We start from the raw sequence: 57,671 nt of genomic DNA, 5'->3' as shown, positions 1-57,671 counted from the left end.
TGACAAGTTGATCGAAATCCAGAACCATGTCGCTCATGACAGCCTCCTCATTTTTAATAACGGATTAGAGCTCTATGTAATTTTTTGAACGTGAACTGGTTGCATTTGGTGCCAAATCCAGCTTCCTGTCCTGAATGCCGAGAATTATCTCAGGCTGGATCCACGGCTTTCCTTGAATTGCAGAAGTTTCTTCGTGGGTCAGGTAGCCTTTATAGGCAGTGAGGCTCCTCCGATAGTAGCCATCCGCCACACACGTTTCTTCGACACCATTGTTCAATATGCTCAGAATTAAAGGCAGCATGATGGCAGCATAAGAGACAGAGGTACTGTAGGCAACAGCACCAGGGATATTAGACACACAATAATGAACTATACCATTCTCAACATAGCGAGGATTGTCATGATGGGTCTCATGGCTGCTCTCAATAGCACCCGGATCATCATTGCTGATGTCAACCAATACAGAACCCGGCTCCATGAGCTTCAGCATCTCTCTGGTAATGAGGAAATCTTTTCGCTGCTTTGGCCATTTGACACAATTGAGCACCATATCCGTCTGAGGCAAAACAGATGCAATCGTTTCCTGATTACAAAACATGGTATTGATTTTTCCGTTGTATTTCGCAGAGGTGGAGCGCAGCACGCCCACATTTATATCCATAACCGTACAGTTTGCACCCAGTGCGTATAAAACTTCCAGAGCGCCCTGTCCGACGATTCCGGCGCCCATAATGAGGACGTTCATGCCAGGCGCACCAACGAAGCCCCCAACATACTTTCCTTTTCCGCCGTTGATGGTCAGCATGGATTCCAAGCCGAACAAGGCGCCTTGTTTTCCCGCAGCCTCACAATTCGGCGAGCCATAGCGGTGGGAATCTTCAGCCGTAAAAGCGATACATCCGCTTTTCAGGATTGCGTCTACCTCTTCAGGGTGTCCCGCTGGATGGATGCAGCCCAGAAGGATTTGATCTTTTCTGATTAAATCAAATTCAACCGGTTCAAATTCTTTGACTTTTGCTACCATATCACAGCGCCGATACATTTCTTCCATGGTATCGACAATCTCAGCACCTGCGTCGCGATATTGATCATCTGTAAAATTCGACCCTAATCCGCAGTTTTTTTGAGCCAGAACCTGATGTCCGGATGCAACAATGCTGCGAACTTCCATTGGGGTGCAGATGACTCTGTTTTCACCTTCCTTTATGTCCTTAAGAATGCCGAATATCATAATAACCCTCCTGCGTTTTAAGTTATGAATCAATAATAAACTGACGGTTTTGTATTTTCAGATATTTTAACGACGTTTATAGATAGAGCAATTATCATGCCATACAATAATACGCGTTTTTTTGATGTTTTTTGTATTTTTTAGGTTTATATGGCTTTTGTTAAGCCCAATAAGCCTATTTATGCTTAATAGTGAATTCTTCGAGGAAATGGACAAAACTTTAAAATTATGGTAAATAAAAAATGAGGTGGCACACGCATGATATTAACCGTCTATGGAGCAATGAAAATGGAGGCACTTCTTTTTTGCTGCACTGATTTTAAATAGTGACCCGGAGGGATGAAGATGTACGAAATCCAAGTTCTAACGCACGAAGATACCGAACGGCTGCTCACCATGAAGGACGTAATCTCCCGTATTGAAGGCGTATACACGGAAAAAGCCAACCACACCGCCGCAGTTTGGCCCATGGTTTTCTACGAATTCGAGCCAGGCAAAGCAGACATGGACATCAAATCCGGCTGTCTCAGAGAACAACAGGTCTATGGGTTAAAACTCGTCAGCTGGTTTGGCGACAATCCCCCAAAAGGGCTTCCCGCTCTGACCGGCGCCATATTGCTCTTTGACCTTTCCACCGGCAAACCGCTCGGCTTGATCAACGGAGAGCATGTGACCGGCATGCGTACAGGCGCGGCAGGTGCCATAGGCATTAAATATCTCGCCAGAGAGAATTCCGAAACCTTGCTGATGGTGGGTACAGGACATCAGGCGGCTTATCAGATCTCAGCAGCCATCACAGTTTCGGATACGCTTAAACGCATCCTCGTTCATAACCCCATGAATCCGGAACGCGCTGTTGAGTTCTGCAGCTCCTTTGAACTAAAAGGCGCAGAATACCACGGCATCACGGCCTCCATACTCAACGCTCGCGGCATCACCCTGGAACCGGCGCTCAATCTTGAGGCTGCTGTAAAGGAAAGTGATATCATCATCACCGCGACGCCATCAAGGCGGCCGCTGATCATGAAGGATTGGGTCAAGCCAGGCACGCATTTCAGCTGCATGGGCTCGGATATGCCCGGCAAACAAGAAATTGATGAGAACATCATAAGCGTCGCGAAAGTCGTTGTGGATGATCTGACACAGGCTATGGCAGTCGGGGAAGTTGAGACAGCATTAAAGCGGAGCATTCTTTCCAGTGATGAGATTCTGGGTGAGATTGGCGATCTTATCACCGGACGGATTCAAGGACGGACGTGCGAATTGGACATCACTGTGTTCGACTCCACCGGTATAGGTCTTCAGGACATTGCCACCGGCGCTCTGGCGCTTGAAAACGCGGCCGCTGGCGAGCAGACTGCACCTATTGGCACTCGTGTGGCTTTCTAGTGAAACATAAGACTGACTTGGGATCAAGGGGGAATAATATTGAACATTAAACCATTTGGCGTCGAAAGATGGATGGATTTATATGAAACGACCTGCTTATACAACATTGCCGAAACCTGCGTCGATTCCTTGACGCTGAACGAATTAGAGCTGTTGACCGGCGAACCTGGCACGCTGGACGGCCTGATTAAAAACGCGCGCATGACCTATGGTGAAATTCCGGGAAACCGCAGGTTCAGAGAAGGTGTAGCCAGTCTCTATAAAAACGTGGAACCCGACCAGATCCTCAGCACTAATGGCGCTATTGGCGCGAATTTCCTCGCCCTGTACACCCTGGTCAATCCAGGAGATGAGGTCGTCGTCATTGTTCCGACCTACCAGCAGCACACCAGTATTCCCGAAAGCCTTGGCGCGAATGTCAAAACAGTTTGGCTCCAAAGAAACAAAGGATTTCAGCCTGATTTGAACGAGCTTAGGGAAACGGTGACACCGGAAACAAAACTGATTTGTTTCAACAATCCCAACAATCCGACAGGAGCCCTGATAGATCCTAAGACAATGCAACAGATCGTGAAAATCGCCAGAGAACAGGATTCCTGGCTATTATGCGACGAAGTCTACCGACATCTGAATCATGACGACGAGTATGCCCCTTCTGTTGTGGATCTTTATGAGAAGGGCATTAGTACCGGCAGTATGTCCAAGGTCTTCTCACTGGCTGGTCTAAGACTGGGATGGCTCGTCGCGCCAAAAGAGCTCATTGAGGCTGCCTATGACATTCGTCACTATAATATGATCAGCTGCGGAAAAATTGACGAGATAATTGGGGCTTTCGCCCTGGAACACAAAGATAAAATTATCGCAAGAAGCAGAGCTATCCTTAAGGAGAATTTGGAAATTCTCGATGAATGGATCTCCAACGAACCGCACATCGACTATGTACGGCCAAAAGCCGGTACGACCGCACTGCTTTACTACGACATGGATCTCTCCTCCACAGAACTGTGCCACGACCTTATGGCAAAAGAGGGCGTCATGCTGACCCCCGGGGATTGCTTCGACATGGGCAGATGTTTAAGAATCGGTTACGCTTTCGATCCCAAGGATTTGAGAGCAGGGCTGGAAGCCTTAGGCAGATATCTCAGAAAGTATGATCACACAGAAGCATAATGCTTTCGTGCACGTAGTAAAATATTCCCGATTAAATAAAAGCGCGTTCCCGAGAGGGACGCGCTTTTATGCGTTGATTGATTAAATAATAGCACCTCTTATTCAGATTCTTGATGCGGACTTCAGGGTTCCAATATCCTTCAGCAAGTCAACGCCGGCCAGCGTGATCCGGCTGCCGCCTCTGCCCTTCGCAGACTTTATGTACCCCATTTCGCTCAAGATTCTCAAGCCGTTTCGGATTTCAGTTTCCGTAAAGTCATAACCATGCTGGGTCAGAATTTCCTCCAGCTTGATTCGCCCCCACTTCTGGCGCTTATCCTGTTCAGTGCTAAGTACAGTTAAAATCCCTTCAAACATTTCAAATTTCTTTCCTTCTCTCAGGAGGAACAACATGTTGTTTTGGTGCTTCTCGACAACCGGTTTGACTGAGTAATTGACTTCTGAAGCTTCCTTTTTCAATGTGATATAGTCAGGCAAATCGTCAGTGTCGATATAAATCTTATCTTGGCTGCACAAAAATTCCGAGGCGTTGCGAAGCTCACGTACATTACCCGGCCAATCGTAATCGCAAAGCAACTCCATTGCCTTAGGTGAATACGTCCATTTTCCGCACATTGCTTTCATAAAATGATCCAGCAATACCGGAATGTCCTCTTTTCGTTCTCTCAAACCAGGCGTTTCCAAGGGTAATACGTTCAGTCGGTAGTATAGGTCTTCCCTCATCTTTTTGTCTTGGATCATTTCCTTAAGATTTCTATTGGTAGCTGCGATTACACGTGTATCCACGTCAATCAACTTAATTGATCCAATCCTGGCGACTTTTTTCTCTTCTAAGACACGGAGCAGTTTACTTTGCAGCGCCATAGGCATTTCTCCAATTTCATCCAGAAAAATTGTGCCCTTATGCGCAATTTCAAACAGTCCCGCTTTTCCGCCTTTCTTTGCCCCTGTAAAGGCGCCCTCATCATATCCGAACATTTCACTTTCCAGCAGATTTTCAGGGATTGCAGAGCAGTTCAGCGCCACAAAGCTATACTTGCTTCTATGTGAGGCATTATGGATGCTCTGGGCAAAGACTTCTTTGCCGGTACCGCTTTCCCCTGTGATCAGCACCGCAGCGTCGGATCTGGCTATACGCTTTGCGCTTTCTATGCATGCTTTGATTTTGGCACTTTCTCCTTTGATGTCGCTAAAAACATATTTCGCCTCATGACGACTCCCTGAGATTCTTGAGCGGATTGAATGCTGTCTGTCCTCCAGCTCTTCGAAATTCCTCAGAGTAATAATATTTCCCCGCTTCAATTTGTCCGAATAAATCGTCGAAACCTTGATAACCAGATTCACACCGTCAATAGCGACGATTTTTTCAGTGGTCTTTTGCGGCATGATGTCATCACCCAGCTTCAGTTCAGGAAGAATATCCGCTATGGCAAATCCTTCTATAATTCCGGATTTGTTTTTGAGCATGTTTTTCGCTTTCTGATTTGCCAGGTAGATTTGGCTCGTCAGATCCGTGAGAATGATGCCATCCTCCATTAGTTCTATCAGTGCTTTGATCTGATCCAGAAGGTTCTCGTTTTCCCCCAGCAGTTTGGCAATACCTCCGGAAGTCAGTACGACATCATTTTTTGCTTTTCTGGCTTCATCAGAATTGAAAATGCCGTCAATTTCCATCTTTTCAGCGAGTTCAATCACACTTTCGATATCCAGTACACGTTCCCCAAAATTTATGACTCGTTCCATGCCTGGCGGCATCATTTGCATCTCATTCGGTGTTATAGCAATCACAATGCTTTTATCTCTCGTATCTTCATCCCCATAGTAGGGGACCAAATCGAGATTTTTATATCCAGCTTCATAGATCTGGGTAATGACCTCCATACACTTTCTATAGTCGATATTGACCAAGAGTATTTTTTCACTTGCCGGCAGATCCTTAAGCATATCAATCTGTTCTCTGCTCAAAGTAAACCGCAGTGCTTGAAGCACAGAGGACTCTCTTATCTTCTCGTAGACTTTCTTAAAAACCGTGAAGCCTGAGATTGCAATGTATTTTTCGCGGATATAGTCCATGCGATCAATCTCTCTTGCCGAGTAGGCATTAAATTTCGCCTGATTCCCAAGATACACTTCAAGGCACCCTTTAATGAAATCCGCATAGCTCTGCTCAAACGCAATGACTGCGACCTCTTTCATCTCACACAGTTTCCTTTCTCCAACACACTGACGTTGTTTTGACAGTCGCACAATTCCGACTATTCATACTTCAATTTTGAATGAAAATTCCTGTTTGGTCAAGGCAGATGTTATTCAGGTGGCAGAACCGGTCATTAATGTAGCTGCTTGCGAACTGGAGACAACCTGGAGACAAACGCCAAAAAACGAAAAAACACCAGATTCTCAACTCGCAAGAATCTGGCATTTCCAATGGTTTGAAGTGGAGCCGGCAATGGGACTCGAACCCGCGACCTGCTGATTACGATTCAGCTGCTCTACCAATTGAGCTATGCCGGCATGACCAAAGAAATCAAAAAAATGGTAGCGGTGGGCGGATTCGAACCACCGACCTTCCGGGTATGAACCGGACGCTCTAGCCAACTAAGCTACACCGCCAAGGCCAGGATTTGAAGCCACTTCCCCAGTGCCTGGTAAACACATACATTATATTACACGATCCCAAAGATCACGTCAAGCCAGTATTTTTCCATTTTAAAGCCCATTGCAAAGCTGCCGTCTCTATCTTTCTCATTTTTAAACTGATCATTTGTTAGTTTAAAGATTCAGATAGCCCCTTGATACCAGCAGTCCTTCAAGGTTGTCATAGTCACTGACCCCATAGCCCGTCATGTCAAATGTCTTTAAGATGGTTTCCAGCACCAGCGCCCCTGCAATAATGATATCCGCACGCTTAGGCTGTAGTCCCGGCACTTCGCGCCGCACCTCAAGCGGCATTTCCGAGAGTCTGAGGATCAAGTCATCCAGCCCCCGAACGGAGAGTTCGAAGCCTTGAATGCGTTCCCGGTCATAAGCTTTCATGCCAAGCGCAATAGCGCCAAGCGTTGTTGCTGTCCCCCCAATCCCCACGGCTGACTCAGGCCTATATCCGATTACAAGCTCGCGCCAAGCATCCAGATGTTCCAGTGCGTCACCTCTAAGCGCGTCCACCTCTGACATAGTTGGCGGATCACTTTTTAGCCACCGCTCAGTCATCCGTACAGCACCGAGAGGAAGCGACACCTTGTGGGCGATCCCCTCAGAATCCCCCAGAATGAGCTCTGCGCTTCCGCCGCCAATATCTATGACCAGCACCCGACCGGGATGCGTCAAGCCGGCTAAGACCCCTTGGAAGCCCAGTACGGCCTCCTCTTCACCGCTGACAATTTCAACGGGAACGTCCGTCTCAAGCTCAACACGTCTGGCAAAGGCATGACCATTGCCCGCTTCGCGAACCGCGCTTGTTGCAAAGGCGCCCAATAAGCGGGAGCCGCGACCATCGGCCAAAGCTTTGAACGCGCGGACCGCTTCAATAGTCTCATCCATGGACATCTGCCGGAGCAGCCCGGTCTGATCCACACCTGCTCCTAGTCGTGTCATACTGAGCAGTTTCTCAGCACCGACCAATTTTCCGCCTTCCAACTCTGCCATAAGCAGACGGATCGAATTGCTCCCCATATCAATGACCGAGATTTTCTCCACACCTATCCACCTCATCTCATATTCAACGATAAAAAAAATCGCCGGTCCAGGCCGGCGAATTGCATTACTTTGTTTTCGTGCTAAAGCCGTTGCCTCTGCGGCTCGACTTGGCATTCTTTTTAATGCCTTTAAGTTTGTCATCCGAGTCTTTCATAAAGCTCGTCAGCATATCTTCAAAGCCACCGCCCGAATTGGTTCGCTCGGACCTAAAGTTCTGTGGTTTTGGTGAAAAGTATGGTGCCGGACTTGAAGGACGATTACCTGGACGCTGATCTCTTCCCGATTCAGAGGATCTTGGCGCGTAGCCCTGTGATCTCGGCGCGTTACCCTGTGGTCTTGGCCCATTGCCATGTGGTCTTGGCGAGCCGCCTTGTGGTCTTCCCTGATAACCTTGGCTTGGGGCAGCAGCCGGAGCGTTTTCCGGTTTAGGCATAGCCTGGCGAATAGACAGACTGACCTTGCCTTTTTCATCAATATTGATGATCTTGACCTTGACCGGTTGTGATTCCTTCAGGAAATCAGAAACATTCTTTACGTAACTGTCAGCAATTTCTGAGATGTGACACAGTCCTGTTTTTCCATCCGGAAGCTGTATAAATGCTCCAAAGCTGGTAATTCCGGTGACAACCCCATCAACGATTTTTCCGATTTCAACAGCGGACATAGTAATCAATCATTCCTCCTAAATGTTTTGTTCCTTCCAATTATAGTGAAAGCAAGTCGGACTGTCAACCTCGGCAGTCCTGAATTTTGTAAATTTTGTTCACGACCCTTACTATTCCTGGATTACATAGATAATCTCGTTCGGCATAACCATTTTCAACTTTGATCTCGCAATTTTTTCAATATTATCCAGGCTTTGTGACGCTTTCAGGTCCTGCTCAAGTTTCTCTTTTTCTTCACTAAGCCGCTCGATTTCCTGATTCAGCCGCACCTCTTCAACCTTGAGATCTCTTAGCCTGATCTCCTGATTGATGACGGTGACGACAAAGTAGATCGAAAATGCAATGATGAACAGGACGAGGAATTTATGCCTGAGCAGCGGATTCTTTTTTTTGACCGGCTTCATGGGATCTCCCCCCTGCAATTCTCTGTTTCAAGAGGTTATATTCGATGTACTAATTCTCATCTAAAATGCGGTACATTTCCTTGGCACTATCCTTGGTGACATGCTCCGTGAGCGCCAGGACCTCAACTGTTATGTAGTTCTCACCAATTCTCAAGGTAACCTTGTCCCCTACAGCGACATTGGCGCTAGGCTTGACTTGCTTGCCATTGATCTCAATGCGGCTTTGTTCGCACGCATCCTTGGCCACGGTGCGGCGCTTGATCAGGCGGCTGTTCTTTAAAAACTTGTCGATTCTCATCTTCTCCAGGTGCCTCCATGCTCGTGGTAAAAAAAAAGCAGCTTGCCAGCTGCTTTTTCTTATAGTGACTACAGATTGACTAATTCCTTAAGCGCTTTACCGGCTTTAAATACAGGTGCCTTCGATGCTGGGATCGCAATCACTTCTTCTGGATTTCTTGGGTTTCTGCCTTTTCTTGCTTTACGCTCTCTGACGTCAAACGTGCCAAAGCCGACGAGCTGTACCTTATCGTCTTTTGCAAGCGCTTCCTCGACGCTCTTCATGAATGCGTTTAAAGCAGCCTCAGCGTCTTTTTTAGTCAAACCGGACTTTTCTGCCATGCTTGTTACCAATTCAGCCTTGTTCACTAAAAACCCTCCTCATCTAAGTATTTCGGCTCGTTATAAGCTATTACTATCTTATCCTGTAAGTACCTGTCATTTCAAGACATTTTTTAGGATTTTGCCTACAAATCGTTGATTTTTGCACGATTCCAGAGGTTATCCATCTCTGATAAGGATAAATTTTCCAAACCTCGGGCTTTTGCTGGCTCACTTTCCTCAATTGCTTGGAAACGCCGGATAAATTTCTCAATGGTTTTGTTGAGCGCCAGCTCCGGATTGACCTTCAAAAAACGGCTGACATTGATGACCGCGAACAATAAATCGCCAACCTCACCGGACAGCTTCGACTCATCGCGCTCTTCAGCGTTCATTTCCTCCAGCAGCTCATCGATCTCCTCATGGATTTTCTCAAAGGCGCCCTCGACATCCGGCCAGTCAAAACCGACAACCGCCGCTTTTTTCTGAGCCTTGTAAGCCCTCAGTGTCGACGGAAGTGCCATAGGCAGCTGCTTCATGGCCTCTGTCACAGACTCAATGGCTTTTTCTTCCCGCTTGATTTGCTCCCAGTTGGTGACAACTTCCTCCGCGTCCTCCACGGAAAGCTCCCCAAAGACGTGTGGATGCCGATGGATGAGTTTCCTGCAAATACCCGAAATAACATCCGTGACGTCAAAATACCCGTTCTCTGCGGCGATCTCGCTATGGAAGACCACCTGCAGCAGGACATCGCCAAGTTCCTCTTCAAGCGCCGGCAGATCGTCATTGTCTATAGTGTCCACGACTTCATAAGCTTCTTCAATCAAGTACTGCCTCAAGGACTGGTGCGTCTGCTTGCGGTCCCAGGGACAGCCATTTACATCTCTGAGTCTCTTCATAATGGCAACCAGTTCGCTGAACCTATAGCGATGGTCCACCTTAGTGTCAATTCTCGGAATCCACAGCGAGGTCAGATGATCCAGGGCATCCAGATGCTCCGCTCTATCCAGCTGGTAGAGGGGAATCCGCGTGACTTTTTCTTCCCCGGGAATACCTGCCGCCCTGACTATGAGTATGTCGTGGTCATCCGGATAATAGTCCATCAGCCTCAGCTTGACCATGGAGCCAATCGCCTGGTCGTAGACCTGGAGAATCAGCAAGTCAACCGTTTGCACTATTTCAGTGTTTTCAATCTTAAAAGCGTCCAGAATGGACAGACCGGAGACGGGATCGATTTTTAAAGTATGAATCATGGCATCCAGAAAACTGGTACCATGGACAAAGTCGAGCTCAATGCCATGAAGCGGTGCCAGTTCAATCAACCGCTCCACCGTATTTTCCGCCACAAAGGGACTCCCCGGCACTGCATACACAATATCTTCGTGCATAGCGCGCTTCAGAAGGTCTGAAACAATGGCTTCATAGACCTCGTCAAAGGTCTCGAACTGCTCATAATAATCGTCGTAGGACTCAAACCTGCAACCCAGTTCCTCCAGCGGTTTGACTACCGGATGCCGGGCTGTACGCAAGCTGACGACGGCTGCATTCTTTAAGGTTTCAAGGCTTTTAATGGTCATGAAATCCAGCGTACCCGGGCCCATGCCCACTACGGTGATCTTCGCCATAATCAGGACCTCCCGTCTTTGCGGATGCGCAGTTTCGCGCCGAGCTTTTTAAGCTTTGTGCCGCCTGGCATCATATCCATGTCCTCATCTGTAATCGTTTCCGTCACGAAGAGCATGATCAGGTAAACAAAACCACCCAGCAAAATGGAAGCGACTGTAGCCAGGCGCCCTGGGAGAAACATCGTGAACAGGGCATAGGAGGCTACCACGACAAGACCCATGACCACCGTATCGATGATCGGGCGTGTAAACACCTTGGATATATTGAGATTGATTTCCTTACGGGTCATGATATAGACGACGTTGAGGATGGCTGCTACTGCAAAGGCCGTTACAGTCGCAATGGCAGCGCCGAGGACATTCAGGCTCGGAATGCTGACCAGCGTATAGTTGAGCACAAGCTTAAAAACTGCGCCGGCCATGAGAAAGATCGCCGGCAGGACAGGCTTGCCAAAGCCTTGAATAATTCCGGTCGTGATCTGGTACAGTGACAAAAAGATGATCCCCCAGCCGTAAACCGCCAGGATTTTTCCCGTGGTTACCCAGACATCCGGCTGATTGAAATAGAGAAGTCGAATAATTGGCTCCGCCAGGAGGGAGATGCCCGCAGCCGCCGGCAATCCAATAATCATGGCCAGACGCATGCCCGTCTCCACATTGTGGGTCAGACCTTTGTTGTCGCCCAAAGTTTTGAGATTCGCAATAGCAGGCACTATACTGATCTGTACGGCAGCGGTAATGACCTGCGGCAAATTGACAATGGACTGCGCAAAACCGGAGAGCTGCCCATAGAGAGATTCCGCATCCGCGCCGCTGAATCCAATCTCCTTGAGCCTGACAATGACAATGGAGGCGTCGAACAAACCCATTATAGGCATGACCGAGGCGCCGATGGTTATAGGAATAGCGATCATGAGAATCTCGCCGAGGACTTTCCAGAACGACTCGTGCTCGCCGGTGCCCTGATTAAAATCAATCCCGCTGGTTTTAACAAATTTTCTGTACATGTAATAGACCGCTGCAAACCCAATAACGGCCCCCGTGGTGGCGCCAAAGGTAGCGCCGGCCGCCGCAAATTCAAAGCCGGACTGAAGAAAGACAATAGCGAGTCCAAGACCGCCGACAACTCTGAACAGCTGCTCAATGACCTGGGAAATGGCGAAAGGCTCCATCATCTGACGACCTTGGAAGTAGCCGCGGTAGACTGCCATCATAGACACAAAGAACAGCGCCGGGGCAAGGGCGCGCATAGACATCAGCGAGCCGTAGTTTTCGTTGGCTTCCGTGATCCATGGTGCAAAAATGAACAACAGAAGGGCAGAAGCAGCGCCTATGACGAGCATGAGGACATTGGACACTCTGACAATGCTCATGGCCCCTCGTTCATTGCCTTTGGCCAGACGTTCTGAGACAATTTTGGCTATGGCGGTTGGAATTCCGGCTGTGGATGCCGTTAAAAGCATAATGTAATAGGCATATGCGCCCTGATAATAGCTCATCCCCTTGTCGCCAATGATATTCCCAAGAGGAATCCTGAAGAAGGCGCCAAGAACTTTTACAAGAATCGCTGCAGCGCCAAGAATCGCGGCCCCGCGTATAAAGGTGGATGAACTGTTTTTCTTACTGTCGGGTGTAGGCATGTCGATCCCTCCGTGGATTTGCTGTGACTATTATATCACGAAAAAGGGATTGAATAGTCGGCCTAGTCAATCCCTCAGGTCTTTCAATTCAAAGTGCTGTGTTTGATTTGCCGGTGACCCCGTCTGATCTTCCGGACTATTTAATACGCTCTGGGAAAGTGTCAACTGTGGCTTCAGCTTTTAAAGCGTCAATCTTCGCCAGATAGGCATCTTGAGCGATATTGCTCAGCAGTGCCGATTTCTGAATCTCGATCTCCTGCTCTGAAGCGCCGTTCGCTTTCATGGTGTTGAGTGTTTGGACGTCATGCACCTTAATGATGTGATATCCGAACTGCGACTGGATTACTTCGCTAACCTCACCTGCTTTTAAAGCAAAGGCTGCTTTTTCGAACTCTTCAACCATAGTACCTCTTCCGAATAATCCAAGTGCGCCACCGGTTTGAGCTGAGCCTGTGTCAACAGAATACTGCTTTGCCAGTTCAGCGAAGTCTTCACCCGCGGCAATTTTTCCTTTGATCTCATCTGCCAGGGCAGCTTCCGCGACCAAGATATGGCTGGCATCGACCTGGAGCGGGTAGGTGTCGTACAGATTTTCAAGGTTGGCAGTGTCACCTTCTACTTCTGTATATACCAGGCGCTCGAATTCTTCAGTATAGAGTTTGGATTCTATCTGGGATTTTATATAAGCTTCATCTATGCCGTTTGCCTCATAAAACGCTGTCAGATCTGCGTCCTCTGCCGCCGTTTCCATAAATGCTGTATAGGCCTCTTCAACCTCTTCTTCACTGAGTTTATAATCCGTGGAAGAGACATGCCCAATAATGAGTTTTTCAATGACCATGGCTTCAAGGATCCGCTCGCGGATCATGTCTCTGACTGTCTGACCCTGAATTTCCTGTGTCCAGATGGTATCCCCGTAAAGTTCATTATAACTGCGCTCTACCATGGCGAACGCCTTGTTGAACGTCTCGAGATCCATAACTTCACCATTGACAACAGCAACCGCATTTTCAGGCACCACCGCACCGCTGCTGTCTTTTTTCTGGCAACCCCCTAGTGAAAGCGCCAATACCAATATCAGAGCCAGTGTCAGGCTCAATGATCGCTTTATGGTTTTCAAAATTTACACACTCCCTCATTATGTTGACTCGAACTCGATTATATAACAAATCAGTTCGTGTTCATAGAGATTATTTTTAACAATAAGGTTTCAAGTTCTTTCGCCTTATCTTCTTTTGTAAGCTTTGGCTGGCTGAACTTATACTTGAAATAAGGCTTTCCGCTCATATTGAAAGCAATTCTGCGCCCGTAGACCGCCGAGGCTTCCGCCACAACCTGAATCCCCATCCGCTCATTGTGCTGGAAGTTCGCGATCACGTGATCTTCTCCTTCGCGGATCAGCCGGATGCCCAGCCTTTGGGCCATGGCTTTGACGTGGGCGATCGCCAGAAGGTTGTACACTGGTTTTGGCAAGGTACCAAACCGGTCTTCAATCTCCTCCTCAATGTTAAAGCGATCCCTCTGATCCCGAATGGCAGCGATCTTTTTATACAGCTCAAGCTTGTGGTCGCTGTTGGCCACATAATCATCAGGGATAAAAGCATTAATGGAAAACTCAATTGTGGTCTCAAACTGTTCTTCCACGGTCTCGCCCTTGATCTTTCGAACATGCTCCTCCAGGAGCTTGCTGTACATTTCATAGCCAACCTGAGACATGTGCCCATGCTGATCTGAACCCAAAAGATTGCCTGCCCCCCGGATTTCAAGATCCTTCATGGCAATTTTGAAGCCCGCGCCCAGCTCCGTAAACTCCTTAATTGCTTTCAGACGTTTTTCTGCCACTTCTGTCAGCACTTTGTCCTTCTGATACATCAGATAAGCATAGGCTATTCTGTTGCTTCTGCCCACCCGTCCTCTCAGCTGATAGAGCTGGGACAGGCCCATTTTATCCGCGTCATTGATCAGGATGGTATTGACATTGGACATATCCAGCCCCGTCTCAATAATAGTTGTACTTACCAGAACGTCGAATTCGTGATTCATGAAGGAGATCATCAGATTCTCAAGCTTATGCTCCGGCATCTGTCCATGAGCATAGTCAAAACGAGCTTCAGGCATCATCTCTGACAGCCGTGCCGTGATGCGGTCAATATCCTGAACCCGGTTGTGAACGAAGAACACCTGCCCGCCCCTGTCAACCTCTCTCAGAATCCATTCCCGAATCAAGCTCGCATCATATTCCACCACATAGGTCTGAATAGGATACCGGTCCTCAGGCGGATCTTCGATTAAGCTCATATCTCGGATGCCGGAAAGTGACATATGAAGGGTTCTAGGTATAGGTGTGGCAGTCAGGGTAAGGACGTCAATCTGCGCCTTGAGTTTTTTGATGGATTCCTTATGGCGCACGCCAAAGCGCTGCTCTTCATCGACCACCAGGAGCCCAAGGTCTTTGTAGACGACATCCTTGGACAGTATTCTGTGAGTACCCACGACAACATCCAAAAGTCCCGTTCTGAGATTGTCAATAATTTTATCCTGCTGCTTTTTCGTCCTAAAACGGCTGAGCATCTCCACTTTGACGGGATACTTTGAAAACCTGTTTTGCATGGTGTTGAAATGCTGCTGCGCCAGAATCGTGGTCGGCACCAAAAAAGCGACCTGCTTCCCATCCATGACCGCCTTAAAGACTGCTCGAATGGCAACTTCGGTCTTCCCATAGCCAACGTCGCCGCAAAGAAGCCGCTCCATGGGTTTTGGCGTCTCCATGTCCCGCTTGATCTCCACTATGCAGCGGAGCTGATCCGGCGTCTCCTCATAAGGGAACATGTCCTCGAAGTTTTTTTGCCAGTCGTTGTCCTCCGCGAAAGCATATCCCACAGCTTTACTTCTGGCAGCGTAGAGTGCCACGAGTTCTTCCGTCATATCTTCAATGGCTTTCCTGACCTTGGCTTTAGCTTTGGACCACTCTGCGGTCCCCAGCCTGGAAAGTTTGACGCTGGCTTCCTCCGCACCGACATAATTCTGGAGGGTGTCCATATTTTCCACCGGCACATAAAGAAAGTCATCTCCGGAATATCCTATTTTAATGTAATCCCGCTTGAGGCCATCTACGGTAAGCTGATCCACGCCAATATAGCGTCCTATGCCATGAGACTCGTGAACGACGAGACTACCGACGGTGAGCTCATTAAAGCTTTTGATCATCTGTCCCTTGGATTTAGATTTGGCTGTGCGGCGTTTCTGTGGTGCTCCAAAAATCTCTCTGTCTGTCAGCAATGTCATTCTGGCGCTCATCAGCTGAAAACCGGCCGCTACGGTCCCAAGGCAGACAGAAGCTCGGCCAGGTTTTAATTCCGGGGCTTCAGTCCGGTAAACATCCACGAATAGGCCTGCGTTCTGAAGCTCCTTTGCGACATTGTCGCGCCTGGACTCACTGGACAGCGCCAGCAGAACACTTTGTCCATGCCCGAGCCAGCGTTCCAAATCTGTGATCAGGAGTTCCATTTTACCGTAATAAGGTGCGCTCTCCATGGTCTCAAATTTGACGCGTTCACCCGCGACAAAATCCGGTGTGCGCTTAATGAGCGCATCCACCGTTAAAAGCCGCGTATGCCGCATATGATCAAACATCTGGTTCAGTGCCGGGATCCGCTGCGCCATTTCAGGGAGCGTTCTGCCGGATTCCAGATAATTTTTAAAATTCTCAAGAAAACCTTCATAGGTCATTTTATAGCGGTCGTGAACTCTAGCGTCGTCGAGGATGATAATCAAATCCTCACGGCCAAAATAGTCCATTAAGGTAGAATACGCCGCTTCGAAAGCGAGTGGATAATACTTGTCGTGATCATCAGAGGCATAACCCTGAGAAATGGCCTCTCTCACCTCTTCGAGGTGGGCTAAATATTTTTCATCCAAATTCTTCTTTTTGATCCTTTTGTCCAGTTTGTTAATAATGGCTTCGGCAATCTGCGCATTGAGGACAAATTCCGTCGCAGGTCTCAGCCTCACCGCACTCAGCTTTTCAACCGATCGCTGGGACTCAGGATCAAAAGAACGGATGGAGTCAATTTCATCGTCAAAAAACTCGATGCGCAGCGGTTCTGCACGATCCACCGGAAAGACATCGAGGATTCCGCCCCGGACAGAGAATGCCGCCGGACTCTCGACGATCTCCTCTCTCATGTAACCTAGGCGGCCGAGTTCTTGAACCAACATTGAAATTTCCATGGTCTGGCCCACTTCGAGCCGGATTAAGCCCGCAGCAAACACATCCGGCGGCGCCAGCTTGGTCGACAACGCTTCGACCGGCGCGACATAGACCATGCCGTCTTCGCGGTCGAGCAAACTGCATAAGGCAGCGACCCTTTGGTCAATAACGCTTCTCGAATGAGCGAAGGAATCGAATAAGGCCAGCTCTCTCGCCGGGATATAGACCGCATCCTCGGAGAAGCCGGCGTACTGGTCCAAGAATTCCCTGGCCTCACTGTCATTAGGCGCTATGACGAGCATCCTGCCCCTCAAATCCTGACGCAGCGTCGCTACCAGCGCGCCCATAGCCCGGCTGTTCAGTCCGTCGACAGAAATAGTCCGGACCTCTCTGTCATAAGCGTCCATGAGCGTGCGGTATTCTTTTGTACTGGCTAAAGCCTGCAGTAATGCCTTCACTTCAATCCCTCTTATCCTTTGACATTATGGCGGTTCATGGCCAGGTCCACGCCGCTGTCGACGATGCAAAGCGCGGCGTCTGCGGCGCTTTTAACGGCTTCAATGACCGCAGGAACCTGTTCTTTATCAAATCTGGACAACACAAAATCCGCCATAATCCATCCCGGACCAGGGCGGCCAATGCCAATTCTTATACGCGGAAAGCTTTCATCCGTCAGTCTGTAGATGATGTGCTTCATCCCATTGTGTGAGCCTGCGCTGCCGCTCTTTCGGATGCGGATTTTCCCGATTTCAGTGTCGAAGTCATCATAAATGACAATGAGATTCGAAACAGGAATGCCATAATACCGCATCATGTCGTGTACCGCTTCGCCGCTGAGGTTCATGAAGGTTTGCGGCTTTGCCAGGATCACCTTATGACCTTTATATACCGTTTCACCTATCAAGGCTTTGAACTTGATTTTGGAAACCTTGACGGACAATCGGTCTGCGAGGACATCAATGGCTTCAAAGCCTACATTATGCCGTGTCGCGTCATATTTCTTCCCCGGATTGCCAAGGCCTACGATCAGATACACTTTTACTCCTCCTACTTATGAGACAGCTTCATTATAACAAAAAAATGGCCGGAAAAAGAAGTCCGGCCCAATTGTCGTCCTATTGAATTACAATTAATTTTAGTCAAACAGCTTAGACACTGAATCATTGTTGAAAATTCTGCGAATGGATTCTGCGAATAATCCCGCTACAGAAAGTTGGACCAGATTGTCAAGTTTGTCGCGATCCTTCTGGTAAATGGTGTCAAGCACAACCAGTTCATCAATGCCTGAATCTTTAATCCGCTCAATGGCAGGACCAGAAAGAACGGCATGGGTGCAGCAAGCGTAGACGTCTTTCGCGCCAAGACCTTTCAGCGCTTTTGCTGCATTGACGATAGTCCCGGCGGTATCGATCATGTCGTCGATCAGAATGACATTTTTACCTGAAACATCACCAATGACGTTCATAATTTCGCTCATGTTCGCTTTTGGACGGCGCTTGTCAATGATAGCGATTGGCGCATCCAGCATTTCCGCAAACTTCCTGGAACGTGCGACGCTGCCCAGGTCAGGCGATACAATGACAAGGTCTTCAATCTGCTTCTTCGAGAAGTAATCAGCCAGTATAGGACCACCGACAAGATGATCCACCGGAATGTCAAAATAGCCCTGAATCTGAGCCGCGTGGAGATCCATGGTCAGAACGCGGTCCGCGCCGGCAGCTGTCAAGAGGTTGGCGACGAGTTTTGCGCTGATTGGATCCCGGGCTTTGGCCTTTCTGTCCTGGCGCGCATAGCCATAGTAAGGAATGACCGCGGTGATTCTGCCTGCTGATGCGCGTTTGCAGGCATCAATCATGATCAGAAGTTCCATGAGAAAATTGTTGACGTTAGGAATGCTGGTGGACTGAATGATAAAAACATCCACACCGCGAACTGTCTCGTTGATATTGACAGCGATTTCGCCATCACTGAAGCTGGTTACCTCAGCGTCTCCCAGCGGAAGACCGATTTCCGCGCAAATATTTCTCGCAAGCTCAGGATTTGAGTTGCCTGAAAAAATCTTGATCTTTTTGCCTTTCGTGTGCATGTTGACCCTCCAGTCAGTCTTTTTGCCTTCCGGATCTCTCTGTCTCCGGAAATGGCTTATTTTAGGTTGTTCGCTCAACGGTTTTTTCGTTTGACCCAGCCTTCAATGTTTTTCTGCTTATCTCTGGCTATGGCGAGTGAACCACTTGGAACATCTTTGGTAATGGTGCTTCCTGCCGCGACATAGGCGCCTTCACCCACAGTTACAGGAGAGATCAGGTTGACATTGCAGCCAACAAACGCGTCATTTTCCACAACAGTTCGGTGCTTCTTCTTGCCGTCGTAGTTGACGAAGACAACGCCGCAGCCAAGATTGACATTTTCTCCGACATCTCCGTCCCCAACGTAGGTAAGATGGGAGATTTTTGCGTCATCCCCAATATTGGAATTCTTGATCTCGACGAAGTCGCCTACCTTTACGCGCTGGCCCAGGACAGAGCCCGGTCTCAAATAGGCGTATGGACCGACGGTTGAATCATCTCCCACAGAACTCTCAATACCCGTGGAGTCTTTGAAGGTAACGCCATTTCCAATATGGCAGTGCTTCAGTCTTGCGTTAGGCCCAATTTCACAGTCTTCCCCAATAACCGTGCCCTTTTCGATAATACAGCCCGGATAAACTACCGTGTCGCGACCGATGACAACGTCCGCGTCTACATAGACCGAAGAAGGATCAATCATGGTCACGCCCTCCAGCATCAAAGCTTTATTGATGCGCTGGCGCAGCAGCGTTTCACATTCGCTGAGCTGGACTCTGGAATTGACGCCGCTGATTTCTGAAGCATCCTCTGTTTTGTAAGCACCGACTCTCTCCCCGGACTCACGCGCCAACTTGATTAAATCCGTCAAATAATATTCACCCTGGGCGTTGTCATTTCTAATTCTCGGGATTTCAGTCAGCAGCGTTTCGCGTTTGACGACATAGACACCGGAGTTGATCTCTTTGATGCGTTTTTCTTCAGCAGACGCGTCCTTTTCTTCGACTATGCCGAGTACATTGCCTTCTGAATCCCTTAGAATCCTGCCGTAACCATAAGGCGATTCGAGTTCAGCTGTCAGCACGGTGCATCCCGCACCTGATTTTTCATGATACTGAACGAGCGCTTCCAAGGTCTTTGATGACAGGAGCGGCGTATCACCGCAGAGAATCAGCACGTGTGCCTCGTCACCAAGTGCTTCAAGGGCGATGGAGACCGCATGTCCTGTTCCAAGGCGCTCAGTCTGATGGGCATAAAAAACTTTCCGCCCGCTGAGGGCCGCTTCGACCGCTGACTTGCCGCTGCCAACGACCAGTATGGTCCGGTCTGAGCCGACTTTTGCCGCGGCATCCATAACGTGCTCCACCATAGCTTTACCCGCAACGCGATGCAGTACTTTGGGGAGCTTTGACTTCATTCTCGTCCCCTCTCCGGCTGCGAGAATAATTGATGCTAAATTCATGCCTTTCGACTCCTTATATCTTAAATTATGATTTTTTGATCCGTTTGAACGCTTTTCAAAGGGATTATACCATATTTTTAACAAACCGCGGTAACAGAAGAAATAAATCCTGAAGGGCATAGAAAAAAAATACTGAAGCAGGGCTCATGTTAGCCCGTGCTTCAGCACAGTCCGTTCCATCCTGAGCCGCAAGTTAGCGCGTCAACTCATTTCCACGGAACGCTTAAAGGTCAGTCAGTTCTTCCGCTTCATCAAATTCTCCGATGGTCTTCGCGCGGTCATACTCCGCAAAGATCACGTCCTGAAGCATTCTACGCGTCTCCTGGTTGATAGGATGCGCAATGTCACGGTAGTCGCCTTCTCCGACTTTTCTGCTCGGCATGGCGACGAATAAGCCACTCTGGCCTTCAATGATCTTGATGTCGTGAACGACAAAGACATCATCCAGTGTCACCGACACAACGGCCTTCATTTTGCCTTCATCCCGCAGTTTGCGAATCCTGACGTCAGTTATTTTCATCCTCTCGAACCTGCCTTTCGCTCTGTCTGAGTTAACGCTGGTACCCTGTAAATTCTAAAACTATATCCTACAACAGCGGAAAAATTTCGAAGTACAAGGCGGAGAAAGCAGCGATACTAAGCAGTATCGCGGATGACGACAACGCCGGACTGCGAAATTTTAACCTGTTGCAGTTCTAGTTTTTGTGTTTACAGGGTGCTTGAACACGTCCGATACTAATTCAACACTGATGCCTGAAATCCTTCAATAATAAAAAATTTTTCGAAATATTTTAAATATTGTGTTACATTTTTTACCGATGGTTCCTCAGCCGACCATTATTGTTTCAGTCTGACAACGATTTCCTCTCTTGAAACCCGATCCAGCGTCAACAGCGCCGTATAGTCGCTCACCATTTTATTCGCGGGCTCCGCAGTCTCCAGGAGTACGCCGACGCCTTCCACCACACTGCCAAGCTCATGGACCAGGTCTATCAGACCAAGTACCGTACCGCCGGCACGCATAAAGTCGTCAATGATTAAAACTTTGGACCCGGGCTTTATGGCGTTTTTCGAAACATACATGGTTTGAATCTGCCCTGTCGAGCCTGAGACATAATTAATGCTGATGGTCGCACCTTCTGTGACACGGTTTTCGTTGCGCGCGACAACCAGCGGACAGTTCAGCCCGTTTGCCGTCATCATGGCCAGCGGGATGCCCTTGGTCTCCACAGTCAGCACGTAGTCGATCCCTCTGTAAGAGAACATCTCCGCAAAAATCTCCCCGACATCCTTCATAAAGTATGGATCGTACAGCAAATCGCCTATGTAAAGGAATCCGCCCGGAATAATCCTTTTAGGATCGCGCATTTTATCCGCAATTTGTTCCAGTATCTTTGTCCTGCGCTCCGGCACAACTACTGGAATGTATTTGACTCCGCCCGCCGCGCCTGCGATGGTTTCAACACGACCAAAGGACATGGTCTCCATGATTTTTTTGACGATGACGAGATCTTCACTGATCGTCGACTTTGCTGCATTAAACAGCTCCGTAAAATAACCCAGAGTGAAGATCCTGTTTGGTCTGTCGCAAAGTACTTTCACTATAGCGCCAATCCGTTCATTGCGTTTCAGCTTATTATCCATGAACGCCCTCCAACCGAATGTTATAAAGATTTATCTTTAGTTTATTCGCTTTTTTTGAGGATTTCAAGAAGGACTTTACTTTAATCTTCGTATTTTCAGGTTATTGCACGTTCTTTTTTGCTTTTTTTGAACTTCTTACCTCAGTCTGCTGCAGAATTATCGCAGAATTATGTTGACCGCAGTTCAATACTATGTATTCTTCCCGGTTATTTATGGTATAATGTCTTCTGACCTTTTATTGATTAAACCACCTTACTTACTCGCGACTTCAGTCGAGGGAAAACGGTGCCTGATGTATAGAAATGTATTTAATTGTCCAAAACGAGGAGAATCGATATGTTGGAATTGAATCCTTTTAATAAAAAGTACCACCTGATCGGCATTGGCGGTGTTGGCGTCAGCGCTATTGCTGAGATTCTGAACAACCGCGGCTATCAGGTCTCCGGATCTGATTTGAAGCACAGTACGCTGACTGACAATCTGGAGCAGAAGGGCATCAAGATTTACTTCACCCACGAAGCCTCCCATGTGGATGATGTGGACGTCGTCGTCTATACAACCGCTGTTGGGGCTGACAATCCAGAATTGGCACGTGCCATTGAGCGTGGCATCCCGTGCATCACCAGAGCGGATATGCTTGGCATCATCATGCGTGAGTTCAAACTAAGCCTAGCCATTTCAGGGTCACACGGCAAAACCACCACGACCTCTATGGTATCTGTAGTCCTCAGTCAGAGCGACCTGGATCCGACGCTCCTCATCGGCGGAGAAGTAAAGGAAATTGGAAGCAATGCCCGCGTTGGCCATGGGGATATTATCGTCACAGAAGCCTGCGAATATAAGGAAAGCTTTCTCAGTTTCAAGCCAAAGATTTCCGTCGTTCTCAACATAGAAGCAGACCATTTGGATTATTTCAGAGATCTTGACCACATCAAGGACTCCTTCAGACGCTATATTTCCGACACACCGGCAGATGGTGTCCTCATCCTGAATGGAGATGATCCGAATTGTCTCGAAGTTGCGGATGCTGCCAAATGCCGCGTTATAACCTTTGGGCTCTCAAACACTTGCGAATATCAGGCGACCGACATTGAATTCACTTCGTCCGGATTCCCGAGGTTCAATATCAACCATAAAGGCAAAAACCTCGCCGCACTGCATCTCGAAGTGCCAGGAAGACACAATATCTACAATGCTTTAGCCGCGTTTGTCGGATCGACCTATGTTGGTATCCCGGTTGAGGATGCCGCACTGGCACTCTCCAGATTTAAAGGTGCCGTACGCCGCTTTGACCACTTGGGCGAAAAGGACGGGGTCAAAATTATCGACGACTATGCGCATCATCCTTCCGAAGTCAAAGCGACTCTGAACGCTGCGAAAAACGTTCCCCACAAACGAATTTTCTGTGTGTTCCAACCACATACTTATACGCGAACCCATGAGCTGTTGAATGAGTTCTCAACGGCCTTTGAACAGGCGGACGTCGTGATTATCACGGATATTTACGCTGCCAGAGAGAAGGATACCGGGCTCGTCCACTCAAGGGATCTTGCAGAAATGATTAAGACTTCAGGCAAAGAAGCCTACTATATTTCATCCTTTGAAGAAATCGCCTCCTATCTGAAAGGCCACGCTGCTTCAGGCGACCTGGTTTTCACCATGGGTGCGGGCAATATCAACGAGCTTGGAAAGTTAATGCTCGAATAGATTATTCAAGAAGGAGTCCAATGCCAATTTCAATTGAAATTGGCATTGGACTCCTTCTTTATATCGAATATTAAATTTCAAACTTAAAACGGGTGCCCACTAATGGAGCACCCGTTTATTGCTTTAATTTTTATTGTCTTCACTCTCTTCAGATCCAGCGCCAGCTTCCGCTTCAGCAGCTGCCGCAGCCTCCGCTTCAGCTGCAGCATCACTTTCAGGGGTGCGTTCGTAGATGCCTTTCATTAATTCGTAAGTCTGCTCAGGATCGTGGAACAGGTAGGAACCGCCATTTTTCATGCCGACTTCACCTGGTATAGTCGTGGACTCAAGCTTCGAAAAATCGACGCCAATGCCCACCGAAGCCAGGTAAACCATATCTCCAAGATTCATATCTGTTTCAAGGTAATCAAAAACTGTTTTGATGACCATGGGCAGTTTTAGACCAATGGCTTTCTTGGCCAAAGTCACGACAAAATCCTGCTGACGCCCAATTCTTGGTAAGTCGCCCTGGCCTTCAGAACCGTTGTTTTTACGCCATCTGAGATATTCGACCGCTTCCTCGCCGTTTAAGGTCTGTAAGCCCTTATCAAAATGAATGTGAAGCGGCGGATCCGCATAAGGATCATCATAATCCATGTCAAACGGCACATCAACTTCAATGCCCTTAACGACGTCGACCACGGCCTCAACGGCTTCATAGTCGAGTTTGACGTAATGATGCACCGGCACGCCCAGGATAGCGCTGACCGCCTTGGCTACGCCAGGGGCACCGCCGTCATCCCCTTTGAAGCCATAGACCGCGTTGATCTTTCTTAGATCCGCTGCATCCTTGCCTTCAATGTGAAAATAGGTGTCCCGGGGTACTGAAACAATATTCCCAAGCTTATGCTTCGGATCAAAGGAAAGCAGCATCAGCGTGTCACTTCGACCGCCGTCCACGCCCACAAGAAGCACATTGATCCGCTTACCATCTTTGACCATTCTCTCCAGTTCGTTGGATGGTTCCTCCTCAGCCGGATCACCGGGATTCAACGGATCGACCTCACTTCCTCCGCCCGGGGTATAGAATTTTTGATAGGCAAAAATTCCACCGGCGAATATGAGTGAAAACGCGATAAACGCGATAAAAAATACTTTGACATAGTATCTCATTGAATTCCCCTTCCACGGCTCAAACAGAAACTGAAACCGCCAAAAAATCACTATTCATATCATACCACAGAATTTTTTTCAGGCAAGTGTCCTGTATACACTAAAACCAGACATACTACTGGTTAAAATTTCGCATTACAGCGTTGTCGTCAATCACGATACTATCCAGTATCGCTCATTCCTCCGCCTTGTTCCGCGAAATTTTACCGCAGTATTATGTTGTAGTTTTAGTATTCACAGGACACTAGGGGCCAGCCAAAAATTAATTCTTTCTTAAGAACCTTACTTCCCGCTGTAATCGTAGAAGCCCTTGCCGGTCTTTCTGCCTAAAAGTCCCCCTCGCACCATTTTTCTCAGGAGCGGATGCGGGCGGTACTTCGAGTCGCCAAACTCATTGTAGAGGACCTCCATGATGGCCAGATTAACATCATTGCCTATGAGATCCGCCAGCGCCAAAGGTCCAATGGGATGATTTGCCCCCAGCATCATGGCTTTGTCTATGTCCTGAGGCTCCGCCACACCGTCTGCCAACACGCCTATAGCTTCGTTGATCATAGGTATCAGGATCCGGTTGACGACAAACCCAGGCGCCTCTTCCACGCGGACCGGTTCCTTGCCCATGCGCTCGGACAGCGCTTTTATGGCCTCATAAGTCTCAGGCGAGGTCGCTATGCCGCATATGATCTCTACCAGCTTCATCAAAGGCACCGGATTAAAAAAGTGCATGCCAATAACCTTGTCTGGTCTATTGGTTGCAGAAGAAATTTCCGTGATGCTGAGAGATGAAGTGTTGGTTGCCAGAATAGCGCTTGGCTTTACAACGCGATCCAGTGCTGCAAAAATCTCCTTTTTGATCTTCATATTTTCAACGGCAGCTTCAATAATCAGGTCACAATCAGCCAGGTCCTCATCCTCTGTGGTCCCGAATATTTTGTGGAGCAGGCTTTCCATTTGCGCCTGATCCATTTTTCCCTTTTCGACGAGTTTGGAAAAGGTTTTGTTAAGCGTTGCAAACGCCTGATCCAGAAGCTGATCATTAAGTCCCTTCACAACAACGCGCTCGACGTCGCTCATTGCGACAGCCTGAACAATGCCAAGACCCATAGTACCGGTTCCAATTATCCCTATTGTTTTCATGCTTGTCTCCCCCTAGCGGTGCTTTGCAGTGTATTTTGATTTATCGACAAACGCCTTCATAGCGCCCTTTTGATCTTCGGTAGCGAAGGTCAGGCCAAATACAGCGCTTTCGTAAGCGCAGCCCTGACCTATTTCAAGATCCAGACTTTGACGCATGGCTTTCTTGGCATACTTGACCGCCACCCATGGGTTGGCAGCGATTTTCTCAGCGAGTGCCAAAGCCTCCTCCATTAACGCCTCATCCTCGTAGACATGGCTGACCAGCCCAATTCTCAGTGCTTCCTCAGCTTTGATTAACGAGCCCGTCAATATCAGCTCCATGGCCGATGCCATACCCACCAGCCGCGGCAGCCGCTGGGACGCGCCAAATCCGGGACTGATCCCCAAGGTAACCTCAGGCTGTCCCATCTTAGCGGACTTGCCGGCAAGGCGCAGGTCACACGCCAGCGCCAATTCGCATCCCCCACCTATGGCGAAGCCATTGATCGCAGCTATTACAGGCTTTTCAAGGGTTTCAATCCGGGTCATCACCTTCATGCCCAGTTCGGAGAAGCGCTGCCCCTCTTCAGGGGACATGACGGACATGGCCTGAATGTCAGCGCCCGCCACAAAAGCTCTGCCTGCTCCTGTCAATATCACTGCTCTGGTCTCAAGTGCCGAGTTAAGCTGCTCCATGCACTCGTAAAGTTCCTCAAGCACAGCTTCATTAAGCGCGTTCAGCACCTCAGGCCGATTCAGTGAAACAACCGCGACGGCATTTTTCTGTTCGACTTTCAAAAATTCATACGACATAATGTTCCTCCCTTTACAGTGATCTATTCAAAGCTTCGAGTAAAAACCCGAAGACAATGGCCGTGATCCCAAGCAATCCCGGCAATACGCCAAAGGACTCGTAGGTTTTGGCATTTTTGGGTTTTGCGCTGTCCGAATCATACTCCATCTTCATGTAGTATTCAAACCGCTTTCTCGGTGTGCCCACCAGCATGGCCGACGCGTAAAGCAGACAGAGTACACCCACCGCAAACAGAACGACATAAATGCCCTGCAGCAGCTTCAGTTCTGTCAGCAGCGCCGCCAAAATCCCGAGAATGACCGACGCACCCAGCATAATGCCGGTGAATTTAAGGTAAGACTGCAAGAACGCCATCCGCACAACTCCTTTACAACACCATCGGCAAAAAGCCTGTAATGGCCTGTCTACCACATTATACACCACTTCCGTGCCAACCGCGAGGGAATCTTGACAGCCTGGCCATGGGCTTGAAAGACAAAGGGGACGCGATGATGCCAACCTGAAAAAACTAATGACCTATGCTGAATCTTTTGCCGATAGTCACAAAAAGATACAATTTTCTGACATCGGCATTGCATTTAACGAAGCGATTTTGTATGATAGTTGAAAATGTGTCACCGACGGCTGTTCCTGCGCCTGATTCAGCGGACATAATACACAGATCAACAGGAGGTTTAATTATGAGCAATTCATTCAGCATGGTCGCGCCGCATTCCAAGCGGCCCGTCGTTCCTGATGTCATTTTTGGCACCGGCCGCGAGGCCCAGGACGCTGAAGCAAAGTACGGTTTTGAAAAAGTCATCAATTCCACGCTGGGCGTTTTGATGGACGACAGTGGTCAACTGGCGTTCCTCCCTACCGTCATGGAGCGGCTTCACACCTTGCCGGATTCCGAGCTGGGGGCCTATGCGCCTATCGCCGGTCTGCCGGATTATTTGAGCGCCGTTCAGGACGCATGCTTCAGAGGCCATAAACCCAACGCTTATTCCGAGGCTGTCGCAACCCCGGGCGGCACAGGGGCCATCAAGCATGCCGTCTGGAACTACACGGAAATGGGCGACGAGATCCTGATCGCCAACTGGTACTGGGCACCCTACAAGACCATTGCCGAAGAGCACGGCCGCCGTGTCAGGACTTTCGATTATTTCAAAGGAGACGGCATGAACGTGGACGCTTTCAAAGCCGCAGCTTCAGAGCTGATCGCAGCCCAGGAACGCGTCCTCATCATCCTTAACACGCCTGCTCACAATCCGACGGGCTATTCCATCTCTGACGGGGAATGGCAGGAAATCATGGGCTTCCTCAGGGAAAAAGCGGCGGATCCTTCCAAGAAAATTATCCTCATGGTCGACGTCGCCTACATTGATTTCGCCGGCAGCATCGACGCTTCCAGGGACTTCTTCAAGCACTTCGGGGACCTGCCGCAGAACCTGCTGGTCCTGACAGCCTTCAGCCTTTCCAAGGGCTACACCATGTATGGCATGCGGGGCGGCGCTATTATCTGCCTTGCCGCCACACAGGATTTGGCTATGGAATTCAAAGACGTCTGCGCCTATTCCAACCGTGCGGCCTGGTCGAACGGCACACGCGCCGCCATGCGGGTTCTGGCGGATATTTATAAGGACCCTGCGCTGTTTGACAAGGCCGAGGAAGAGCGCCAGGTCTTTAAGGCGATGCTGGACCGCAGAAACGCAGTTTTCATGGAAGAAGCCAAAAAGGTCGGGCTCGAAACATGCCCGTTCAGAGATGGCTTTTTTATCACAATCCCATGTAAAGACCCAGCTTCAGTTTCAAACGCGCTTAAAAAAGAAAACCTTTTCGCAATTCCGCTTCAAGGGGGACTCAGATTCGCGCCTTGCGCGGTTTCGGAGGAAAAGTGCCGCGTAGCGCCAGCAATGATTAAGAAGTACGTCTAAGACTCAAGTTATTGAAGCAGGAGCCTGACGTCAAATAAAAACAGTCCAGACATGTGAAAAAGCGGGCCGCGGCCCGCTTTTTGTTTTTGTTTAATTCATGTCATTGGGATCAAAAACTTGAGGATCACAATGAGCAGCTTTAGCCAAAGTGGAAATTGGTATCAGATCCCTATTTCCTTTTTCAAAAATCTAGCGCCTTCCCATCCACAATCACATAGAGCATCAGCGCAACGGTCCCCACCGTTATAAAAATGTCCGCTATATTAAAGACCGCGAAATTGATCAACGTGAAGTCGAAGAAGTCGACCACGTAATTGTAGCGCATCCGGTCGATCAGATTGCCTAAGGCGCCGCCTATGATCATGGCCAGCGACAGCAGGAGAAGCACTGAACTGCCGTTCTTGATCTGACGGTACAGCAGCCCAATCATGAACAGGATCACCAGCGAAGTGAAGATGATCAGGATCAGCTGCTTATCCCTCAAAATACTGAACGCCGCGCCGGTATTGCGCGTAAACGTCAAATGAAACACATCCGGTATCAATTCAATGGAACGTACCGGCAACAACTTGCTGATCGCCAGCTGCTTCGACCACTGGTCAACGGCAATAATGACGATAATCAAACCCCAATAAATCATGTTTCCCTCCTTGTTTGCTATTGCAGCGGCGACACCAGCCTGCCCACAGCTTCAAGCAATTTTCTGCGGAACGGCCTTTTCTTGAATACGTCATAGTCCAGCAATACGCTGTCCTCCATGTCTCTGTAAAAATCCGCTTCCAGCCTGCGCACCACTTCCGGATCGTAGATAAAGGCGTTCACCTCAAAATTCATTTCCAGACTGCGAATGTCCAGGTTGGCTGTGCCAACAGTTGCCGCCACGCCGTCCATGAGCAGTACCTTGCTGTGAATAAAGCCGTTCTGGTACTCGTAGACTTTGACGCCGGCCTCCAAAAGCTCCTCTATATTATCCTGCGTCGACCAGAAGACAAAGAAATGGTCCGGCTTTGACGGGATGATAATTCTGACGTCGATCCCGCTGAGTGCCGCGGTGATCAGCCCCATTTTCAGGCTTTCCTCGGGCACCAGATAGGGCGACGTGATCCAGATCCTGTCCTCTGCCGAGGAGATCATGGCGAAATACGCCTGCAGGATCGTCTTCCAGTTTGAGTCCGGGCCGCTGGAGATCACTTGGGTCATGGTCTCGCCATAGTTAGAAAGCTTCGGAAACATTCCCTCAGGCTTGACATCCATACCCGAGACGAAGGCCCAGTCGTTCAGAAAAATGTCCTGGAGCGAGTAGACCGATTCGCCCTCCATCATGATGTGCGTATCCCTCCAAAAGCCCAGATGCTTTTTGCCCAGATACTCATCTCCGACATTGTGGCCACCCAGGAAGCCTGTATGGCCATCCACAATGACTATTTTCCTGTGGTTTCTGTAATTCAGCTCCCTGGACAACACCGGAAAGGTCACCGGAAAAAACGGGCAGACTTCACAGCCATTGTCCTTCAAGTCTTGAACGTAGCCTTTTCCCAGCTTCCAGCACCCTACGCTGTCATAGATGAGCCGGACACGCACGCCTTCCCTGGCCTTTCGGATCAGAAGCTCCTTAAACTGGTTGCCCAGAATATCATTCCTAATAATGAAAAATTCGACATGTACATGATTCCGGGCCTGTTCTATGCGCTCGAAGATGCGCTCAAACGTCGCCTCTCCGTTGGTCAGAATCTCCACCCTGTTGTTGATGGTGAAGGGCGAATTGGAATTTCGAAGCAGCAGATTGATCATGCGGTTATTGACAGCGTCCGCTTCACCTCGGAACAATTCAATGTAGTCAATGATTTCCTTCTGAATTTCGGCGGCATTTTCCATGTTGGACCTCGGATAGTCACCGCTGCGCTTTTGCCTCACCCTGTATCTGTCGCGATAGTGCCCGCCAAAGAGAATGTAGAAGACAAATCCCACAAAAGGCAGCAAATAGAGCACCAGCAGCCAGGAGATGGTCTTGGACGGATTCTTGTTCTCAATCAAAATAACAATGCCCACCAAAAAAATATAGATGGCAAAGCCCCAGTTGATAAAGGTTTTGAGCCCCCCCAAAAAAGCCTGCTCAAAGAAGGCGCTCTGCATCAGTAGGACATACGCTTCAAAGACCAAAGCGCCCACAGCAATCAACACCAAAGCGACGATGCTTCTTCTCAGGATTTTGTCCATGTCTATTCGCAACCTCCTTCGTTTGAATTCAATTATGGTTATTTCAGTGACTTGAGGCTGATCTCCACATAGTGGATGGGCATGCCCAGTCTGGTGAAACGATCCTCATACTCCGTCGTGATGATGCCCTCCGGCGCGCTTCGCTCGAACTTGCCCCGCGGCAAAATGCCGTGCAGGTCGAGGGAAAGGTTTCTGAGCTTGAGGTTCAGGTCGAAGCACTGATTGAGGGTGAATTCAAAGAGGTCGCGGTTGTCGGTTTTGACGTGCACCCAACCATCGGCAGACAAAATCTTTGAATAGCTCTTCAGGAACCTGTGATGGGTCAGGCGTCGCTTGTCGTGACGGCCTTTGGGCCACGGATCGCTGAAATTCAGATAGAGATGCGACACCTCATCCGGTGCGAACCACGTGTCCAGCTCTCGAATATTCCCGTGGATAAACCTGATATTGGAAAGGCCCTGAGCTTCCGCGCGCTCTATGGCCTGCAGGATGACTTCACCCTTGATTTCCACCGCCACAAAATTGAGGTTGGGGTAACGGGCTGCGAGCCCCGTGACAAACTGGCCTTTGCCGCACCCCAGCTCAAGATGGACAGGCATATCATTTGAAAAGGCCTTATGCCAACGGCCTTTAAATACTTCCGGCTTTTTGATTAACAATTCACCTTTGACCGACAGTTTCTCGTCCGTCCCGGGCTTTTTTCTCATACGCATGTTGAATCCCTCCAGAGAGATTATACCACAACCCTTTGACAGGTAACACCTTGGCGCCTTCAACTTCAAGGCACTTATTAAAGACACCGCTCAAAGCAAAAGGAGCGCGCCTGCGCTCCCTGCAAATACGTGTTTAATTCCGGAACTTCAGGCACCGCCATGGAGCACCCTTTAGTCTTCCGTAAAAATTCTCGGATTATCGCTGAACAGCGCAAGACGCTCTGCCTCTTCCCGGGTCAGTTTCCCCTGGTCGCGGAGCAGCTCCAGCAGCGTCGGGTAGTCCGTCAGGGTTTCATAAGGCATATTGCGCTCTGCTAATCTGAGCTTCATGGACTCAAAGCCGTAGTTGAAAATGCCGTATATCTTGAGCACCTCCAGGCCCTCCGCCTCCAGCGCCTCAACGCATTTCAGCGAGCTGCCGCCGGTGGACAAAAGATCTTCCACGAGGAGCACGCGCTGCCCAGCCTTGTAAGGCCCCTCGATCTGATTACCCTTTCCGTGCTCTTTCTGGCTCGAACGGACATAGACCATGGGTTTCTCCAGAATGTCGCTGACCCACGCGCCATGAGGAATCCCGGCAGTTGCCGTCGCTGCGACGAGGTCGAAATCCGCCCCGAAATCTGCGGTCATCTTCTGAGCGATCCCCCGGGCAATGCTCTTTCTGATGTCCGGGTAACCAATGACCAGCCTGTTGTCACAATAAATTGGGGACTTGATCCCGGATGCCCAGGTAAACAAAGCATCCTCTCCCCGAATGCTGACAGCGCCTATGGAAAGCAGCATTTCCGCGTAGTCCTTGCCTGATTTTATGTCCATTTCCATCCCTCCACGTAATTCATTCTATTTTAAGCCCTGCCGATGGTCGCAAATTCAATCCGGATCTCACCGGCCAACAGGTGATTCATCATTTCAACGCGCCTGACGTATAACTGTTGCCTGCGTTCCAAAGGAGATATTCATCCACCCCGTTTGCCTTCAACGCCTCAATTTGAGCCCTGAGTTCAGCTTCACCATAGCGGATGTGGCCTCTGACCCAGGTTGCGGTAAAGTCCTGAATCCACGGGCGGAGCGTGCCAGGCGTTTCTATGTTGAGGTTGCGGTCCAGGGAATCCTTGATCCCCTTATCAATGACGCCGTAGGGGTTTGCGTCCGGAACAGCAAAGCCGTAATTGCCCGGACCATAATGGCTTGGGTACATCATTGGACAAAGGTAGTCTACGACATTGGAGATGGCTTCCCAGTGCTGTCCTATGCCGACGTCATTCTGGGAGGACGCCGCCCAGCCAAAGACGTCTGCTGCCGTATAGACGCCAAGAGGACTCAGCCGTTCGTGGGCATAGACGAGAAACTTCTGAATGGCCGCGGTTTTGGTCTCATTTTCGGGATTTCTGTAGTCCAGAGAAGCGTCAAGCTTGCCGCCGTTCGACGCCGGAAAGCGCACGTAGTCGAACTGGATTTCGTCAAAGCCGAGCCTCGCCGCCTCTTCCGCCACTGAAACGTTATAATCCCAAAGCATGCGGTCGTGAGGGGATACCCAAAGAATTTTATCATTGCCTACATAGGGCTGACCGGTAGCGCGGACCGTGATCGCGCGTTCAGGATGTGCCTTTGCGAACTTTGGCGATTTGAAGGTGACAATTCTGGCAATCAGGTAAATGTCCTTTTCCTTCAGGCGCTTAATGAAGGCTTCCATGTCCTTGATATAAACTTTATCGTTGACACCCGGAACGAATTCTTCTGCCTTATCACTCTTAAAAAGCAGGTGTCCGTTGTCGTCCAGAACGTCAATGACAAAAGCATTGATGTCCGTAGTGTCCGCCAGCTGAATCAGCTGCTCAAGCTTAGCACCCGCCGCCGAATGTCCGGTGACGTAGACCCCCTTGACCTTGACCCTTGGATTTTCAGGATATTCATAAGGCCGCACAAACGCCTCGTAGTCAGCACCCGCGTAAGGTGACTGGATCAGCTCTGACCTGGAGGCCGCGAGTCCGTTGGAATCCATCCATCCCAGGGTTGCGGCATCCTCATAAGCCCGCTTTACTTGAAGCAGCTCGCCTGACCCATTAGCCGCAGCCTTCCTGCTCACCACGTAAAAGGATGTACCTTTCTTAAAGTTGCCTGCAGCGGGCTCTGCCAAGCTTTCAGCGGCATAGACAGACTTATTGTCTGCCTTGACATACACCGTATTCTTTAAAATCTCTTCTCTCAGCTTCGCCTCTAGAACTGCACGACCTTTATGTATGGCATCCCGGATATTCAGGTTGCTCGCGATCAAGGCATGTTCCGCAGTCGTTATGACCTGGCCGGATTTAAAAGCATCCCCAAAACCGTTCACCGCCTCCTGAGCCGGAGTCGCGCTGCATGCGCCCAGCGTTAGGACTGCGAGCGCGCCGGCCAAAATACCAACACATCGCCGGTATGGACGTTTTTGCGCATCCGATTTTCTCACTTCACTACTCAATTTAAACACAGGCCACCTCATCCTTGACTACAAAACTGAAGACAGGAAACACTTTTCAGGCTTCCTGCCTTCAGATGGTGTAGTTAAATTTCTTATGTCGTTGCAGGTATGATCAGCTATAAACTTCTATTAAAAGATTGGGCACATGCTCTGCCGAACCTGCTATTTCGTTTAAATTTTATCATACCCATCCCATTTCTGTCGATGGTCATTCGTTTGTTTGTTTTACATAATCTTTTTGTCTTCCATTCACTCATATCACGCGACCTTTTCCGTCAGCACCTTTTGTCGATGCTATTCAATGACGATGACGGAAGCTTCGCCAATATTAATCCAGTCATACAGGAATTTCGCGTGGCTGGTGTAGTTCCTCACACATTTATGGGATCGCGGTACCGTTCCAAGGCCTGAAGAGAATTCTATCATGCCCGGATCCTTATAGTCGACGATCCTGACTGCAGTCACCGCCGGCGTGACAACATTGCCCTCAGCGTCGTAAACAGCCGGCGAGATGACGACGCGCTGTCTGACCAGCGTGTAGTTGACCGGCACGCCGTGAATGAAGGCCCCGCCATTAAAGCGGATGGCATAGGGCGCATACCCTGCAAGCTCTTTGGTCTCGTCATCCAGATAAAGAAACTTATCTCGAGTGTAGATCGCCATAAAGTCCCCAAGGTCTGTTGGATAGCGATACTTGTCCTGGGCGCCTGTCGTCGCATAAACATAGGAAATCATATGCCATTTGCCGTCGATTTTCTCGAAGACGCCTTCGTTCTGATTTTTTCTGTCAATGACGATAGTCTGCTTCAGTTCCTGAATCGAATTTCTTTCGGTGATATACTTCTTAGGAATATAGAAGGTCTCCCTCAGGTCAATGACATTGACCTTGTAGAAGCTGCCAGACTCACCCAAAATGTCCACCAGCCGGCCGTCCTGGATATATCTGAAGGTCGACGACGTGTTTGGCTCCTTATAGCCGGGTGCGGCTTGATAGCGCTCGATACCGTAGTTGTCCTGGGCATATTGTCCCTGGAACAAAGGCGGCGCGCCGTTAACATTTCTGAAGTTGTCAATATAGCCCGTTCTCTTTCCGTTGACATTCTTTTCAAGGTGCAGCAGCTCAGCAAACATTTTGTCAAACTGGAATTCCCTCTTCGTCGCAAGATCCGCTGTGATGAAGCCAAAACGGTTCATGCCGTTGACGTCTTTCCAGTAGACGCGGTACCAGTAAGGGCTGCTGGTGCTGCTCCACTTGCGGCCTTCCACTTTTTGAATGACTGAAATTTTTTCGTTGAGCTGAGCTTTTTTGATAATTTTGCCGTCGAGTCCGGGTTTACTGCGGATGTTGGTCGTTCCGTTCAACATCACGACGTAGTGCTCCGGCGCTGGGTATCTGTCATATTTGAGTGTCACTGACAGGTCTTCGGGCAGTTGAGAGTAATAGGTTTCAAGGATGGTATAGGGTTTCTCTGCATCAATGTCAACACCATAGGCATAGGTGCTGCTGATCGCCATGACCAATAACAATATGGCCGTGATCAGGATTTTTGGCAGTTTATGCGTGTGCCGTTCTGATGCGGTGGTCTTCTTTAGACTCCAGGTCATCATTGCAGCAATCCTCCTTTTGCCTGTCTTCCCGGGACACCAAATGGGCTCTGAGACTGATTGTTTTCAAACTGCAGAATTTCAGGTTTTTAGTATTAAAGAAATTCTAAAACTTATAACAGCCTGCGATCCAATAGTCTCCAGGAATCATAGCTTTTTCAGCGCACTGCGTTTCACCGACAAGCCAGTTTCCGGAAAAGCCCTTGCTCTTCATGGCGCTGTCCAGATAGAGCATAGCGATTCCGGCGTCGATCAGACCCGTGTGCGCTTCGAGAGTCTCGTTGCGCTTCATGGCCAAAATCAGCCTGTCTGGTTGTAAGACGAATCTCCACGGCTGTAAGTTCCCCCAGGATGGCGCAAAACGCATATAGAAAAATACTTCTTCGAAGCCTAGCTGCTCAATCTCATCCAGCGACATGATATTGCCGAAGGTTTTGTTGTATACGATTTCGCTGATCGACAACCGGTCGCTGTGAGACTCATCCTTATAGGAGGCGTCGATGTACGGATAGCCAAATTTAGTCAATGCAGAAGCTGAATGATCCCCTGAAGCGTCGTAAATTCTTGAAAGTCTGGTGCCGCCCTTTGGTTCGCCAAAAGCGAGGATGGACGCGACTACCAGTTCACTCTGAATCCCTAGCTTCTCTTTGACAAGGTCACTTTTTGCTGCCGTCTGAAGCCAGCAGCTTCCAAGATCAATTTTGGTAAGTTCGAGGCTTAGCCACTCTCCCGCGTGCCCTGCCGCAATGAAATTCTCTTCGCGGTCTTCACACATCATGACGAGATAATGAGGCGCTTTGATCATAATGCCGTGATATCCTACAATACCGTCAAGTGCTTTATAAACACTGCTGCCATCCTGAAGAACGCCAATTTCGACGGTGGCCGTCTCAGTGAGGGGAGGTATGCTCGTGATGGTCTCGCGGACATGATTCATTATATTGGCGGATAGTGCTGCATCTTTGTACTCGCGAATCGTTTTGCGTTTTTCCATGACTTTGATCATTTTCATCCGAATCACCTCATTAAAGTATTCATACACTGTACAAAATTATACCATAGTCCTTTTAACTGGTGTGAAAATGTTCCGTTTAAGATGTAAAAACGGGAATTTCTCTGTGTACTGGGTATAACAAATAGCGTAATATCATTTTACCGAATTTTTGTGTTGTACTCTACTTTTTACCCAATTCACACAAAATTATTGACTATAATTTGAAAGGGGCGTTTATGGTGAAAATCAGATTTCTTGGCGCTGCCGGCCAGGTCACGGGCTCAGGGTGTTTGCTGGAAGGCGCAGGACATAAGTTTCTCGTGGATTTTGGGCAGTTCCAGGGGGATGAGATCATTGTTCGACAAAACTACCAGCCACTGGATTTCAAAGCATCGGAAATCGATTTTGTCATTCTGACCCATGCCCATATCGACCACTCCGGACGCTTGCCTCTCCTTTATAAGCAGGGTTTCAGAGGCAAAATCTTCTGTACCTATCCCACTGCAGCGCTCGCAGAAATCCTCATGAAGGACAGCGGAAAAATTCACGAGGAAGAAAACGAATGGGAAAACAGAAAGCGGATGCGCGCCGGACTTGACGAGGTCGAACCCCTGTATTCCTTTGATGACGCGGAGGAAACCGTTCCCTATTTGTACCCTATGCCTTACAGAAAAAAGCACCAGGTATCTGAAGCCCTGACCTTTGAATACTTTGATGCCGGTCATCTCCTCGGCTCATCCTCTGTCAGGATTGAATGGCTTGAGGACGGTTTGCTGAAATCTATTCTCTTTTCAGGTGATCTTGGCTCAGGCAATAATCCTATGCTCCCTGCCGCGGATCATCCTGAACCGGCACAGGCCGTCGTCATCGAGTCCACCTACGGTCTGGAATACCACCACAACACGCGGCGCCGGGCTTCGCAGCTGGCGGAAATCATTGAAGAAACCATGGAGAAGGGCGGCACAGTCCTAATCCCATCTTTCGCAGTAGGCAGAACGCAGGAAATCATTTTTGAACTAAAAGCCCACTATGTCAGTTTAGACCGACTGGATGACTTTTACGACATCCCCATCTTTGTAGACAGTCCGCTTGCCATTCACGCGACCGGGATTTACGAAAAGTTTGCCGACTACTACAGGCCGGAGGTCGCCGCAAAAGTCAAGAGTCCCGAAAATCCTTTCGATGCGCCTAATGTCACCTATGTCTCTGAGCACGAAGCCTCAATGGCACTGGACCGCTCACCCAAGTCTAAAGTTATTATCTCCGCCAGCGGCATGTGTGAAGCCGGCAGAATCCGCCACCATTTGAAGCATTATCTTTGGAAGCGAGAGACCACGCTGGTGTTCATTGGATTCCAAGCAGAAGGTACTCTGGGTCGGGCGTTGAAAGATGGCCTGAAGGACATCCACCTCTTCAACGATCCTATAAAGGTCAATGCCCGCATCGAATTCGTCGAAGGTTATTCGGGCCACGCGGATCAGGCCGCCCTGGACAACTGGCTGGAGCCTCTCGAGCCGCATTTGAGCCACCTTTTCATCAACCATGGCGAAGCCCCAAGAAGCCATGCCTTCGCTGAAGAAATGGAAAGCAGACTGCCAAACACCCGTGTTATTGTGGCGGATCCGAAGGAATTCTATGAAGTGTAAAGCCAGATAGTTCGCATAGGAAGACGCAGGTGGTGAAAGCCGCCTGCGTCTATTTTGATGTGAAACTCAGTGTTGAAACTCGGTGTCAGACACCGAGTTTCAACACTGAGTTTCATTTGGAGCGGAAAACCACGAATGGAAGAACGGATCGATAGGCCGCAGGCCGCTGTCACCAACTTCCATGCGACCTTGTCATTTTGTATATCCTTTAACAAAATTGAACAACCCTTCATTTTATGATATACTGCTTCCTTGTTAAGACAGCAAATTAATGCTTTATTACAGGAGGTGCAGGATTATCAACCAGAATGAAAGACAACAAATGCTTGCGAACGCGCCCATCGGAAAACTGCTTTTAAAGCTTTCCGTTCCTGCGACATTGGCCATGATCGTCAATGCGCTATATAACATCGTGGATGCCATTTACATTGGTCAAGGCGTAGGATTTCTGGGGATGGCCGGTCTGACTGTGGCTTTTCCCATTCAGATGTTTATCCTCGCCGTCGGTCAAATGGTCGGCATTGGCGGCGGCGCGCTGGCGTCCATCAGCCTTGGAGAGGGCGACAGCGAGAAGGCGGACAACGTCGCCGGCAACGCTTACGTCCTCATTGTGATCCTTGGCGTGCTCATCATGATCGTCGGATCGCTCCTCCTTGACCCCATTTTGAAGCTCTTCGGCGCTTCAGTTGACGTACTGCCCTACGCGAGAGACTACATGTCCGTCATCTTCTACGGGGCTGTATTCTTCAGCTTTTCAGTAGTCGGCAACAACATAGTGCGCTCTGAGGGCAACGCCATGGTCGCCATGGTTTCCATGATGATTGGCGCCGGCCTGAACATTATCCTGGATCCCATCTTTATCTTCGCCCTGGACATGGGGATCCGCGGCGCCGCAATCGCGACGATCCTTTCGCAATTCGTCTCCTTCATCTACCTCTTGATCTACATGTACAGCGGAAAAAGCATTTTTGCGATTAAACCCCACCATCTCAGACCCCATGCCGCTTATATGTCCGAAATCCTGCAGCTTGGCTTCCCGGCGTTTTCCCGACAGGTTGGGGGGAGCATTCTCGCGATCTTCCTGAACACTTCCATTGTCCAGTACGGCGGCGACATTGCACTTTCAGCCTTCGGCGCCATCAACCGCATCATCTCTTTTCTGTTCATGCCCATGTTTGGTGTCCTTCAGGGCTTCCAGCCTATCGCCGGCTTCAACTTCGGCGCCAGACGCTTTGACCGCGTCAGGGAGTCCATCAGGATCGCGCAAATTGTGCTCATTGCAATGTCCAGCTTTGGCTGGCTCATAGCCCAGCTTTTCCCGGCACTCATCATGAGGCTCTTTACGCCTGAGCAGGAGGTCATTGACATTGGAGCCAAAGCGCTTCGAATCATCATCGCTGCAATTCCTTTTGTCTCTATCCAAATAATGAGTGCCTCCGTCTATCAGGCCCTTGGAAAAGCGAAGCCTGCGCTGTTCTTGTCGCTCCTCAGGCAGTTCATTCTCTTCATTCCTTTGATGTATATTATTCCAGCCGTGACGGGACTCGGCCTGACGGGCGTCTGGCTGACTTACCCGGCAGCGGACGTCATCTCTACCATAGTCAGTATCTTCATGCTGTCTAAGCTCTACCAGCAGATGAACGCTGCCCAGGCTTCCCAGGAGGAGGCCTTGCCGCCACAGGTGTAAATTTGGCGCATTGAACCTGCCTCAGCCATCGGCCGCTGAACTTAAAAAAACTACCCATTATTTGGGTAGTTTTTTGTTTTTGAGACTAGTGTCCAGTGAATTCTTAAACTATAGCATAGTACAGAGGTAAAATTTCACAAAACAAGGCGGAGAAATGAGCGATACTAAGCAGTATCGCGATTGACGACAACGCAGTAATGTGAAATTTTAACCTGTAGTATGCCTAGTTTGAGTGTTTACTGGACACTAGTCCTGATCTTGAGTGTCGCTGTTTTTCCCGGTTGGTCCTTTTTTGGTGCGGCCTTTTCCAGGCTGGCCATAGACGACCCTTTCCAGGTAGAGGCCATGGGCCGGCGCGAGCTCACTCGAAAGGCTGCGGTCTCCTGTCTCCAGCATAACCTTAGCCTGTTCGGACGGAATCCGTCCAAGGCCAATTTCAATCAGTGTTCCGGTAATTTTGCGGGCCATGTTGTGAAGGAAGCCATTCGCCGTGATTCTGATCTCGACGCTTTTGTCCAGGGTATGGGCTGTTGCAGGATTCAGAGCCTGATCTGCCACCAAAGGCCTGGCTACGATCTCCAGGCGTTCAATACTGCGGACCATGGATTTTTTCTTCGATTTGGCTGTGGTGAAAGCCGTAAAGTCATGTTCCCCCACAAACAGCTCCGCGGCACGGATCATGGCTGCCACATCCAAAGACTCTTCCAGATACAGGCTGTACCGGTGGCTGAAGGGATCCGGAATCTCTGTGTTGAGAATCTTGTACAGGTAAGTCTTTGAGACGGCAGAGTAGCGCGCGTGGAAGCTCGGATGAACCGCCTCCAGCTTCAGCACCGCCATGTCCTCCGGCAGATAAAAATTCAGGTCCTTCAGAACCTCTTTCACATCAAAAACTTTCTCGGCTGAAAAAGTCGCGACCTGGCCCAGCGCGTGAACCCCCGCATCCGTCCTTCCGGCGCCTTCAATTTCAATTTCTTCCACCAAAATTCTGGACAGTGCCGTTTCAAGTTTCCCTTGTATGGTCTCTGCTTTCAAATCCTCTCCAAGCCGCTGCCAGCCTTTGTAGCGTTTGCCGTCATAAGCCAGGTCCATTCTGTATCTTTGTGTCATAGTCATACTCCTTTTTCAGTTGTGGAGGGTTGATTGCGCCGCCCGTGCCGGCTTCCGAGGATCAAGGCGTAAATCACCGTGACCACGGGGAACAAATACAAGAGAAAACTGTATTTGGCATATAAAGCCGGCGTGATTCCTGTCAAGCCGACTATGATGATGGTGTTGACGTTCCAAAACTGAAGAGGCGCCATGATCACGCCTGTGTCTGAAACTGTCCTGGCGAGATCCGCAATGGTCAGACCACGGGATTCAAAGGTGCTCCGGAGTGATTTGACAGGCAAAAGGATAGGCAGCGTCTGATCGCAGGACACGCTCAGGAACAGAATGCTCAGCAGCCCGGTCTTGATCGTAAGCCTGCCGGGACCGTCCTGTTCCGAGATGACCTTGTTCATCATGGGTGCCAGCGCGTCCGTTCGCTCCAGGATCCCGCTGAAGGCGACCGCGCAAAGCACGATTAAAAGCACCTCCAGCATAGGCGCGATCCCTCCGCCCTTCAGTATATCCGCGAGAAGTGGCGCGCTTTCGGGAGAAAGCCTGTAGCCTTTTGCCAGCCAGGTGATGAGCTCCGTCACCCCTGCCCCCTGTACCAGAATAGCGGTGAGACTTCCAATCAAAATACACACGAGCATGCCCACATGAATTTTAAACCCTTTAAACGTCATGCCAAGAAGGATGGCCGGTATGAGGAACAGCAGCGGACTCATGACGTATTGCTCAGCTAGGGCCGCCCGGAGCAACTGCGTATCCACCACCGCTGAGACTGTTTCCGACGCGCTGCCAATCCAGGAATATAGAAGGATGCAGAGCAGGATCACCGGTGCAGTGGTTCTGAGTGAAGCTCTGGCGTAAACCTTGTAGGGCAGCTTTGCCACGCCCAGCAGCAGATTGACCAGCCCGTTGACCGGTGACAGCTTGTCCGCGATATAAGACCCTGAAAGAATCGCGCCCAGGACCAAGGGCGGTTCAAAACCAAATCCACTGCCAATACCCATAAGTGCTATGCCGATGGTGCTGAGCGTACCCAGCCCAGTACCCATAATCATGGCGACGATCAAAGTAATTAAAAAGGCCGCTGTCAAAAAGGTCTCCTTTGCAAACCAGTCCAGGCCGTAATAAATAATGGCGGGTATGACACCGGACGCAATCCAGACCGCAATGGAAATGCCCATCAACAGAATGACAACGTACACCACCGTACATCCCCGTACTGCGATCATGGCCGCTTCTGCCATTGACTTCGCAGAAAAGCCTTTTCGGCTGAAATAGATTAAGAGTAATATGATTGCCGTTGCAAACCCAAAAAAGAGCGAAATCTTCAGGAGGATTGCGCTGACAATGCATAGGACCACCATTGACAAGGTGATCAGGCTGTCCTGAAATGTCAGCATGGCGGCCTACTCTCTCAGGGTTGCGACTAATCGCTTTGGATTTTCAAGGGTTTCCAGTACGTCAATGATATCCGTAAAAAGTAGGTCCGCATCCATCAGTGCCCGTCGCGCAAGGCCCTCTGCACCTATGACCGCGATCCCAAGAATGGATTCCTTCAACATAAGGCTGTCATTGTTGCCGTTCCCTACCGCAATGGTGCGGTCTGTTCCCAGTTTTCTCAGGAATTCGAGTTTCTCCTGAGTCCCGTGATCACTCTCAAGGATGTGCACATCAATGCGGCTGCCTTCAAATGCTTTTTTCACAGTGCCATAGGTATCCGCTGTGAGGATGTGAATCTTGACAGTGCGTGACAGTTTCTGAAGGCGCTCCATGACGCCCTCAATGAGCGCGCCGTCCTTTGCTACCGTGCCGTTGTAATCAAACACGACATTTTTAAAAACAAGTTTGCCATAAGAAGGAATATCTACTTCCAGCATAAAGGACCTCCGGTTCATGGAATTTTTGAAATTTACAGGCCTTTTAATGTCCTGCCCGTGCCAAGTTGGCTCAAGTACTGATTAAATCTTTCAAAAAGAGGTATAAATAATGGAGGAGGTGATCAGAATGTCAGACCTTTCCCTGGGCCCAAAAAAAGAGGCCAATCTGTCACTCGACGTCAGTAAGGATCAGAGCCGCAGCGCTGTCAAAGGCAAAGTTCTGGCTGTGATCAGCACCGCCCGTAGTCTGACTCTGTCAGACGGGACCTCCGTCTCTTGCGGTTATCATCTGTGTGAGCTCGCAGACCTGCATAAAACATTGATCGACGCCGGCTATCAAGTCATGTTTGCCACGCCTGACGGAGACACACCACTGGCAGATGCCGTGGGTGTCGCCTCCTTGAAGCCCGAAGAACGCAACGCCTATGAACGCTATGTAGACGGACTGACGGAACTGCTGATTCCTTATAAACTTTCTGATATCACTGAAGAAATGCTCCTTCACCTTCATGGGCTGTTTCTTCCCGGCGGCAAAGGTGCCCTGGCTGATCTGCCTAACCAGAAGGACTTGAAACGCATTTTGAAACACATGAAAGCGCATATGAAGCCTATTGTTGCCATTGGTCACGGCACTGCAGGACTGATTCAGGCGCCGGATCCGGATGAAGCATGGCTCTTTTACGACTACGAAATGACTTGCTTTCCAAAGGCGTTGGAAGAGCGGCTCGCCAAACGTCAGGCTTTGGCGTCACCCGCTTTCAGCCTTGAGGAAGAACTGGATGAAATGGGTGCGGAGCTTCGATTCCACCGACATTATACCCGCGAATTCATCGTAGAATTCAAAGAGCTTTTAACCGCTCAAAACAGCGCCTCCGTCATCAGCTTAGCCAAGCTGGCCATATGTCATCTGAACAGAAATCTTAAGACGCGAATAGAGCTGAATCACTGACAGCACAGATGTGCTGCAATTTATCAGCACCGCCAGACGATCACGCCTGGCGGTTTTTTAGTTCTGCACAAAACCACAAACGCCTCACTACAAACGACTTTTCAACAGTATACTGCGGTTCAGGTCGCGGTCTTCAATAACCCAGTCACCATTGACACATTGTCTGAGGGACTCCAGGGCCTGCTTCCAATAGTCAAGGGCAGACTTCCTCCAAACCTCGACCGCCTCATGATCGAGTTCGACCGCAGCACCCTTTGACAGCTCAAACCTTGCAGTGTCAGGATGCACCATCAGGTGAATCTCCGTGCAGTATTGGGTTCTCGCAGCACAAGGCATCATGTGGAACACCACAGCATCTTTGAAGGTATTGCCCTGATCATCAGTGGAACTCCATAAGCACTCGACTTTTTCTCGGGGCTCCATACCAACGAGCTCTAGCTGATTCATTTCGTCCTTCAGCCATTTGCCCATGAAGTCCTCATGCGTCAGCCAGCGTTGAGCCCTATTGAGCTCGCAGAACAGACGAATACGGGTATGTATGAACATGGTCAGCCATCCTTCCGGTTTCTTTTTGCCTCTTATTAGTGTAACATAGTTGCGTAAGAACATTCAAAAAATCTCCGCTCGAACACTGTAATTTCCAGACTCACAACATACTTTAACGGAACCTTTGAAAGGAGACGCCGCCATGACCTTCAAAAAACTGATCTTTGATCTCGACGGCACACTCATTGAGCCCAAAACCGGCATCACTCGTGCGATTGTCTACGCGCTCAAACACTATGGCATCGAGATCCCCGAATCTGGCTATGACGCTTTGACACCCTTCATTGGTCCGCCGCTGACTGAATCCTTCTCGCGCTACTTTGGCTTTGATGACGCCAAGGCCAGGGAAGCGGTCGAAAAGTACCGGGAATACTACTCTGTGACCGGGTTGTTTGAATGCAGCGTTTATCCGGGAATCCCAGAACTCTTAAGGCAGCTTCATCAGGCTGGCGTCCCTGTTTATCTGGCTACTTCAAAGCCCCAGATCTTTGCAGAAACCCTGCTGAAGCACCTCGAACTGGATCACTATTTTGCTTTAATCGCCGGAAGTACCCTGGATCACACGCGGGACCAAAAGTCTCAGGTCCTGAACTGGCTGCTGAGCCAGGAGCATCTGAAGCCGGAGGAGTGCCTTATGATTGGAGACAGACATTATGACGTGGAAGGCGCTCGGGCCTGTGGCATCGACACCGTCGCCGTAGGCTACGGTTATGGCAGCCGGGAGGAGTTCGACCTTTGCGCCCCCGCTTACCGTTCAGAGACTGTTGAAGCCCTTGCCGAACTGCTTCAGCAGCTGACGCAGGAGAATTAAAATGCACGGAAGACGGTGTCAGACGCAGCCTTCCTCAGCGGCCTGCAGCCCATCAACCCCTTCTTCCGCCACAACATTTAAAAACCCATCCCGGAGCTCCGGGATGGGTTTTCTTTTATCTCAGCATTTCAAACGATGTCAAATGGTAGCTGGATTAAAACTCCATTTTCGCCATACGGACGTAGCCGTCATAGCGATCTTTAGCTTCTTTTGCAGCTTGCTCGAAGAGTTGATCAGCAACCTCTGCGAACTGGCTCTTGAGGGAAGTGTATCGAACTTCGCCCATGAGGAAGTCTTTAAATTCAACCGTTGGCGTCTTAGAGTCGAGGATGAACGGATTCTTTCCTGCTTCCTTGAGGCGTGGGTCGAATCTCCAGAGGTGCCAGTAGCCTGCGTCTACCGCTTCCTTCATTCTGTTTTGCGTCTTGCCCATGCCAGCCTTGATGCCGTGGTTGATACATGGCGCGTAAGCAATGATGAGGGATGGACCGTCGTAGCTTTCAGCTTCGATGAGGGCTTTCATGAACTGGTTCTTATCAGCGCCCATTGCGACCTGAGCGACATAGACATAGCCATAAGTCGCTGCGATCATGCCAAGGTCTTTCTTCTTCACGCGCTTGCCAGCTGCGGCAAATTTAGCGATAGAAGCCGTTGGGGATGCTTTGGAAGCCTGGCCGCCTGTATTGGAGTAGACTTCTGTATCAAAGACGAGAACGTTGACGTTTTCGCCGGAAGCCAGAACGTGGTCGAGGCCGCCGAAGCCAATGTCATATGCCCAGCCGTCGCCGCCGAGAATCCACTGGCTGCGCTTGATCAGGAAGTCTTTGTGTGTCTCGAAGAATTCGAGGATTTCTTTTGCTTTTGCGTCTGTCACGCTGTTGTCATTGAGGATTTGGAGAATACCCACTGCAGCTTCTTTTGAAGCTTTGGCGTCTTCCATGCCCTCGACCCAAGCTGCGAATGGCGCCTTGACAGCATCGTCTACATTAAGGCCCACGAACTCAAGGGCTTTGTCTTTCATGAGCGTGCGAACTGCAGTATTGCCAAGGACCATACCCATACCAAACTCTGCGTTGTCTTCGAAGAGGGAGTTCGCCCAGGAAGGACCTTTGCCTTCTGCGTTTTTGCAGTAAGGCGTGGAAGGCGCGGAGCCGCCCCAGATGGAAGAACAGCCTGTTGCGTTGGCAATAGACATTCTGTCACCATAAAGCTGAGTGACAACCTTGATGTAAGGTGTCTCACCGCAGCCTGCGCAAGCGCCTGAGAACTCGAAGAGCGGCTGTGCGAACTGGCTGCCTTTAACTGTATTGGTTGCCATGAGGTCATCCTTGACAGGAAGCTTGACAGCGTAATTCCAGTTAGGGATTTCTTTGTTGACTTGAGTATCGAGCGGCTTCATGACGAGGGCCTTGTTCTTGGAAGGACAAACGTCGGCACAGTTGCCGCAGCCCGTACAGTCCATAGTGGAGACCTGAATCTTGTACTGAAGCTCTTCGAAGCCTTTACCCATAGCTTTGATCGTCTCAAAGCCTTCAGGCGCGTTCGCCTTCTCTTCTGCAGTCAGAAGGAACGGACGGATAACCGCATGAGGACAGACGAAAGAACACTGGTTACACTGGATGCAGTTTGCTGCCTGCCACTCAGGAACCGTCACTGCGATGCCGCGCTTCTCATAAGCTGCGCTGCCCGCTTCAAAGGTACCGTCTTCAGCGCCTACAAAGGTGCTGACAGGGAGGTTGTCGCCTTCCTGGCGGTTCATAGGAATCAGAATGTCCTTGATGAAGCGCGGAAGCTCTTCTGCAGCGCCTTCTGCTGCATCCTTGGCATCTTTGAAGGACTCCGGAATCTCAAATTTGACGAGCTTCTCAATACCTGCGTCAACAGCCTTGTCATTCATGGCGACAATCTTATCGCCCTTGCTGCCGTAACTCTTGACGTTGGCTTCTTTGAGGTAATTCACAGCATCCTCGACAGGGATGACGTTTGCGAGCTTGAAGAACGCGGACTGCATGACCATGTTGATGCGGTTGCCAAGGCCGATTTCTTCCGCGATTGAAGTCGCGTCAATAGTATAGAAGTTGATCTTCTTCTCATAGAGGTAGCGCTTCATGGCTGCAGGGAGGTTAGCTTCAACTTCGTCACCTGTCCACATGCAGTTGAGGACAAAGTTGCCGCCCTCTTTGAGGCCCTTGAGGAGATCATATTGATAAACATAAGCCTGGTTATGGCACGCAATGTAGTCCGCCTCTTCGATCAGGTAAGTAGAGCGGATTGGCTCCTTGCCGAAACGAAGGTGAGACATAGTAACGCCGCCGGACTTCTTGGAGTCATAAGCGAAGTAACCTTGAGCATAGAGGTCTGTCTTGTCGCCGATGATCTTAATGGCATTTTTGTTCGCGCCAACCGTACCGTCAGAACCAAGACCCCAGAACTTGCAGCGCACTGTGCTTGGAGACTCTGTGACGATGCTCTCTTTGCACTCGAGGGACAGGAACGTCACATCGTCATTGATGCCGATTGTGAAGTTGTTCTTAGGCGCGTCGCTCTTGAGGTTTTCGTAAACAGACTTGATTTGGGAAGGCGTCGTGTCCTTGGAGCCCAGACCATAACGGCCGCCGACGATTTCCGGTGCATTCTCAGTGTTGTAGAACGCGTTGCGGATATCGAGGTAAAGAGGCTCGCCAAGGGAACCCGGCTCTTTAGTTCTGTCGAGAACCGCAATTTTCTTGACGGTCTTTGGCAGGACTTTCATCATGTATTCAGGTGCGAACGGTCTGTAAAGTCTGACTTTAATGAGGCCGACTTTTTCGCCGCGGGCATTTAAGTAATCAATAGTTTCTTCGATTGTCTGTGTGACAGAACCCATTGCGACGATGATGCGGTCTGCATCCGGTGCGCCATAGTAATCGAAGAGATTGTATGTTCTTCCTGTGACATTGCTGATTTCTTTCATGTAATCTTCAACAATGCCCGGGATCGCTGTATAGAACTTGTTGGAGGCTTCCTTCGCCTGGAAGAAAATGTCCGGATTCTGAGCCGTTCCGCGCGTTACCGGATTCTCAGGATTGAGGGCTTTCTTTCTGAACTCTGCAACCGCTTCTTTATCGAGCATTCTGTCAAAGTCAGCGTAATCGATCATTTCAACTTTCTGAACTTCGTGTGAAGTTCTGAAGCCGTCAAAGAAATGAAGGAACGGAACTTTTGACTTGATGGCGCTAAGGTGCGCAATACCGCCGAGATCAACTACTTCTTGAACCGAACCTGACGCGAGAAGCGCGAAGCCCGTCTGGCGTGCTGCCATAACGTCTGAATGGTCGCCGAAGATGGAGAGCGCATGACCTGCGAGCGCACGTGCACTGACGTGGAAAACGCAAGGAAGAAGCTCACCGGCAATTTTGTACATATTCGGGATCATCAGGAGTAAACCTTGTGATGCTGTGAAGGTCGTCGTCAGCGCACCAGCCTGGAGTGAACCGTGTACGGCGCCAGCGGCACCAGCCTCAGACTGCATTTCAGTAACTTGAACGCGCTGTCCGAAGATGTTTCTCATATCATGGGCTGCCCATTCATCTACGAGCTCTGCCATGGTTGAAGATGGCGTGATTGGATAAATGGCCGCAACTTCAGTAAACGCATATGCGACATATGAAGCCGCGGTGTTGCCATCCATGGTTTTCATGACTTTCTTACTCATCGACAACTTGCCTCCTAACTTTTTGTGTGAAATGTTTTGGTTTTCATAACTCAGTATAGTATACAATATACACTCTGTCAACGCCGTTTGTTAAATTGTATACAATTATTCATATCGCTATAACACAGTCGTACCAACGCTTATAAAATTTCAAGCCCTTCCACAGAAATAAATTTTTAGATTTTTGTATACAGTATACATCTATTTTGTCTGCCCGTTATTTCTTAGACACTTTCGCACCGGGTTCTGAGATAGGTTTTCCCCAGTCCGAAGGTTCTTTCAAAAGCGTCTGCCTCTCTCCAGTCCGCCATCGAAAGCCATTCCCTGTCCTCATCCCCTTCATGACCGCGGCGGGTCGCTCTCAGCAGAAGATTTTTCGGCGTATGTGTCATATCGATAAATTCCAGGATCTGAACGTCGTATCCAAGGGTTTCCATGACTATGGCGCGGTAGGCGTCTGTCACAATCCCCGTCATTCGCTCCCGCAGAATACCGTGTCTGAGAATAGGGTCCAGCGATTCGTTATGAAGCCTGTCGTGCAGCTCATGCTGGCAGCAGGGCACACTGAGAAGCGCCGCTGCCTTCCAGCCTATACTCTTGACTATAGCTTCATCCGTAGCGGTATCACAGGCGTGCAGCGTCACGACCAGATCCACCGCGCCTTGTTCATCATGGTCTCTGATATCTCCGACTTCGAAGCGCAGACCCTCATATCCCAGCGCCTGCGCAGTCTTATTGCAGAAGGCGACAACATCCGCCTTGAGATCCAGGCCAATAATGGACACTTCAAGGCCAAGTCTTCGGGTAAAGAAATCGTACATGGCAAAAGTCAGATAGGCCTTTCCGCATCCAAAATCGACAATTCTCAGCGGCCTGTCACTTTTAGGAAGCACCTTGAGAATATCCTCAACATACTCCAGGAATCTATTAATCTGTCTGAATTTGTCATACCGGCTTTTGACGACTTTGCCCTCCGGCGTTTGGACACCCAGATGAACGAGATAACCCACCGGGATCCCTTCCTCCAGGATGTAGTTTTTTTGCCGATTGTGACTTAAATCCACAACGCGCCCGCCCTCCCGGTCGTCCAGCTTTTTCACCAGGACGCGGCAATTGTCAGCAGAATTGGAGAAAAGTTTGACATCCGCTCTTGCAGTTTTCAGATCCAGCTGCTTAAACCTGGTCTGCATCAGCAGTTCAATCTCTTCAAGAGCTTCCGGTCTGTCGAGATTCTTGTGGACCACCTTGTTCTTTTCGTGATACTCAAATTGAAATTTTATTCCGGCTTTGATTTTGACCGGCTTGACAATGACCTTCACAACTTCTGAGCTGGTTTTCTTCCCACTCAGCGTTCCTTTGACCAGCGCCTCCTCCCGGATCCACTCTTCAAGTGCCGCTCTTAACTTATTCACTTTATGCCACCCCATTTTCCCAGATCTATGCAGCAGTTTCATCCCAACCTCCGTCAGAGGTCAGCTTTTTCTTCTATAAAACTCTCTCAAAACTCAGGTATAATTATATCATAATCCAATAGTAAGAATGTTTTAATCGTTTTTGTAATGGATATATATGGCCTATACAGCATCATGAGGGGGGTTCGTCTTTGTCGGAGATTCTTGGAATCAAATTTATGAAACAGTCATTGATGCGTAAAGTCCTGTACGCATTGGCACCGATCATTCTGGCATCGGTCTATTTTTTTGGGTGGCGCTCACTTCTGCTGATTATGGTCAGTGTCTTTTTTGGAATCCTGGCAGAATGGACTTTTAAACGCAAGTCCAAAAAACCTGTCACCGAAGCCGTGTTCGTCACCGCCGTTCTCTATTCACTCACGCTGCCGCCCGCAACGCCATTCTGGGTTGCCGCAGTAGGCATCATCTTTGGCGTCGTCTTTGGCAAGGAAGCCTTTGGCGGTTTTGGCCGCAACGTCTTTAATCCAGCGTTGGTCGGACGGGCCTTCGTCTATGTCTCCTTCCCAAAATTCCTGACGACGGAGTGGAACATGCCGGCGTCCGGACTTCTCGGAGGTTTTGGCACTTACCTGACGCCGCCTGTGGATGCACTCAGTACCGCTACACCTCTGATCACGTTCAGATCCACAGGTCAGCTTGCCGAGTATTTTGATGTTGCTCTAGGACGCGTCAGCGGATCTCTCGGCGAAACCAGTGCCATTCTCATCATTTTGGCGGGCATCTACCTGATCTATACCAAAACGGCCTCTAAAGAAACTATGGGCGGCGTACTTCTCGGCTATCTCGCAATGAGTACGACCTTCTTTGCCATGGGCGTCTCCCAAGTGCCCCATCCCCTATTCGGACTGTTTTCCGGGGGTCTTCTCTTCGGCACCGTCTTCATGGCCACAGATCCAATCTCCAGTCCAAAATCCATTGAAGCCAAATGGATCTACGGTATTCTTATAGGTGTTGTCACTGTCATTATCAGGGGCTTCGCCCTCTTTTCCGGAGGCATCATGTTTGCCATTCTGATAGGCAATACCTTCGCACCAATCCTGGATGAGCTCGTCAAATATCTTAAGAGCAGAAAATCCGCCAAGGCCGGAAACGGGGGCGAGAAAGTTGGCTAAAAAGAAGAAGAACACCAAACAGATTCTCTATCCTACACTGGCTATGATTGCGCTGACAGCCGTACTGACTCTGGCGCTCGCCCTGATGAATGACGCCACCAAGGAGCGTATTGCAGATCTCGAAGCGCTCAAGGTACAACGCACCATTCTATATGTTTTGGATGTGGAAGTGGATCCAGAGGATGACAGCGCTGTCGTCAGCACTTATGACGCCATGATTTCTCCTGCGTCTCTTGGTGCTCTTGAGTATTACGAGGCGCGACAGGGCGACAGCTTGATCGGCTACGTCTTCCCAATGAATGGCGCAGCGCTATGGGGCAGTGTCAAAGGCTATATTGCAGTTTCACCTGAGTATGACAAAATCCTGGGTGTCGACTTTGTCTCTCACTCGGAAACACCGGGACTCGGCGGCAGGATCGACGAAAGCTGGTACAAAGAGCAGTTCAGAGACATGCCAATACCTGAGGACGGCGGGCGCGTCGTCATTTACAAGCCTTCAGACGGCGGCAACGCAGATTCCATCTCCGGTGCCACGCTGACTTCCGACGCGATCCGAAAGCTGATAGACAGCACCATTGAACGCATTCTCCAGGCAGAAAGGAGCGGTGCATAATATGGCTTCAAATGTCAAGAAACTAGCAATTTTGGGCATGTGGAAGGACAATCCGGTCTTTCGCCAGATCCTGGGCATCTGTTCCTCCCTGGCTGTCACCAACCTTATGATGAACTCCCTGATCATGGGTCTGGGCCTGATGTTCGTCACTGCCTTCTCCTCTTTGACCGTATCCCTGATTCGTCAGTTTACGCCAAAGCATATCCGCATGATGGTGCAGACCTTCATCATTGCGGTTTATGTCATTATAGTCGACATTTTCCTGAAAGCTTATCAGCCTGACATCAGTGCCGCCCTTGGACCTTATGTCGGACTGATCATCACCAACTGTATTATCATGGGCCGCTGTGAAGCCTATGCGCAGAATAACCCGCCTCACCTTTCCTTCCTGGACGGGCTGTTTATGGGCGCAGGTTACGCTGTTGTGCTCCTGGTCATTGCTTTCTTCCGTGAACTCCTGGGCTTCGGTTCACTGTTCGGCATCGAAATTTTAGGCAGCTGGTGGGTGGACTGGACGCTCATGATCATGCCTCCGGGCGCGTTCTTCATGCTTGGCATTCTGATCTGGGTCACAAAGAATATGTTCCCTGATACGAACAAGGATGCAAAAGCCACAGAAAAAGGAGGCGCAAAAGCATGAGTGAAATCAATCCTATCGTCATCTTTTTCGCCGCGATTTTTACCAACAACATGATCCTCTCCAATTTCCTGGGCATGTGCTCCTTCATTGCAGTCTCCAGCGAGATCAAAACCTCCCTGAGTCTGGGACAGGCCGTGACCTTTGTTCTGACCTTCACGACCCTGCTCAACTGGATGGTCTACCACTGGCTCCTCGTGCCCCTTGGCCTGGAGTACCTGAGGTTTATCATTTTTATCATCGTCATTGCCGCCTTTACGCAGCTGGTTGAAATGATCATAGACCGTTATTTCCAGTCTTTGTATTACGCCCTGGGCATCTTCCTGCCGCTGATTACAGTCAACTGCGCAATTCTCGGCGTGTCGCTCTTTATGGTCATCCGCGACTATACGCTTCTGCAGTCCATGGCTTTCGGCGTAGGCTCAGGACTTGGCTGGACGCTGGCCATTGTCACTCTTGCGGGCATCAAGCAAAAAATCAAGAACAACCCACTGCCGAAAGGCCTTGAAGGCGCCGGGATCACGTTGATCATCACCGGGATCATGGCGCTGGCCTTTATCGGTTTTTCGGGTATCGTTCAAATTCAATAGAAGGGGGGCGCTTCCAACATGAATGAAATTATTATCAGTGTCCTCTCAGTCTCCGGTATCTCAGGGGCGCTCGCATTACTGCTCTCCATAGCTAATAAGACCATCGGCAACTATGGGGAAATGACTTTGATCATTAACGACGAAAAAGAATACAAAGTGGATGGCGGCAGCTCGCTGTTGTCAACCCTGGTGGATGAGGAGATTTTTATCCCGTCCGCCTGCGGCGGCAAAGGAAGCTGTGGCTACTGCAAAGTTGAGGTATTGGAAGGCGGCGGACAATTTTTGCCTACGGAGGCCGGCTATGTCACACCCGTGGAGCAGAAAAAAGGGATCCGGCTTGCATGTCAATGCAAGGTCAAGGAGAATATTAAAATCAAGATTCCTGAGGAACTCTTCAATGTCCGCCAATACGACTATAAGGTCGACATGCTGAAGCTTCTGACACCGACCATCATGCATGTGGGTCTTACGCTGCCTGAGGAGAATGAAATCAATTTTAAACCGGGTCAGTACATCCAGATTTTGACGCCGGTCTATAAGGAAAATGACGAGGAAGTTTACAGGGCCTACTCAGTCGCTTCCAATCCAGTGGACAAGCACAAGGTGGAGCTGTTCCTGGGCTACATGCAGGACGGCAAATGCAGTACTTATATCCACAAATACCTGAAAGAAGGCGACAAACTGACGGTGGTCGGACCTTTCGGAGATTTCCACTATCATGAAAGCGACCGGGAGATCGTCATGGCAGCGATCGGAACCGGCATGGCACCTATCATGTCCATTCTGAAACACATGGTCGAAATCAAGAGCGAGCGGAAAGCGACCTTCTACTTTGGCGCGCGAACCGGCGAAGACCTCTTTATGATGGACGAGCTCAGGGAAATCGAGGCGAAGCTGCCAAACTTCACATTCATGCCTTGCCTGTCCAGACCGCGGCCTGAGGATAATTGGACTGGCGAAAAAGGCCGTGTCACCGACCTGATCGAAAAGTACATTACAGACGCCAGCAACATGGAAGCTTATCTGTGCGGCAGCCCGGTCATGATCGACGGTGTTGTGGATCTGCTCAGACAAAAGAAAATGGCTGAAGAGCACATCTATTACGACAAGTTTGAATAAGTGACCGGAGCAGACTTTTCAGAAACCCCTGAATCAAAAAGTGGTATAATAAAATCGGCAGCGGCCAGTCCGCCTGCCGATTTCTTTCATCTAAAAACCTGAATTGGGAGGGCTTTGTCCATGCAGCAATTCGATCCACTCATAGACAACATGAAAGAAGAACTGATCAAGACGACTCAGGAATTAATCCGTTTCAAAAGCGTCAAGATGCCTGAAGAACCTCATATGCCATTTGGACCGGGCATTGACGCCTGCCTCGATTATGCCCTTAAAACCGCAAATGCTATTGGTTTTGAAACCCGCAATGTCGACCATTACGCTGGCTATGCAGAAATGGGACAAGGCAGGGACATGGTCGGCATCCTCGTCCATCTGGATGTTGTACCTGAAGGCGACGGCTGGACCCACGATCCTTATAGCGGTGACATCGAAAACGGCCGAATTTACGGCCGCGGCATCAATGATAATAAAGGTCCTGCCGCGGCAGCCTTATATGCCATGAAAGCCGTCAGGGACTCAGGACTGACCCTATCAAAGCGCGTCCGCCTCATTTTTGGCACAGATGAAGAAAGCGGCTGGGGCTGCATGGACTACTATAAACAGCATGAAGAAGCCCCAACTATAGCGTTTTCTCCGGATGCGGATTTCCCTGCGATCCATGGCGAAATGGGCATTCTCGTCTTTGACCTGGTCAAGACTTTCAATGAGCGTCTAAGCGATGGAGGAATGCGCCTCGTCAGCCTGAGGGGCGGCAACCGGCCCAACATGGTACCCGACTATGCAGAGGCAGTCCTTGAAAATTACAAGCCTTCCGAAGACCTTCTGAATGCCTGGAATACCGATTCCGGCGCTCACGTCACCCTGGAAACCGGTGCTGACGGAACGACTGCTACTGTCAAAGCCTACGGCACCTCGGCTCACGGCAGCACCCCTTGGAAAGGGCGTAATGCCATCTCTGATCTGCTTGGATTCCTGGATTGTCTGGATCTCGAAATTGGGGATCTGACCAATTTTGTCAGATTTTACGCGGCCCAGATAGGCAGCGATCTGCACGGTGAGCGCATGGGCTGCGCCTTCGAGGACGAGGCTTCCGGAAAACTCGTCTTCAATGTGGGCATTGCGGCATTGGACGCAAGTTCAGGTTCAGGCACCCTGACAGTCAATATCAGATACCCTATCACGGCAGATGGCGACGCTGTCCTTCAAGGCGTCCGTGAAGCTGCAGGCCTATGGGGCTTTGAACTGGCGAATCTTGAGCATCAGAAACCGCTCTATGTGCCAAAGGATCATCCGCTTGTGGCTTCGCTAATGAAAGTGTATCAGGCCTATACAGGAGATGATGGCGAAGCCGTCACCATCGGCGGGGGTACTTACGCCCGTGCCTTTGAAAATGCGGTCGCCTTTGGACCCATGTTTCCGGGCATGGAAGAAACCGCCCACCAAAAGGACGAATTCTACGGGGTGGAGGATTTGGTGCTGATAACGAAAATATACGCGGCGGCCATATACGAGCTGGCGCGTTGAAGCGAACCGGATGGATTAAGCTATACCCGGCGCTGCGCCATCAACCGCCGCCGGCAGCTGATCCAACAAAAACGCAGAGAAAGACGGCAATTTTTAAGCCGTCTTTCTCTGCGTTTTTATGTTTATAGCGACTCACCGAGAGTCTTAAGATAATCCCGGAATCGATCCTTCACTTCGCTGTGGCGCAGCCCCATTTCCACGGTAGCTTTCAGGTAACCCAGTTTATCCCCTGTGTCGTAGCGTGTCCCCTCAAAGTTATGGGCGACAATGCCCTGGTCCTCCAGCAGACCCCTCAGCGCGTCTGTCAGCTGAATTTCGCCATTTTTGCCCGGCTTGGTGTTCTGGAGCTTGTCGAATATCTCCGGCGTCAACACATAACGCCCCAATATGGCGTAGTTGGATGGCGCTTCCTCCAGCGCCGGCTTCTCCACAAGGCCTCTGACACGGAGGTCCCGGTCTTTGATCTCTTCGACGTCCACAATCCCGTACTTATCCACCTGGGACCAGTCCACAGGCTGAACGCCTACTACGGAACACTGATACGTCTCAAAAGCGTCGATCAGCTGCTTGGTGCAGGGAATGTCGCTGTCGACTATGTCATCTCCCAGCATGACCACGAAGGGCTCATTGCCCACAAATGTCTTCGCGCAAAGCACGGCGTGACCGAGGCCAAGGGCTTCCTTCTGCCGGACATAATGCACATTTGCCAGATTGGAGACGTCCTGGACAATTTTAAGAAGCTCTGCTTTGCCCTGCTTTTCCAGGACAGCCTCGAGTTCAGGGGTGTTGTCAAAATGGTCCTGGATCATGTCTTTCCCGCGACCTGTAATAATCAGAATGTCTTCTATTCCGGCAGCAACGGCCTCTTCAACAATAATCTGAATGGCCGGCTTGTCAACTATGGTCAGCATCTCTTTGGGCATGGATTTGGTCGCCGGTAAAAACCGCGTGCCGTAGCCCGCAGCAGGAATTATCGCTTTTTTAACTTTCAACGGAATAACCTCCAATTTATAGTGTGATGGTGTGCCGCGTCTATAAGTATAACCCTTTCACTAGGGTTTTCAACCCCAAATTGGTTAATCCTTCCTGTCCGTCTGACAACCTGCTTTGTCTACTTTTCTTATTGTTGGCCTGCATTGTCTTTTGGCCGCCCATCCGACACACACTCCAGATAAACCTGTTCGGTGAGTTCCGCCGTCGCCGCCCAGCTGAAGCAAGTCTCGACATAGCGGACGCAGCGTCGGCGCATTTCTTTTTTCCCTGGCCCGTCCAAGCTAAGGATCTCCACAATTTTCTCCGCTAAAGCAAAAGGATCGTCCACCGGTACCAGGCGTCCAACTTCCGGCGTTATTATGTCGTCAAGTCCTCCTGCAGAAGTCCCCACCACCGGCAAGCCGCAAGCCATGGCTTCCAATGCTGCGAGGCCAAAGGGCTCTGACCTGGACGGCATAGCAAACACGTCGCTGACACTATAGAGCTCGGCCAGTCGCTCCTGTGTCTGGTGCCCCACAAACCGGATCCCTTTCAAACCCAGCGCTTCTGCCTGAGCCATCAATGCCGGCTTCAACACCCCGTCACCGGCAATAATGGTAGCCACTTGGCCTTCAAGGCTCTGTTCATACCCGGCAGCCGCCGCCAGCAGGACATCCACGCCCTTGAAGGCCACCAGCTTGCCGGCGAAGCAGACGACGTGTCGAGGGGGCCTTTGAAATCCGAGATCTGACAGCAAATCCTCTCTGGAACCCGTCTTCTTGTGAAAGACACCTGTATCACAGCCGCTGTAAATCAATGTCCGGCGCTTC

The 57,671-nt window shown here is 49.7% G+C and carries 50 protein-coding genes and 2 tRNA genes (2 of these 52 running past the window's edge); 14 read left to right on the top strand and 38 right to left on the bottom strand.

Going from position 1 to position 57,671, the window contains the following annotated elements; genetic code table 11:
* Both OEL90_RS04895 and OEL90_RS04890 read right to left on the bottom strand, forming a co-directional pair.
* Window positions 1-37, bottom strand: the start of a protein-coding gene (locus tag OEL90_RS04895; protein ID WP_291399770.1) for a dimethylarginine dimethylaminohydrolase family protein. It extends 956 nt beyond the left edge of the window; only the first 37 of its 993 coding nucleotides appear in the window; it begins with the start codon at window positions 35-37; the stop codon falls past the left edge of the window.
* A 27-nt stretch (window positions 38-64) separates the two neighbouring features.
* Entirely contained in the window at window positions 65-1,231 is a 1,167-nt protein-coding gene (locus OEL90_RS04890) for an alanine dehydrogenase (protein WP_291399769.1), read from the bottom strand.
* A gap of 345 nt (window positions 1,232-1,576) precedes the next feature.
* Between OEL90_RS04890 and OEL90_RS04885 the strand changes: the two genes are divergently transcribed.
* Window positions 1,577-2,620 carry an ornithine cyclodeaminase family protein gene (locus OEL90_RS04885; protein ID WP_300687343.1) on the top strand — a complete coding sequence of 348 codons (1,044 nt, stop codon included), beginning with the start codon at window positions 1,577-1,579 and terminating at the stop codon, window positions 2,618-2,620.
* Window positions 2,621-2,659: 39 nt separating this feature from the next.
* Window positions 2,660-3,790: an aminotransferase gene (locus tag OEL90_RS04880; protein WP_300687341.1), complete on the top strand. Its 1,131-nt coding sequence runs from the start codon at window positions 2,660-2,662 to the stop codon at window positions 3,788-3,790.
* Window positions 3,791-3,892: 102 nt separating this feature from the next.
* On the opposite strand, the gene OEL90_RS04875 is transcribed toward OEL90_RS04880, so the two are convergent.
* The 17 genes from OEL90_RS04875 to purR all read right to left on the bottom strand — a co-directional run bounded on the left by OEL90_RS04875 (window position 3,893) and on the right by purR (window position 21,796).
* Window positions 3,893-5,986, bottom strand: coding sequence for a sigma 54-interacting transcriptional regulator (locus tag OEL90_RS04875; protein WP_300687339.1), 2,094 nt, complete (start codon window positions 5,984-5,986; stop codon window positions 3,893-3,895).
* A gap of 242 nt (window positions 5,987-6,228) precedes the next feature.
* Window positions 6,229-6,304, bottom strand: a tRNA-Thr gene (locus OEL90_RS04870).
* Between the two features lie 22 nt (window positions 6,305-6,326).
* A tRNA-Met gene (locus tag OEL90_RS04865) sits at window positions 6,327-6,403 on the bottom strand.
* A 159-nt stretch (window positions 6,404-6,562) separates the two neighbouring features.
* Window positions 6,563-7,486, bottom strand: a complete 924-nt coding sequence (locus tag OEL90_RS04860) for a Ppx/GppA phosphatase family protein (RefSeq protein WP_291399761.1) — start codon at window positions 7,484-7,486, stop codon at window positions 6,563-6,565.
* 64 nt (window positions 7,487-7,550) lie between these two features.
* Entirely contained in the window at window positions 7,551-8,150 is a 600-nt protein-coding gene (locus OEL90_RS04855; protein WP_291399843.1) for a S1 RNA-binding domain-containing protein, read from the bottom strand.
* Window positions 8,151-8,261: 111 nt separating this feature from the next.
* Window positions 8,262-8,555 carry an FtsB family cell division protein gene (locus OEL90_RS04850; RefSeq protein ID WP_291399759.1) on the bottom strand — a complete coding sequence of 98 codons (294 nt, stop codon included), beginning with the start codon at window positions 8,553-8,555 and terminating at the stop codon, window positions 8,262-8,264.
* 49 nt (window positions 8,556-8,604) lie between these two features.
* The gene (locus OEL90_RS04845; protein ID WP_291399757.1) at window positions 8,605-8,853 is read right to left on the bottom strand and encodes an RNA-binding S4 domain-containing protein; all 249 of its coding nucleotides are present in this window, start codon (window positions 8,851-8,853) and stop codon (window positions 8,605-8,607) included.
* A gap of 68 nt (window positions 8,854-8,921) precedes the next feature.
* Window positions 8,922-9,200 (bottom strand): HU family DNA-binding protein, encoded by a 279-nt coding sequence (locus tag OEL90_RS04840; RefSeq protein ID WP_291399755.1) that lies wholly within the window; start codon window positions 9,198-9,200, stop codon window positions 8,922-8,924.
* 98 nt (window positions 9,201-9,298) lie between these two features.
* Window positions 9,299-10,777 (bottom strand): nucleoside triphosphate pyrophosphohydrolase, encoded by a 1,479-nt coding sequence (mazG, locus tag OEL90_RS04835; protein ID WP_300687336.1) that lies wholly within the window; start codon window positions 10,775-10,777, stop codon window positions 9,299-9,301.
* A gap of 2 nt (window positions 10,778-10,779) precedes the next feature.
* Window positions 10,780-12,417: a putative polysaccharide biosynthesis protein gene (locus OEL90_RS04830; protein ID WP_291399751.1), complete on the bottom strand. Its 1,638-nt coding sequence runs from the start codon at window positions 12,415-12,417 to the stop codon at window positions 10,780-10,782.
* 136 nt (window positions 12,418-12,553) lie between these two features.
* A complete protein-coding gene (locus OEL90_RS04825; protein WP_291399749.1) occupies window positions 12,554-13,537 on the bottom strand; it encodes a peptidylprolyl isomerase in 984 nt (327 codons plus the stop codon).
* 50 nt (window positions 13,538-13,587) lie between these two features.
* The gene (gene mfd, locus OEL90_RS04820) at window positions 13,588-17,085 is read right to left on the bottom strand and encodes a transcription-repair coupling factor (RefSeq protein WP_300687333.1); all 3,498 of its coding nucleotides are present in this window, start codon (window positions 17,083-17,085) and stop codon (window positions 13,588-13,590) included.
* Between the two features lie 11 nt (window positions 17,086-17,096).
* A complete protein-coding gene (gene pth / locus OEL90_RS04815) occupies window positions 17,097-17,663 on the bottom strand; it encodes an aminoacyl-tRNA hydrolase (RefSeq protein WP_291399745.1) in 567 nt (188 codons plus the stop codon).
* 99 nt (window positions 17,664-17,762) lie between these two features.
* Window positions 17,763-18,713 (bottom strand): ribose-phosphate diphosphokinase, encoded by a 951-nt coding sequence (locus tag OEL90_RS04810; RefSeq protein ID WP_291399742.1) that lies wholly within the window; start codon window positions 18,711-18,713, stop codon window positions 17,763-17,765.
* A 74-nt stretch (window positions 18,714-18,787) separates the two neighbouring features.
* Window positions 18,788-20,152, bottom strand: a complete 1,365-nt coding sequence (gene glmU, locus OEL90_RS04805; RefSeq protein ID WP_291399741.1) for a bifunctional UDP-N-acetylglucosamine diphosphorylase/glucosamine-1-phosphate N-acetyltransferase GlmU — start codon at window positions 20,150-20,152, stop codon at window positions 18,788-18,790.
* A gap of 223 nt (window positions 20,153-20,375) precedes the next feature.
* Complete coding sequence (spoVG, locus tag OEL90_RS04800) at window positions 20,376-20,672, bottom strand: septation regulator SpoVG (protein ID WP_291399738.1); 297 nt, start codon at window positions 20,670-20,672, stop codon at window positions 20,376-20,378.
* Window positions 20,673-20,989: 317 nt separating this feature from the next.
* Window positions 20,990-21,796, bottom strand: a complete 807-nt coding sequence (purR, locus tag OEL90_RS04795; protein WP_291399736.1) for a pur operon repressor — start codon at window positions 21,794-21,796, stop codon at window positions 20,990-20,992.
* Window positions 21,797-22,132: 336 nt separating this feature from the next.
* Here purR and murC point away from each other — a divergent pair, with 336 nt between their 5' ends.
* Entirely contained in the window at window positions 22,133-23,503 is a 1,371-nt protein-coding gene (gene murC / locus OEL90_RS04790; protein WP_300687332.1) for a UDP-N-acetylmuramate--L-alanine ligase, read from the top strand.
* A gap of 123 nt (window positions 23,504-23,626) precedes the next feature.
* Here murC and OEL90_RS04785 read toward each other — a convergent pair whose 3' ends face one another.
* The 4 genes from OEL90_RS04785 to OEL90_RS04770 form a co-directional block, all read right to left on the bottom strand.
* Window positions 23,627-24,655 carry an LCP family protein gene (locus OEL90_RS04785; RefSeq protein WP_300687331.1) on the bottom strand — a complete coding sequence of 343 codons (1,029 nt, stop codon included), beginning with the start codon at window positions 24,653-24,655 and terminating at the stop codon, window positions 23,627-23,629.
* Window positions 24,656-24,937: 282 nt separating this feature from the next.
* Window positions 24,938-25,792, bottom strand: coding sequence for a 3-hydroxybutyryl-CoA dehydrogenase (locus OEL90_RS04780; protein WP_291399731.1), 855 nt, complete (start codon window positions 25,790-25,792; stop codon window positions 24,938-24,940).
* A gap of 12 nt (window positions 25,793-25,804) precedes the next feature.
* On the bottom strand, window positions 25,805-26,584 hold the full coding sequence (locus tag OEL90_RS04775; RefSeq protein WP_291399729.1) for an enoyl-CoA hydratase-related protein: 780 nt from the start codon (window positions 26,582-26,584) through the stop codon (window positions 25,805-25,807).
* Window positions 26,585-26,597: 13 nt separating this feature from the next.
* Window positions 26,598-26,939, bottom strand: a complete 342-nt coding sequence (locus OEL90_RS04770; RefSeq protein WP_300687329.1) for a hypothetical protein — start codon at window positions 26,937-26,939, stop codon at window positions 26,598-26,600.
* 326 nt (window positions 26,940-27,265) lie between these two features.
* Here OEL90_RS04770 and OEL90_RS04765 point away from each other — a divergent pair, with 326 nt between their 5' ends.
* The gene (locus OEL90_RS04765; protein WP_300687328.1) at window positions 27,266-28,501 is read left to right on the top strand and encodes a pyridoxal phosphate-dependent aminotransferase; all 1,236 of its coding nucleotides are present in this window, start codon (window positions 27,266-27,268) and stop codon (window positions 28,499-28,501) included.
* Window positions 28,502-28,682: 181 nt separating this feature from the next.
* On the opposite strand, the gene lspA is transcribed toward OEL90_RS04765, so the two are convergent.
* The 7 genes from lspA to OEL90_RS04730 form a co-directional block, all read right to left on the bottom strand.
* Window positions 28,683-29,141, bottom strand: coding sequence for a signal peptidase II (lspA, locus tag OEL90_RS04760; protein WP_291399723.1), 459 nt, complete (start codon window positions 29,139-29,141; stop codon window positions 28,683-28,685).
* A 17-nt stretch (window positions 29,142-29,158) separates the two neighbouring features.
* A complete protein-coding gene (cls, locus tag OEL90_RS04755) occupies window positions 29,159-30,718 on the bottom strand; it encodes a cardiolipin synthase (protein WP_291399722.1) in 1,560 nt (519 codons plus the stop codon).
* A gap of 38 nt (window positions 30,719-30,756) precedes the next feature.
* Window positions 30,757-31,431, bottom strand: a complete 675-nt coding sequence (gene trmB, locus OEL90_RS04750; RefSeq protein WP_300687326.1) for a tRNA (guanosine(46)-N7)-methyltransferase TrmB — start codon at window positions 31,429-31,431, stop codon at window positions 30,757-30,759.
* Window positions 31,432-31,602: 171 nt separating this feature from the next.
* Entirely contained in the window at window positions 31,603-32,247 is a 645-nt protein-coding gene (pyrE, locus tag OEL90_RS04745) for an orotate phosphoribosyltransferase (RefSeq protein WP_291399718.1), read from the bottom strand.
* A gap of 88 nt (window positions 32,248-32,335) precedes the next feature.
* Window positions 32,336-33,901, bottom strand: a complete 1,566-nt coding sequence (locus OEL90_RS04740) for a putative glycoside hydrolase (RefSeq protein WP_300687325.1) — start codon at window positions 33,899-33,901, stop codon at window positions 32,336-32,338.
* 285 nt (window positions 33,902-34,186) lie between these two features.
* Window positions 34,187-35,500: a L,D-transpeptidase family protein gene (locus tag OEL90_RS04735; RefSeq protein ID WP_291399714.1), complete on the bottom strand. Its 1,314-nt coding sequence runs from the start codon at window positions 35,498-35,500 to the stop codon at window positions 34,187-34,189.
* A gap of 103 nt (window positions 35,501-35,603) precedes the next feature.
* The gene (locus OEL90_RS04730) at window positions 35,604-36,509 is read right to left on the bottom strand and encodes a nitroreductase family protein (RefSeq protein WP_291399712.1); all 906 of its coding nucleotides are present in this window, start codon (window positions 36,507-36,509) and stop codon (window positions 35,604-35,606) included.
* A gap of 221 nt (window positions 36,510-36,730) precedes the next feature.
* Between OEL90_RS04730 and OEL90_RS04725 the strand changes: the two genes are divergently transcribed.
* Window positions 36,731-38,137: an MBL fold metallo-hydrolase RNA specificity domain-containing protein gene (locus tag OEL90_RS04725; RefSeq protein WP_291399710.1), complete on the top strand. Its 1,407-nt coding sequence runs from the start codon at window positions 36,731-36,733 to the stop codon at window positions 38,135-38,137.
* 322 nt (window positions 38,138-38,459) lie between these two features.
* Window positions 38,460-39,824 (top strand): MATE family efflux transporter, encoded by a 1,365-nt coding sequence (locus tag OEL90_RS04720; RefSeq protein WP_291399708.1) that lies wholly within the window; start codon window positions 38,460-38,462, stop codon window positions 39,822-39,824.
* Window positions 39,825-40,070: 246 nt separating this feature from the next.
* On the opposite strand, the gene truA is transcribed toward OEL90_RS04720, so the two are convergent.
* Genes truA through OEL90_RS04705 form a run of 3 tightly spaced genes read right to left on the bottom strand, consistent with a single transcriptional unit; the run spans window position 40,071 to window position 42,802 of the window.
* On the bottom strand, window positions 40,071-40,934 hold the full coding sequence (gene truA / locus OEL90_RS04715) for a tRNA pseudouridine(38-40) synthase TruA (RefSeq protein ID WP_291399706.1): 864 nt from the start codon (window positions 40,932-40,934) through the stop codon (window positions 40,071-40,073).
* Window positions 40,935-40,936: 2 nt separating this feature from the next.
* Window positions 40,937-42,325: a Na+/H+ antiporter NhaC family protein gene (locus OEL90_RS04710; RefSeq protein WP_291399704.1), complete on the bottom strand. Its 1,389-nt coding sequence runs from the start codon at window positions 42,323-42,325 to the stop codon at window positions 40,937-40,939.
* Between the two features lie 6 nt (window positions 42,326-42,331).
* Window positions 42,332-42,802 (bottom strand): HAD family hydrolase, encoded by a 471-nt coding sequence (locus tag OEL90_RS04705; protein WP_291399702.1) that lies wholly within the window; start codon window positions 42,800-42,802, stop codon window positions 42,332-42,334.
* A gap of 127 nt (window positions 42,803-42,929) precedes the next feature.
* On the opposite strand from OEL90_RS04705, the gene OEL90_RS04700 reads away from it, so the two are divergent.
* Entirely contained in the window at window positions 42,930-43,751 is an 822-nt protein-coding gene (locus tag OEL90_RS04700; protein WP_300687322.1) for a hypothetical protein, read from the top strand.
* An 87-nt stretch (window positions 43,752-43,838) separates the two neighbouring features.
* Here the strand turns inward: OEL90_RS04700 and OEL90_RS04695 are convergent, their stop codons facing one another.
* A complete protein-coding gene (locus tag OEL90_RS04695; RefSeq protein WP_300687321.1) occupies window positions 43,839-44,297 on the bottom strand; it encodes a hypothetical protein in 459 nt (152 codons plus the stop codon).
* A gap of 142 nt (window positions 44,298-44,439) precedes the next feature.
* Here OEL90_RS04695 and OEL90_RS04690 point away from each other — a divergent pair, with 142 nt between their 5' ends.
* Window positions 44,440-45,108, top strand: coding sequence for an HAD-IA family hydrolase (locus OEL90_RS04690; protein ID WP_300687319.1), 669 nt, complete (start codon window positions 44,440-44,442; stop codon window positions 45,106-45,108).
* A gap of 154 nt (window positions 45,109-45,262) precedes the next feature.
* Here OEL90_RS04690 and nifJ read toward each other — a convergent pair whose 3' ends face one another.
* Both nifJ and OEL90_RS04680 read right to left on the bottom strand, forming a co-directional pair.
* Complete coding sequence (nifJ, locus tag OEL90_RS04685; protein ID WP_300687317.1) at window positions 45,263-48,802, bottom strand: pyruvate:ferredoxin (flavodoxin) oxidoreductase; 3,540 nt, start codon at window positions 48,800-48,802, stop codon at window positions 45,263-45,265.
* Window positions 48,803-49,026: 224 nt separating this feature from the next.
* Window positions 49,027-50,214, bottom strand: a complete 1,188-nt coding sequence (locus OEL90_RS04680) for a class I SAM-dependent methyltransferase (RefSeq protein ID WP_300687315.1) — start codon at window positions 50,212-50,214, stop codon at window positions 49,027-49,029.
* Window positions 50,215-50,405: 191 nt separating this feature from the next.
* On the opposite strand from OEL90_RS04680, the gene OEL90_RS04675 reads away from it, so the two are divergent.
* The 6 genes from OEL90_RS04675 (at window position 50,406) to pepV (ending at window position 55,869) form a co-directional block, all read left to right on the top strand.
* Window positions 50,406-51,386, top strand: coding sequence for an RnfABCDGE type electron transport complex subunit D (locus OEL90_RS04675; protein WP_291399690.1), 981 nt, complete (start codon window positions 50,406-50,408; stop codon window positions 51,384-51,386).
* Window positions 51,379-51,999, top strand: coding sequence for an FMN-binding protein (locus OEL90_RS04670; RefSeq protein WP_300687313.1), 621 nt, complete (start codon window positions 51,379-51,381; stop codon window positions 51,997-51,999). Before OEL90_RS04675 ends, OEL90_RS04670 begins: the two co-directional genes overlap by 8 nt.
* Before the next feature lies 1 nt (window position 52,000).
* Window positions 52,001-52,639 carry an NADH:ubiquinone reductase (Na(+)-transporting) subunit D gene (locus tag OEL90_RS04665; protein ID WP_291399688.1) on the top strand — a complete coding sequence of 213 codons (639 nt, stop codon included), beginning with the start codon at window positions 52,001-52,003 and terminating at the stop codon, window positions 52,637-52,639.
* A complete protein-coding gene (locus tag OEL90_RS04660; RefSeq protein WP_291399686.1) occupies window positions 52,636-53,226 on the top strand; it encodes an NADH:ubiquinone reductase (Na(+)-transporting) subunit E in 591 nt (196 codons plus the stop codon). Before OEL90_RS04665 ends, OEL90_RS04660 begins: the two co-directional genes overlap by 4 nt.
* A gap of 18 nt (window positions 53,227-53,244) precedes the next feature.
* Entirely contained in the window at window positions 53,245-54,345 is a 1,101-nt protein-coding gene (locus OEL90_RS04655) for an NADH:ubiquinone reductase (Na(+)-transporting) subunit F (protein WP_300687311.1), read from the top strand.
* A 120-nt stretch (window positions 54,346-54,465) separates the two neighbouring features.
* The gene (pepV, locus tag OEL90_RS04650) at window positions 54,466-55,869 is read left to right on the top strand and encodes a dipeptidase PepV (RefSeq protein WP_300687309.1); all 1,404 of its coding nucleotides are present in this window, start codon (window positions 54,466-54,468) and stop codon (window positions 55,867-55,869) included.
* A 122-nt stretch (window positions 55,870-55,991) separates the two neighbouring features.
* On the opposite strand, the gene galU is transcribed toward pepV, so the two are convergent.
* Together galU and OEL90_RS04640 are read right to left on the bottom strand one after the other, a co-directional pair.
* Window positions 55,992-56,867, bottom strand: coding sequence for a UTP--glucose-1-phosphate uridylyltransferase GalU (gene galU, locus OEL90_RS04645; protein ID WP_334296978.1), 876 nt, complete (start codon window positions 56,865-56,867; stop codon window positions 55,992-55,994).
* 122 nt (window positions 56,868-56,989) lie between these two features.
* Window positions 56,990-57,671 carry the 3' portion of a glycosyltransferase family 4 protein gene (locus OEL90_RS04640; protein WP_300687307.1) on the bottom strand. 602 nt of this gene lie beyond the right edge of the window, so the window shows 682 of its 1,284 coding nt (coding positions 603-1,284); its start codon lies beyond the right edge, outside the window; it ends in the stop codon at window positions 56,990-56,992.

It is taken from the genome of Acidaminobacter sp. (genome assembly GCF_030247605.1).
Taxonomy (GTDB): domain Bacteria; phylum Bacillota; class Clostridia; order Peptostreptococcales; family Acidaminobacteraceae; genus Acidaminobacter.
The sequence above is the reverse complement of the archived record's forward strand: the minus strand, read 5'-3'. Positions and strand labels throughout refer to the sequence as shown.

What these genes read in the sequence shown, in the direction of transcription:
- purR (WP_291399736.1), bottom strand. Translation starts at nt 21,796, where the DNA reads ATGGATAATAAGCTGAAACGCAATGAACGGATTGGCGCTATAGTGAAA.
- mazG (WP_300687336.1), bottom strand. Translation starts at nt 10,777, where the DNA reads ATGGCGAAGATCACCGTAGTGGGCATGGGCCCGGGTACGCTGGATTTC.
- nifJ (WP_300687317.1), bottom strand. Translation starts at nt 48,802, where the DNA reads ATGAGTAAGAAAGTCATGAAAACCATGGATGGCAACACCGCGGCTTCA.
- OEL90_RS04710 (WP_291399704.1), bottom strand. Translation starts at nt 42,325, where the DNA reads ATGCTGACATTTCAGGACAGCCTGATCACCTTGTCAATGGTGGTCCTA.
- OEL90_RS04655 (WP_300687311.1), top strand. Translation starts at nt 53,245, where the DNA reads ATGAATGAAATTATTATCAGTGTCCTCTCAGTCTCCGGTATCTCAGGG.
- OEL90_RS04735 (WP_291399714.1), bottom strand. Translation starts at nt 35,500, where the DNA reads ATGATGACCTGGAGTCTAAAGAAGACCACCGCATCAGAACGGCACACG.
- OEL90_RS04885 (WP_300687343.1), top strand. Translation starts at nt 1,577, where the DNA reads ATGTACGAAATCCAAGTTCTAACGCACGAAGATACCGAACGGCTGCTC.
- OEL90_RS04780 (WP_291399731.1), bottom strand. Translation starts at nt 25,792, where the DNA reads ATGAAAACAATAGGGATAATTGGAACCGGTACTATGGGTCTTGGCATT.
- spoVG (WP_291399738.1), bottom strand. Translation starts at nt 20,672, where the DNA reads ATGAAAATAACTGACGTCAGGATTCGCAAACTGCGGGATGAAGGCAAA.
- pepV (WP_300687309.1), top strand. Translation starts at nt 54,466, where the DNA reads ATGCAGCAATTCGATCCACTCATAGACAACATGAAAGAAGAACTGATC.
- OEL90_RS04765 (WP_300687328.1), top strand. Translation starts at nt 27,266, where the DNA reads ATGAGCAATTCATTCAGCATGGTCGCGCCGCATTCCAAGCGGCCCGTC.
- OEL90_RS04705 (WP_291399702.1), bottom strand. Translation starts at nt 42,802, where the DNA reads ATGCTGGAAGTAGATATTCCTTCTTATGGCAAACTTGTTTTTAAAAAT.
- OEL90_RS04690 (WP_300687319.1), top strand. Translation starts at nt 44,440, where the DNA reads ATGACCTTCAAAAAACTGATCTTTGATCTCGACGGCACACTCATTGAG.
- OEL90_RS04775 (WP_291399729.1), bottom strand. Translation starts at nt 26,584, where the DNA reads ATGTCGTATGAATTTTTGAAAGTCGAACAGAAAAATGCCGTCGCGGTT.
- OEL90_RS04830 (WP_291399751.1), bottom strand. Translation starts at nt 12,417, where the DNA reads ATGCCTACACCCGACAGTAAGAAAAACAGTTCATCCACCTTTATACGC.
- trmB (WP_300687326.1), bottom strand. Translation starts at nt 31,431, where the DNA reads ATGCGTATGAGAAAAAAGCCCGGGACGGACGAGAAACTGTCGGTCAAA.
- OEL90_RS04695 (WP_300687321.1), bottom strand. Translation starts at nt 44,297, where the DNA reads ATGTTCATACATACCCGTATTCGTCTGTTCTGCGAGCTCAATAGGGCT.
- murC (WP_300687332.1), top strand. Translation starts at nt 22,133, where the DNA reads ATGTTGGAATTGAATCCTTTTAATAAAAAGTACCACCTGATCGGCATT.
- truA (WP_291399706.1), bottom strand. Translation starts at nt 40,934, where the DNA reads ATGACACAAAGATACAGAATGGACCTGGCTTATGACGGCAAACGCTAC.
- OEL90_RS04665 (WP_291399688.1), top strand. Translation starts at nt 52,001, where the DNA reads ATGGCTTCAAATGTCAAGAAACTAGCAATTTTGGGCATGTGGAAGGAC.
- cls (WP_291399722.1), bottom strand. Translation starts at nt 30,718, where the DNA reads ATGGACAAAATCCTGAGAAGAAGCATCGTCGCTTTGGTGTTGATTGCT.
- OEL90_RS04875 (WP_300687339.1), bottom strand. Translation starts at nt 5,986, where the DNA reads ATGAAAGAGGTCGCAGTCATTGCGTTTGAGCAGAGCTATGCGGATTTC.
- OEL90_RS04850 (WP_291399759.1), bottom strand. Translation starts at nt 8,555, where the DNA reads ATGAAGCCGGTCAAAAAAAAGAATCCGCTGCTCAGGCATAAATTCCTC.
- OEL90_RS04890 (WP_291399769.1), bottom strand. Translation starts at nt 1,231, where the DNA reads ATGATATTCGGCATTCTTAAGGACATAAAGGAAGGTGAAAACAGAGTC.
- OEL90_RS04770 (WP_300687329.1), bottom strand. Translation starts at nt 26,939, where the DNA reads ATGGCGTTCTTGCAGTCTTACCTTAAATTCACCGGCATTATGCTGGGT.
- OEL90_RS04660 (WP_291399686.1), top strand. Translation starts at nt 52,636, where the DNA reads ATGAGTGAAATCAATCCTATCGTCATCTTTTTCGCCGCGATTTTTACC.
- pyrE (WP_291399718.1), bottom strand. Translation starts at nt 32,247, where the DNA reads ATGGACATAAAATCAGGCAAGGACTACGCGGAAATGCTGCTTTCCATA.
- OEL90_RS04730 (WP_291399712.1), bottom strand. Translation starts at nt 36,509, where the DNA reads ATGAAAATGATCAAAGTCATGGAAAAACGCAAAACGATTCGCGAGTAC.
- OEL90_RS04845 (WP_291399757.1), bottom strand. Translation starts at nt 8,853, where the DNA reads ATGAGAATCGACAAGTTTTTAAAGAACAGCCGCCTGATCAAGCGCCGC.
- OEL90_RS04785 (WP_300687331.1), bottom strand. Translation starts at nt 24,655, where the DNA reads ATGAGATACTATGTCAAAGTATTTTTTATCGCGTTTATCGCGTTTTCA.
- OEL90_RS04720 (WP_291399708.1), top strand. Translation starts at nt 38,460, where the DNA reads ATGCTTGCGAACGCGCCCATCGGAAAACTGCTTTTAAAGCTTTCCGTT.
- OEL90_RS04810 (WP_291399742.1), bottom strand. Translation starts at nt 18,713, where the DNA reads ATGCACACGAAAGGCAAAAAGATCAAGATTTTTTCAGGCAACTCAAAT.
- OEL90_RS04855 (WP_291399843.1), bottom strand. Translation starts at nt 8,150, where the DNA reads ATGTCCGCTGTTGAAATCGGAAAAATCGTTGATGGGGTTGTCACCGGA.
- OEL90_RS04700 (WP_300687322.1), top strand. Translation starts at nt 42,930, where the DNA reads ATGTCAGACCTTTCCCTGGGCCCAAAAAAAGAGGCCAATCTGTCACTC.
- lspA (WP_291399723.1), bottom strand. Translation starts at nt 29,141, where the DNA reads ATGATTTATTGGGGTTTGATTATCGTCATTATTGCCGTTGACCAGTGG.
- glmU (WP_291399741.1), bottom strand. Translation starts at nt 20,152, where the DNA reads ATGAATTTAGCATCAATTATTCTCGCAGCCGGAGAGGGGACGAGAATG.